The sequence below is a fragment of the Longicatena caecimuris genome (assembly GCF_004341945.1).
Lineage (GTDB): Bacteria > Bacillota_I > Bacilli_A > Erysipelotrichales > Erysipelotrichaceae > Longicatena > Longicatena caecimuris.
Map to the genome: position 1 here is coordinate 1 of NZ_SMBP01000023.1, position 51805 is coordinate 51805.

55 protein-coding genes, 1 other RNA gene and 1 other annotated feature are annotated in these 51805 nt (G+C 42.1%); of the genes, 12 read left to right on the top strand and 44 right to left on the bottom strand.

The window, feature by feature from the left end; all coding sequences use genetic code 11:
- Positions 1-102 precede the first annotated feature (102 nt).
- From EDD61_RS11500 to EDD61_RS11510, 3 genes are all read left to right on the top strand, one after another.
- Positions 103-468 (top strand): VOC family protein, encoded by a 366-nt coding sequence (locus tag EDD61_RS11500; protein WP_132225486.1) that lies wholly within the window; start codon positions 103-105, stop codon positions 466-468.
- Between the two features lie 137 nt (positions 469-605).
- Positions 606-1499, top strand: a complete 894-nt coding sequence (locus EDD61_RS11505) for a LysR family transcriptional regulator (protein WP_008690654.1) — start codon at positions 606-608, stop codon at positions 1497-1499.
- A gap of 81 nt (positions 1500-1580) precedes the next feature.
- A complete protein-coding gene (locus EDD61_RS11510; protein ID WP_132225488.1) occupies positions 1581-3329 on the top strand; it encodes a GNAT family N-acetyltransferase in 1749 nt (582 codons plus the stop codon).
- A gap of 121 nt (positions 3330-3450) precedes the next feature.
- Here EDD61_RS11510 and EDD61_RS11515 read toward each other — a convergent pair whose 3' ends face one another.
- The 4 genes from EDD61_RS11515 to EDD61_RS11530 all read right to left on the bottom strand — a co-directional run bounded on the left by EDD61_RS11515 (position 3451) and on the right by EDD61_RS11530 (position 6320).
- On the bottom strand, positions 3451-3918 hold the full coding sequence (locus tag EDD61_RS11515) for a VOC family protein (RefSeq protein ID WP_132225490.1): 468 nt from the start codon (positions 3916-3918) through the stop codon (positions 3451-3453).
- 109 nt (positions 3919-4027) lie between these two features.
- On the bottom strand, positions 4028-4828 hold the full coding sequence (locus tag EDD61_RS11520) for a helix-turn-helix transcriptional regulator (RefSeq protein ID WP_132225492.1): 801 nt from the start codon (positions 4826-4828) through the stop codon (positions 4028-4030).
- Positions 4829-5081: 253 nt separating this feature from the next.
- Positions 5082-5927 (bottom strand): DegV family protein, encoded by an 846-nt coding sequence (locus tag EDD61_RS11525; RefSeq protein ID WP_132225494.1) that lies wholly within the window; start codon positions 5925-5927, stop codon positions 5082-5084.
- 81 nt (positions 5928-6008) lie between these two features.
- Positions 6009-6320 carry a hypothetical protein gene (locus EDD61_RS11530; RefSeq protein WP_132225496.1) on the bottom strand — a complete coding sequence of 104 codons (312 nt, stop codon included), beginning with the start codon at positions 6318-6320 and terminating at the stop codon, positions 6009-6011.
- A 216-nt stretch (positions 6321-6536) separates the two neighbouring features.
- Between EDD61_RS11530 and EDD61_RS11535 the strand changes: the two genes are divergently transcribed.
- The 4 genes from EDD61_RS11535 to EDD61_RS11550 are packed head-to-tail and all read left to right on the top strand — an operon-like array spanning position 6537 to position 10320.
- The gene (locus EDD61_RS11535; RefSeq protein WP_132225498.1) at positions 6537-7520 is read left to right on the top strand and encodes a helix-turn-helix transcriptional regulator; all 984 of its coding nucleotides are present in this window, start codon (positions 6537-6539) and stop codon (positions 7518-7520) included.
- Between the two features lies 1 nt (position 7521).
- Positions 7522-8175 carry a GyrI-like domain-containing protein gene (locus tag EDD61_RS11540; RefSeq protein WP_119983498.1) on the top strand — a complete coding sequence of 218 codons (654 nt, stop codon included), beginning with the start codon at positions 7522-7524 and terminating at the stop codon, positions 8173-8175.
- Entirely contained in the window at positions 8175-8951 is a 777-nt protein-coding gene (locus EDD61_RS11545; protein WP_132225500.1) for an N-acetyltransferase, read from the top strand. The genes EDD61_RS11540 and EDD61_RS11545 overlap by 1 nt, the downstream gene beginning before the upstream one ends.
- Entirely contained in the window at positions 8941-10320 is a 1380-nt protein-coding gene (locus EDD61_RS11550; RefSeq protein ID WP_132225502.1) for an effector binding domain-containing protein, read from the top strand. The genes EDD61_RS11545 and EDD61_RS11550 overlap by 11 nt, the downstream gene beginning before the upstream one ends.
- A 155-nt stretch (positions 10321-10475) precedes the next feature.
- On the opposite strand, the gene EDD61_RS11555 is transcribed toward EDD61_RS11550, so the two are convergent.
- The 11 genes from EDD61_RS11555 to EDD61_RS11605 all read right to left on the bottom strand — a co-directional run bounded on the left by EDD61_RS11555 (position 10476) and on the right by EDD61_RS11605 (position 21195).
- Complete coding sequence (locus tag EDD61_RS11555) at positions 10476-12059, bottom strand: amidohydrolase (protein WP_132225504.1); 1584 nt, start codon at positions 12057-12059, stop codon at positions 10476-10478.
- Between the two features lie 322 nt (positions 12060-12381).
- Entirely contained in the window at positions 12382-13242 is an 861-nt protein-coding gene (locus EDD61_RS11560) for a DegV family protein (RefSeq protein WP_008690638.1), read from the bottom strand.
- Between the two features lie 228 nt (positions 13243-13470).
- Positions 13471-14472: a GGGtGRT protein gene (locus EDD61_RS11565; protein WP_008690636.1), complete on the bottom strand. Its 1002-nt coding sequence runs from the start codon at positions 14470-14472 to the stop codon at positions 13471-13473.
- Between the two features lie 11 nt (positions 14473-14483).
- Positions 14484-15176, bottom strand: a complete 693-nt coding sequence (locus tag EDD61_RS11570; protein WP_008690634.1) for an iron-sulfur cluster assembly scaffold protein — start codon at positions 15174-15176, stop codon at positions 14484-14486.
- A gap of 276 nt (positions 15177-15452) precedes the next feature.
- On the bottom strand, positions 15453-16451 hold the full coding sequence (locus tag EDD61_RS11575; protein WP_132225506.1) for an NAD-dependent epimerase/dehydratase family protein: 999 nt from the start codon (positions 16449-16451) through the stop codon (positions 15453-15455).
- A 179-nt stretch (positions 16452-16630) separates the two neighbouring features.
- Entirely contained in the window at positions 16631-17047 is a 417-nt protein-coding gene (locus tag EDD61_RS11580) for a pyridoxamine 5'-phosphate oxidase family protein (protein WP_132225508.1), read from the bottom strand.
- 111 nt (positions 17048-17158) lie between these two features.
- Entirely contained in the window at positions 17159-17716 is a 558-nt protein-coding gene (locus tag EDD61_RS11585; RefSeq protein WP_132225513.1) for a dihydrofolate reductase family protein, read from the bottom strand.
- Between the two features lie 214 nt (positions 17717-17930).
- Positions 17931-19526, bottom strand: a complete 1596-nt coding sequence (locus EDD61_RS11590) for a recombinase family protein (protein ID WP_207901043.1) — start codon at positions 19524-19526, stop codon at positions 17931-17933.
- 24 nt (positions 19527-19550) lie between these two features.
- Positions 19551-20303, bottom strand: a complete 753-nt coding sequence (locus EDD61_RS11595) for a hypothetical protein (protein WP_207901044.1) — start codon at positions 20301-20303, stop codon at positions 19551-19553.
- A gap of 19 nt (positions 20304-20322) precedes the next feature.
- Positions 20323-20547 carry a hypothetical protein gene (locus EDD61_RS11600; RefSeq protein ID WP_132225517.1) on the bottom strand — a complete coding sequence of 75 codons (225 nt, stop codon included), beginning with the start codon at positions 20545-20547 and terminating at the stop codon, positions 20323-20325.
- Positions 20548-20637: 90 nt separating this feature from the next.
- Positions 20638-21195 carry a ParA family protein gene (locus EDD61_RS11605; RefSeq protein ID WP_112331147.1) on the bottom strand — a complete coding sequence of 186 codons (558 nt, stop codon included), beginning with the start codon at positions 21193-21195 and terminating at the stop codon, positions 20638-20640.
- 333 nt (positions 21196-21528) lie between these two features.
- Here EDD61_RS11605 and EDD61_RS11610 point away from each other — a divergent pair, with 333 nt between their 5' ends.
- Positions 21529-21807: a hypothetical protein gene (locus EDD61_RS11610; RefSeq protein ID WP_132225519.1), complete on the top strand. Its 279-nt coding sequence runs from the start codon at positions 21529-21531 to the stop codon at positions 21805-21807.
- A gap of 34 nt (positions 21808-21841) precedes the next feature.
- On the opposite strand, the gene EDD61_RS11615 is transcribed toward EDD61_RS11610, so the two are convergent.
- The 24 genes from EDD61_RS11615 to EDD61_RS11730 form a co-directional block, all read right to left on the bottom strand.
- Positions 21842-23356: a relaxase family protein gene (locus tag EDD61_RS11615; RefSeq protein WP_132225521.1), complete on the bottom strand. Its 1515-nt coding sequence runs from the start codon at positions 23354-23356 to the stop codon at positions 21842-21844.
- Positions 23356-23799, bottom strand: coding sequence for a plasmid mobilization protein (locus EDD61_RS11620; protein ID WP_132225523.1), 444 nt, complete (start codon positions 23797-23799; stop codon positions 23356-23358). The genes EDD61_RS11615 and EDD61_RS11620 overlap by 1 nt, the downstream gene beginning before the upstream one ends.
- A gap of 281 nt (positions 23800-24080) precedes the next feature.
- Positions 24081-24422, bottom strand: a complete 342-nt coding sequence (locus EDD61_RS11625) for a hypothetical protein (protein WP_132225525.1) — start codon at positions 24420-24422, stop codon at positions 24081-24083.
- A 56-nt stretch (positions 24423-24478) separates the two neighbouring features.
- Positions 24479-24778, bottom strand: a complete 300-nt coding sequence (locus EDD61_RS11630) for a hypothetical protein (protein WP_132225527.1) — start codon at positions 24776-24778, stop codon at positions 24479-24481.
- A 14-nt stretch (positions 24779-24792) separates the two neighbouring features.
- A complete protein-coding gene (locus tag EDD61_RS11635) occupies positions 24793-25503 on the bottom strand; it encodes a hypothetical protein (RefSeq protein WP_165877211.1) in 711 nt (236 codons plus the stop codon).
- Positions 25504-25516: 13 nt separating this feature from the next.
- On the bottom strand, positions 25517-27328 hold the full coding sequence (locus EDD61_RS11640; RefSeq protein ID WP_132225529.1) for a DNA primase family protein: 1812 nt from the start codon (positions 27326-27328) through the stop codon (positions 25517-25519).
- Positions 27329-27340: 12 nt separating this feature from the next.
- The gene (locus tag EDD61_RS11645; protein ID WP_009270622.1) at positions 27341-27619 is read right to left on the bottom strand and encodes an excisionase; all 279 of its coding nucleotides are present in this window, start codon (positions 27617-27619) and stop codon (positions 27341-27343) included.
- A gap of 1071 nt (positions 27620-28690) precedes the next feature.
- Positions 28691-29071, bottom strand: a transfer-messenger RNA (tmRNA) gene (gene ssrA / locus EDD61_RS11650).
- A gap of 50 nt (positions 29072-29121) precedes the next feature.
- Positions 29122-29580, bottom strand: coding sequence for an SsrA-binding protein SmpB (gene smpB / locus EDD61_RS11655; RefSeq protein ID WP_008978234.1), 459 nt, complete (start codon positions 29578-29580; stop codon positions 29122-29124).
- A 44-nt stretch (positions 29581-29624) separates the two neighbouring features.
- Entirely contained in the window at positions 29625-31742 is a 2118-nt protein-coding gene (rnr, locus tag EDD61_RS11660; RefSeq protein ID WP_132225531.1) for a ribonuclease R, read from the bottom strand.
- A gap of 196 nt (positions 31743-31938) precedes the next feature.
- A complete protein-coding gene (gene secG / locus EDD61_RS11665) occupies positions 31939-32169 on the bottom strand; it encodes a preprotein translocase subunit SecG (RefSeq protein WP_008690627.1) in 231 nt (76 codons plus the stop codon).
- A gap of 272 nt (positions 32170-32441) precedes the next feature.
- Positions 32442-33740, bottom strand: a complete 1299-nt coding sequence (gene eno / locus EDD61_RS11670) for a phosphopyruvate hydratase (protein ID WP_008690626.1) — start codon at positions 33738-33740, stop codon at positions 32442-32444.
- Between the two features lie 93 nt (positions 33741-33833).
- Complete coding sequence (locus EDD61_RS11675; protein WP_120173338.1) at positions 33834-34592, bottom strand: HAD-IIA family hydrolase; 759 nt, start codon at positions 34590-34592, stop codon at positions 33834-33836.
- 57 nt (positions 34593-34649) lie between these two features.
- The gene (locus EDD61_RS11680) at positions 34650-34841 is read right to left on the bottom strand and encodes a hypothetical protein (RefSeq protein ID WP_008690624.1); all 192 of its coding nucleotides are present in this window, start codon (positions 34839-34841) and stop codon (positions 34650-34652) included.
- A gap of 280 nt (positions 34842-35121) precedes the next feature.
- Positions 35122-35673, bottom strand: coding sequence for a transcription termination/antitermination protein NusG (nusG, locus tag EDD61_RS11685; RefSeq protein ID WP_008690622.1), 552 nt, complete (start codon positions 35671-35673; stop codon positions 35122-35124).
- A gap of 10 nt (positions 35674-35683) precedes the next feature.
- The gene (secE, locus tag EDD61_RS11690) at positions 35684-35860 is read right to left on the bottom strand and encodes a preprotein translocase subunit SecE (RefSeq protein ID WP_008690621.1); all 177 of its coding nucleotides are present in this window, start codon (positions 35858-35860) and stop codon (positions 35684-35686) included.
- An 11-nt stretch (positions 35861-35871) separates the two neighbouring features.
- On the bottom strand, positions 35872-36021 hold the full coding sequence (gene rpmG, locus EDD61_RS11695) for a 50S ribosomal protein L33 (protein ID WP_008690620.1): 150 nt from the start codon (positions 36019-36021) through the stop codon (positions 35872-35874).
- A 50-nt stretch (positions 36022-36071) separates the two neighbouring features.
- Entirely contained in the window at positions 36072-36668 is a 597-nt protein-coding gene (locus EDD61_RS11700) for an RNA polymerase sigma factor (RefSeq protein ID WP_132225533.1), read from the bottom strand.
- A 99-nt stretch (positions 36669-36767) separates the two neighbouring features.
- Positions 36768-37490 carry a 23S rRNA (guanosine(2251)-2'-O)-methyltransferase RlmB gene (gene rlmB, locus EDD61_RS11705; protein ID WP_008690618.1) on the bottom strand — a complete coding sequence of 241 codons (723 nt, stop codon included), beginning with the start codon at positions 37488-37490 and terminating at the stop codon, positions 36768-36770.
- Positions 37487-37873 carry a Mini-ribonuclease 3 gene (locus EDD61_RS11710; RefSeq protein WP_008690617.1) on the bottom strand — a complete coding sequence of 129 codons (387 nt, stop codon included), beginning with the start codon at positions 37871-37873 and terminating at the stop codon, positions 37487-37489. Before EDD61_RS11710 ends, rlmB begins: the two co-directional genes overlap by 4 nt.
- Entirely contained in the window at positions 37873-39210 is a 1338-nt protein-coding gene (gene cysS, locus EDD61_RS11715; RefSeq protein WP_132225535.1) for a cysteine--tRNA ligase, read from the bottom strand. Before cysS ends, EDD61_RS11710 begins: the two co-directional genes overlap by 1 nt.
- A 35-nt stretch (positions 39211-39245) precedes the next feature.
- Positions 39246-39454: a binding site (T-box leader), on the bottom strand.
- Between the two features lie 33 nt (positions 39455-39487).
- A complete protein-coding gene (locus EDD61_RS11720) occupies positions 39488-39667 on the bottom strand; it encodes a hypothetical protein (RefSeq protein WP_008978230.1) in 180 nt (59 codons plus the stop codon).
- A gap of 214 nt (positions 39668-39881) precedes the next feature.
- Positions 39882-40895 (bottom strand): type I glyceraldehyde-3-phosphate dehydrogenase, encoded by a 1014-nt coding sequence (gap, locus tag EDD61_RS11725; protein ID WP_008690611.1) that lies wholly within the window; start codon positions 40893-40895, stop codon positions 39882-39884.
- 256 nt (positions 40896-41151) lie between these two features.
- Positions 41152-42765 (bottom strand): WG repeat-containing protein, encoded by a 1614-nt coding sequence (locus tag EDD61_RS11730; protein WP_132225537.1) that lies wholly within the window; start codon positions 42763-42765, stop codon positions 41152-41154.
- Positions 42766-42909: 144 nt separating this feature from the next.
- Between EDD61_RS11730 and EDD61_RS11735 the strand changes: the two genes are divergently transcribed.
- On the top strand, positions 42910-43494 hold the full coding sequence (locus EDD61_RS11735; RefSeq protein ID WP_132225539.1) for an ATP-dependent Clp protease proteolytic subunit: 585 nt from the start codon (positions 42910-42912) through the stop codon (positions 43492-43494).
- A 40-nt stretch (positions 43495-43534) separates the two neighbouring features.
- On the opposite strand, the gene EDD61_RS11740 is transcribed toward EDD61_RS11735, so the two are convergent.
- Complete coding sequence (locus EDD61_RS11740) at positions 43535-44605, bottom strand: tyrosine-type recombinase/integrase (RefSeq protein WP_008690608.1); 1071 nt, start codon at positions 44603-44605, stop codon at positions 43535-43537.
- Positions 44606-44861: 256 nt separating this feature from the next.
- On the opposite strand from EDD61_RS11740, the gene EDD61_RS11745 reads away from it, so the two are divergent.
- Complete coding sequence (locus EDD61_RS11745; protein ID WP_008690607.1) at positions 44862-45668, top strand: PTS sugar transporter subunit IIC; 807 nt, start codon at positions 44862-44864, stop codon at positions 45666-45668.
- A complete protein-coding gene (locus tag EDD61_RS11750) occupies positions 45658-46566 on the top strand; it encodes a PTS system mannose/fructose/sorbose family transporter subunit IID (protein ID WP_008690606.1) in 909 nt (302 codons plus the stop codon). Before EDD61_RS11745 ends, EDD61_RS11750 begins: the two co-directional genes overlap by 11 nt.
- Before the next feature lie 225 nt (positions 46567-46791).
- On the opposite strand, the gene EDD61_RS11755 is transcribed toward EDD61_RS11750, so the two are convergent.
- From EDD61_RS11755 to agaB, 4 genes are all read right to left on the bottom strand, one after another.
- On the bottom strand, positions 46792-47541 hold the full coding sequence (locus tag EDD61_RS11755; RefSeq protein WP_132225541.1) for a hypothetical protein: 750 nt from the start codon (positions 47539-47541) through the stop codon (positions 46792-46794).
- A gap of 348 nt (positions 47542-47889) precedes the next feature.
- Complete coding sequence (locus EDD61_RS11760; RefSeq protein ID WP_008690600.1) at positions 47890-48759, bottom strand: PTS system mannose/fructose/sorbose family transporter subunit IID; 870 nt, start codon at positions 48757-48759, stop codon at positions 47890-47892.
- Positions 48749-49597, bottom strand: a complete 849-nt coding sequence (locus EDD61_RS11765) for a PTS mannose/fructose/sorbose/N-acetylgalactosamine transporter subunit IIC (protein ID WP_008690598.1) — start codon at positions 49595-49597, stop codon at positions 48749-48751. Before EDD61_RS11765 ends, EDD61_RS11760 begins: the two co-directional genes overlap by 11 nt.
- A 30-nt stretch (positions 49598-49627) precedes the next feature.
- Positions 49628-50104 (bottom strand): PTS galactosamine transporter subunit IIB, encoded by a 477-nt coding sequence (gene agaB, locus EDD61_RS11770; RefSeq protein ID WP_008690597.1) that lies wholly within the window; start codon positions 50102-50104, stop codon positions 49628-49630.
- A 427-nt stretch (positions 50105-50531) separates the two neighbouring features.
- Between agaB and EDD61_RS11775 the strand changes: the two genes are divergently transcribed.
- Positions 50532-51704: an AraC family transcriptional regulator gene (locus tag EDD61_RS11775; RefSeq protein ID WP_008690596.1), complete on the top strand. Its 1173-nt coding sequence runs from the start codon at positions 50532-50534 to the stop codon at positions 51702-51704.
- The last annotated feature ends 101 nt before the right edge of the window (positions 51705-51805 follow it).

Sequence of the window (51805 nt, forward strand, 5' to 3'; positions counted from 1 at the left end):
TCCACAGCCCTAAGCTAATTATATAGCTTAATGAATTCCCAAGAAAGGAAGATACTATTTAATTACCTGTTTCTTGGTTAATTAAATAATACAAGCTAGCTTATGAATTTTAAATTAATCCATTGTAATATCAATATCACAAATATTGAAAAAAGTGTTGCTTTTTATGAAGAAGCCTTAGGACTGCATGTGGCAGCGATTAAAAAAGCAGATGATGATTCTTTTCAATTAACTTATCTGGAAGATGATACTCACCAATTCCAATTGGAATTAACATGGTTAAAAGAACATCCACAACCTTATGATTTAGGAGAAAATGAAAGTCACATTGCTTTTTCTTGTGATCACTTCCAACAGGCATATGCAAAACATGCCGATATGGGATGTATATGTTATGAAAATAAAGCGATGGGCATTTATTTTATCGAAGATCCGGATGGCTATTGGTTGGAAATTGTTCCAGCCTAAAACTATTTAAAAACCACTAGGGTGGTTTTTTTGCTTACTTTTATATCTTTCTTAAAAGATAAGCTTAGCCCTTCTTTTAGGTATATGTAAAGAATGTTATAATAAAGATATAGCAATTATGAACAGGAGGTGTTAGGATGCTTGATTTTCGTATGCAGACATTTCTTACCGTATGTGAAGAAATGAATTATACAAAGGCCGCAGAGCGTTTGCACATTACGCAGCCGGCTGTGTCGCAGCATATTCATTATTTGGAACAACATTATGGATGTGCCTTATTTACGTTTACAGGAAAGAAATTAAATTTAACAAATGCCGGAAAATTACTTTTAAATGCCATGCAAACACAACAGCATGACGAAACACGATTAATGATAAAAATGAAACAACCTACAGAGGCTCCTTTAGCCATTGGAGCTACCTTAAGTGTTGCCGAAGGGTTATTGCAAGATGCCTTTGCCAGTTATTTAAAACAACATCCAAACCGCAGCATTACCTTAACGATTGATAACACCAAAACTTTATTAAAAAGTATTGATCAAGGAAAACTGGATGTCGCTTTTGTGGAAGGATATTATGCAAAAGATGCTTATGATGCTATCTGTTATCGCAAAGAGCCGTTTCTTGCGGTCTGTGCCCCATCCTTTCCCCATTGGCAAAGCCTTACGACACTGGAAGATCTTCTAACTTGTCCATTATTATTACGTGAGGAAGGCAGCGGCTCCAGAGCAATCCTAGAACGCTATTTAGCAGAACAGAATATTGCTATACATGATTTCACTGCCTATACGGAAATTGGCAGTGTTCATCTGATTAAAGAACTTGCTGTGAAAGGCTGTGGTATTACGTTTCTTTATGAAAACACCGCTAAAAGAGAGATTGCCGAAGGCAGTCTGGTCATCCTTCCTTTAAAAGGCATGCCTTTGCATCATGACATTACATTTTTATGGCGTAAACATAGTCAGTTTGCGGATGATTATCGTCGTTTATTGGAAGAATTCCAAAAAGGTGAATGCTTATACACAAAGTAGCAAGTCGCTGCTATAAGCAAATTTCTTGTTTTTTATGATAACCGCGCTATAATATACCATAGTAATAATAAGAGAGGTTTTATGAAAAAACTAACGATTGAAAATTGGAAAGAATTACAACCCTATATCGCGCTAGCTGATTACCATGAATATAACTCAAACGCTATGACATTGCTGATGTGGTCTAATCGCTATGAGGCCTATTTTGAAACATATGAACACTTTGCTTTGGTATATACGAAAATGCCGCATCATGAGCCTGTATGGCTTATGCCATATTGTGCCTTGCCTTACCGTAAAGAAGCCTTAGAAATGCTTGCAAAGCGCAGTGAGCAATTGCATATCGCCTTTGAGGTGCATTCTATGACTAAAGAGTTTAAAGATTGGCTCATAAAGGAATATCCCCAAGCGTTTTTAATTTGGGACTGTTATAATGCACGCGATTATGTATATGATCGCATGCAGCAACAAACTTTATCCGGTAAGAAAATGCAGAAACGCCGTAATCACTTTCATGCTTTTGAAAAGCTTTATGAAGGAAGGTATTATTATAAACCTTTAACACGCGAAGATATTCCTCATGTTATGGCTTTTTTAAAGCGTTGGAAAGAAACCAAAAAGGAAGAAGAGTATGAAACAATCGACGCTGAAATCATCGGTATTGAGCTCTTGTTTCAATATTGGGAACAATTACCTGTAGAAGGTGGATGTATTTACATAGATAATCAATTAGAAGCCTTTTCGATAACCTCAAGATTGGCTGAAGATATGGTACAAATTCATGTGGAAAAAGCAAATCGCGCATATCGTGGTTTATATATTGCTATTTTGAAATGCTATTTAGAAACCCTTCCGGATACCATCCGTTACCTAAACAGAGAAGATGATATGGGACTTCCGGAGCTGCGTAAAGCCAAGAGTGACATGCAGCCCATATATAAGATTCAAAAGTTTGGCAGTTGTCATCAAGCCTTAAAGATTCATCAAGCAGATGCCCATTGGAAAGATGCCGTTATGCAGTTATGGGAAACAAGCTTTGCGGATGAAACAAAAGCATCTAGCCAATATTATTTTACGCATTTTTATCATGAAGAAGATACTTGGCTGTTAACAAGTCAACAGGAACTGATCTCTATGTTGCAGTTACGTCCGATGGATATTTCCTTATACGGAAAAAAAGAACGTGTCTATTTCGTTGTCGGTGTCGCTACGCAAAAAGCATATGAAGGCTGTGGCTATATGAAACAATTGCTGCATAGTGTCTTACAAAAAGAGCCCTATGCATCGGCAAACTTCATTTTGTTACAGGCATATGAATGGGAAATTTACAAATCAAGCGGCTTTGTGGAAACTTATATGTGTAAACGTTGGAAATTGGATAAGCAAGCATATTTACAAGATGAAGAAAAAGGTAAACTGACTACACAGTTTACAATATCGGCGCTTGTGGACATCTATCAGACATACACAAAAGACAAAGAGGGCTATCGCATTCGTGATAAGGATTACTTTATTCAACAATTTCTTCCTTATGCTGACTTGTGGCAACAGACATTGTATGTCTATGAAGAAGATCAACAACCATGCGGTTATCTGTTAATCGAAGAGCATGAGCAGGATGTCGAAGTTATAGAATGTGCATATACAACACCGAAAGTGTTTACCAATATACTATCTCATTTAGCCCAGACAACAAAAAAAGTTTATCTGCGTACCTCTGTTGAAGAAGATGTGATTGGCAAAGGAAAATTAATGACTGTCATGATGGTAAAGCAGTTGCACAAGCCATCCTTACCGCTAGAGCATCTATATATAAATGAAACCATCTGATAATATCCTATGCGATACGATCAAACCTTAGCAAATGTATAGATGTCGCATTCTCAATAAGCATCAGATTTTCCATATAAATAACTAGGCCCGCTGTAAACAGCGGGCCTTTTTAGGATATTTACCTTTTTAATAGGTTGTTGATATAGTCGATAGAAAATTGATATTTTTCATGTGTTTCTTCTACACTGTGTCCTTGCTTGATATAGTTTAAAATCAGATAATCCATCGATTCTCCTACTTCAATCATATGATCATCATAATCAAAAAAACGAATCATTCGCTGACCCCAACTACTTACTTGTATTGGCTGATAAATCTTTACATCATATGCTTTCATCTTTTCTATAAAACCATTTAAATCCTCAGTTTCAAAGTATAACTCATGATCATAACGACCCGCTTTGATATCAACAGGTGCAACATCTAAAAACGATGCCCAGCATGTCTTCTCTTGTAATGCAAAGCCTAGATATACAATATTTTCACCAAAGTCCTCCAGCATTGTCTGCCCCAATAATTCCTCATACAATCTGCGTGATCGCTGAATATCTTTCACACAGATTAGTCCTCCTTCAAATTTTACCATTTGTAACACTCCTCTCTCTTGTAATCAGTATAAACGATTCACAAGACATAGAATTGTAAAAAAAGGACAGCTTGTGCCCTTTCATCTGCCCCCTGTCAAGGCGACAGGTTTAAAATTTATAAGGTTCTTGATAATAACTTGTCATCTTCTCCACATAAGCTTTCGGTGTACAGCCACACACTCGAATAAAATCATGAATAAAATGCGACTGGTCATAATATCCACACAGCTGTGCCACCTGAATCAGCGAATGCGCATTTTGTAAGAGATGGATTGCCAGATTCATGCGCTGTACTCTTTGATAGTGTTTCATGCTGCAGCCAATCTGTTCCAGAAAAATACGCTGTACATGCCGTTCACTGTACCCAATCGCATTTCCAACTTCCTTTAAAGACACTTGTGGGTGCATCTGTTTTCGCAACATCGTCACTATATGTCTGTCCTTACGTTCACCACTTAACAATATGCTATCAATCTTAACTAAAAACATTTCCAAGGTCGTACTTTGCATATAAGCCTCAATCATCTGCTCTTGCAACTCTGGCAAAATCTTTGACAATGGAATCTTCTCATCTAGCAGTTCCTGTAACCCTCGCTGAAATAGCTGATAAGCACCACCTTGATGAAATTCAATAAAAAAACTGAAATATGCATCGTCTGGCTCTGCCTGTACCTCGACTAGTTTTGTTGTAGGACCCCAATACTGAGCATCTATCGTATTCTTTTTCACCTTGAATACGATGCATCCGCTGATATCCGGAACTAAGAGCAAGGTTTCTTGGCCGGTATAAGCACTTTCCTGCAAAATAGTGTAATGTGCCACTGCTTTTTTAAGGAAAGGATGTGGTTGCACATAGAGATGAGAAGACGTCTTATGCAGAAAACGCTTTGGTTCAATGATCATCTGCATAGGGCATTCCTTCCTTCCATATCTTTTCTAAAGCCATATCGTTTCTTTTTCACATCAAGCATGATGAATGAAAAACGTTTCTTAAGGGTTCTAATAATCGGTTTACTTGATAACATCTTAAGAACCTCTTCACCTAACGGATAATCGTTTCTCTCTAGATCATGAAGGAAAGCTTCATCTAGTGGATGACAGCTTTCCTTGAAAATAGTTTAAGGTAAATTTCACAACTGGATAACCCTTTTGAAACGATATCTTATTTTTTAATATATTGAATAGCGATACAGTCTAAGCCGGTATGGGCACTGATCACAGCACAAATCGTATTGACATGTACCTTTACCAAAGGACATTCCTTTTGGAATATATCAGCTATTTCAGTAGCTTTATCCAAACAGTCTGAATGGATGACATAAATATCCCCTTCGCTGTTCTTCATGATATCACAAATCGCCTGCACAGCTACATGTTGTGCTTTTTTCTCGGTTCTTACTTTCTCATAAACATCAATCTTGCCCTTTGTCTTAGGTCCAATTGTTAAGATCGGTTTGATTTTCAACAAACTGGCTGCAGCTGCCGCAAGTGGTGTTAAACGTCCCCCACGTTTTAAATGTTGAATATCGTTGGGTAAGATCAAAGTGCCACTTTCTTTTACCTTATCTTCCACATATGCCTTGATAGCTTCTGGCTCCATATGCTGCTTGCTGCATGCTAATGCTAATAAAGCATCATGACACTGTAAATCACAAGTTGTGTAGTTTTCAATAATAGTCATAGGTATGGCAAGATCTTCTGCACACATACGCATCGTATTATACGTACCGCTTAACCCTGAGGATAAAGGGACTGCGATAATATGGGTATAGCCATTTCGCTTAATTTCCTGTAGTACATCTTCAATTTCAGAAGTTAATGGCATGCTTGTTTTAGGTGTATGCTGCAACCTTAAGCGCTCATAGAGTTCCTGTGTTGTCATATCCACACCATCCCGGAAAGAATCCGTGCCGTCTATGACCTCTAAAGGCACTACATATAACCCTAACGCTTTTCCACTTTCCTTTGTTAAAGCACTGCCACTGTCGGTTAATACTGCAATCTTCATCGCGTCCACCTTCTTTTCTAACAGCTTAGCTGTTTTGTTTTTTATTTTGATCTTTCTTACCTCTATGCGCAAGAAAGATTCTTATTTTTCATAGCCATAGGCAAAACGGTCTTTTACCGGTTCTTGCTGAGCCTGTTCTTTTTGGATTGCATAAGTATCAAATACACGTTGTGATGATTCATAAATACCACTGCGTTTATAGATACCACAAGGACTTCCATTCTCCAACAGCCAATATTCCTCTTCATCTTCCATGGTGACAAGCCATAAAGAAAGTTCTTCCCCTTCTTCTTCCACCGTTTCCATAAGCGTGATATCTTTCGCTGTTGCAGGAAGTAAGACATCTTCTGCATAGTCCATCAATCGTTCACGATTTACTGCGTTATTTAACATCGAAACCCCTTCTTTCTTCTTGTCTATTATACTCCTTTCCTATGATAATGAAAAGTGACAGCATCATTGCAGATAACCACAATCTAGCAATATGTCTTTGCTGATGGTTTATGATGAATAAAATGCTTGTTCTATTATTTTCTTATCGACATTTTTTAAATATGACAGGCATCTGTCATATTCATCTGTTACAATAGAATAGAACGGAGGGATCCTATGCACTTACAACGCCTCTTTGAAATCGTATATCTCTTATTATACCGTAAGAAAGTGACAGCCAAAGAGTTGGCAGAACGTTTTGAAGTATCGACACGCACCATTTATCGTGATATTGATACCTTAAGCGCTGCCGGTATTCCCATTTATACCAATAAAGGAAAAGATGGCGGTATCTTTTTAATGGAACACTTCATCTTAAATCGTGCTTTATTAAGCGAAGAAGAACAACAGCTCATCCTATCTGCCCTCAAAGGTGTCCAAACCATTACCGATGATACGAATGATACCTTAGAACGCATGCGTACCTTATTCCATCAACAGGAAACAGATTGGATTGCCATGGATTTATCCGATTGGTCCAATCGCTCTCGCAAGCTCTTTGAAACCATACGAGATGCTATTCAGATACGCCATGCCATTTCCTTCACCTATTGTGGCAGTAACGGTATCCAAACCAAACGTCATGCCTATCCTCTCCAACTTTGGTTTAAAGAACATACCTGGTATTTAAAAGCCTATTGTACCACACGAGCGGATTATCGCTTATTCAAGCTCTCGCGTATGCAAGAGGTGTTCATGGAAAAAGAAACTTTCTTACCCATGCAGTATCCAAATGAAGAAGATAAGACACTTCCAATAGCTACAACAGATATCACCTTGTGGGTGGATAGCTGCATGGCTTATCGCCTGTATGATGAATACGCTTATGAGCAGATAGAGAAACTGGAAGATGGGAATTTCCTTGTACATATCAGCTTCCCTGAGGATGAATGGGTTTATGGCATGTTGCTGTCGTATGGGCCTTATGCCAAGGTACTTTCTCCTTCAACAGTAAAAGAGAAAGTTAAACAACGGTTACAAGCCATGCAGAAACGATATGAAGAAGATGTAGAAACAATCGCTCTGCATACACAAGAAACAAAAGAAAAGTCCTCTGTTGATGCAGATGGCATTGCTTTTAAAAAGGGAAAGGAAAGATAATATGAACGCCTATGATGTAAAGAAAGAAATGAAAGATGCCTATGGTGTAAAAACCAAGCCAATGCGCATCACACTTCCTAAAGCAAGCTATCTCAAAATAGCAGGGACAGGAAATCCAAATGAAAAGGATGGTGCTTATGCAAAAGCGGTGCGTCTATTATATGGATTGCAATATACAATTAAGATGAGCATGAAAAAGCAATGGGAGATTCCCGGTTATTCTCCCTTTGTGGTAGCTCCCTTAGAAGGCTTATGGTGGTTGGAAAATGAGCAAACCTTGGAAACTGCTCACAAAGATCAGCTGCATTGGTATTCCATCATGCGATTACCTGCTTTTGTGACAGCGGAAGTCTTAAAAGAAGCTTGCTTACGCTATGAACAAAAACATCCCGATGCAGATACTTCAGAAGTAAGTCTATGGGAATGGGAAGAAGGCGATTGTGTGCAAATACTACACATCGGATCCTATGATGATGAGCCACAATCCATCGCCAAATTGCATGCCTATGCGCAAGCAGAAGGATATCAAGTGGCAGTGAATGAGTCATACATGCGGTTTCATCATGAAATTTATCTCAGCAATCCTCATCGGACAAAGGAAGAAAAACGTAAAACAATATTGCGTTTGCCAATTAGCAAAAAGGAGGAAGAATGATGGAGTACATACAGCTTACGATGGATAATTTAGCTACTGAACATATTTGTTGTGCCATTGCCGAGAAAAAAGGAGAACATCGTGCAGCCGATAAGAAAGCATGGCTCAAAGAACGTCTAAAAGAAGGATTGGTCTTTTTAAAAGCAAATGTTCGAGGTAAGGTCTTTATTGAATATATCGATGCAGAAAAGGCTTGGGTGCCAATACAAGCACACAACTGTTTGTTTATCAATTGCTTATGGGTCGCAGGACAATATAAAGGAAAAGGCTATGCACATGAATTGCTTACCTATTGTATTGAAGACGCAAAAGTTCGTGGTAAACAAGGCATATGTGTAATCTCTGCAAAAAAGAAACAGTCCTATTTAGCAGATCGTCATTATCTTGAGCATTATGGATTTCAGCTCGTTGATGAAATCTTCCCATATCAGCTTTACTATCTTCCCATTCCCATTAAAGATACCCCACAAGAAAGTGATGCGATCATACCAAAGTTTCTGGAGCATGCCAAAACATTACAATGTGAAGAAAATGGCTTTGTCTTATATTATAGCTGTCAATGTCCACATGCTGCATGCTATGGGGAAAAAGCAGTGCAGCTTGCTCAAGAAGCTAATTGGGAGGTACATGTGCATCACCTCAAGACAACAGAAGAAGCTCAACAGCTTCCTTGTCCTACAACAACTTATGCTCTATTTTTGAATCATCGCTTTATTACGCATGAAATCCAATCAGAAAAGAAATTAAAGGAGCTGCTTTCCCAATATGAAAAGTGAATATGTACATCAGGATGATATCTTTCTGGTTGGAAAACGTATCCTTCTCACTACTTCTCTTCAAGAGAATCATTTGCTCATCAAAAATTTCTGGAAACAATTCAATGCAAAATTAAAAAGTGTGCATATGCCCTTAACACAACCTTGGATAAAATACGGTATTATGCTTCGTGAAGACACTAAATTATATTATTTCTGCGGTGTTCCCTCACTCAACTGTTATCCTCTGGATTTTGAGCTGTTCCACATTCCCAGAGGTGCTTTCTTACATTTTACGCATCATGGAGGTATGGATCAATTGCCGGAAACCATTACGACGATATGGAAGCAGGAACTGCCGGCATCCCCTTATCAAGCTCTATCTTCAACTATCTGTTATTATGAAGTATATGAGGAAGGTTTTATGTTTCAATCTTCCACATCCACCATTCAGCTGTATATCCCCATACAGGAAGAAGTAACCCCCTTTGCCTATCTTCCTGCTAAGACACTTTTAGCATCACAACCCAGAAATAGCAATGCCAACACATGGTTTGGTATGGACTTTAATATGAACTTATATAAGGGTTGCTGTCATGGCTGTGTATATTGTGATTCACGCAGTAAATGCTATCAGGTTGCTGATTTTGATATTGTCAAAGGCAAACAAAATGCTTTGGCAATTTTGGAAATGGAACTGCGAAAAAAGCGAAAGAAAGGAACGATTGGCATTGGCGCTATGTCGGATACCTACAATCCTTTTGAAAAAACACAATGTCTTACGAAAGGAGCCTTAGCATTAATCGAACGTTATGGCTATGGGGTCGGTATTGATACGAAAAGCACCTTGATTCTACGTGACATTGACATATTAAAACGTATCGCTAAACAATATCCAAGCATTTTTAAAATCACGATTACCTGTGCGCAAGATTCCTTATCGAAACAAATAGAACCCTTTGCCCCGGTATCTTCTAAACGCTTTGAAACCGTAAAAGCATTACGCGAAGCCGGCTTATTTACCGGTATCCTCTTAATGCCTATCCTGCCTTTTATTAATGATACCGAAGAAAATATTCTCACCATTGTTCAAAAATCACATGAAGCTCATGCCAATTTTATATTTGTATATGGCGGCTTCGGTTTATCTTTACGTGACAATCAACGGGATTATTATTATCACTGGCTAGATCAGCATTATCCCGGATTACGTTTTACGTATGAAGAACATTATCATAAATGCTATTCCTGTAATTCTCCACACTCTCGACATTTGTATAAACTATTTGTAAAAGAGTGTCGCAAATATGGCATCTTATATCGTATGAGTGATATTATACGTGCTTATAAATCAGCGATTCCAAATGAACAACTACAACTAACATTATAAAGGAATGTCATATACCTATTTTTGAGGTAAAAGACATTCCTTTCTTTTACTTAGATACATAAAAAATAACTATGTACCTCCTAATGTACTACTAAAGCACTCCTAACTTCTTTGAATTCATGTACTTTTAAATGCAAAAAATGATTACTTTGCATTCATTTTTTCTGATAGATACATTTGCCATCTTTCCATGTTTCTAACACTTGTATCGTATCTAGCTTCGTCTGATCTACCAGATAAGGATTTTTATCCAGAAGAATAAAATCTGCTTGTTTTCCTTCTTTAAAGCTTCCCTTTTTATCTTCTTCAAAATATTGATGTGCCACATGAATCGTCAAGCCACGCAAGGCATCTTCCACAGATAAAGCTTCTGTATTTCCTATCTGTTGTCCACTCTTTGTTTTTCTATTCACTGCACACCATAATGTTTTAAACATATTTGGTGGAATGACCGGACTGTCATTATGAAAGGTATAGGGCAAATGCAATTCCTTGGCTGTATGTGCCGGTGAAATCTTATCCGCTCTTTGTTTCCCAAAATTTTCAATATGAATATCGCCCCAATACCAGGTGTGCGCAACAAAGAAAGATGGAATCATATCTAATGCCGGCATTCTTTCCAGTTCTTCCTTACGGACCAGTTGGGCATGAATCATGACCGGACGATGCGTCGTTGCCTCAGGATGTTGTTTCATGACCTTTTCAAATTGTGTAACGTATTGTCTTGCGGCAGCATCGCCATTGCAATGTATGAGCAATTGACGTTTCTTTATAATACTTTTTTCAATACGCTGATACATCTGCGCATCTGTCATCGCCGGATACCCACGATCCTCACTTCCACGATATGGTTCCAGCATCCATGCCGTCTTACCTTGTGGTGAGCCATCAGCAAACGTCTTGTAACCACCTAATCTCAAATGATTCTGGTACCGCTCATACGTCGGGTATTGGGTAAACAAATCCTTTTCTTCACTTACATCTGCATAAGCAACCACATCGAGATATAGGGTATTTGACTTAGCGGAAGCCAATAATAACTGAAATAAAGATGATTGCGTAAATCCTTCTTGCACTGTGGTAATCCCATTGCTGGCATAAATTGCCTGTGCTTCTTTCATCAGCTCTAACATTGTTTCCATGGATGGCATAGGTACTTGATTTTGAAAAGATACAAAAGCCCTTTCTTCCATATAACCATTCATACTACCATCAGCATCTCTGCCATATCTTCCTCCCTCTGGATCTTTCATTGCATTGTGTAAACCACATGCCTGCAAGGCAGCGCTATTGGCAACTCCCATATGTGAAGATGCATGAGAAATGTAAATTGGTTGCTCCATACTGATTTCATCAAGCACATGTCGGTCAGGATGTCTTTTTTCTTTCATGAAATTATGATCATAATTCGCACCAATCAGCCAGTCCTGCTTTCCCAATTTTCTATCTTTCGCAAACTCCTTCATTTTTATAATGATGTCATCAAATGATGTTGCATCACTTAAATCACAAAGGCGAAGTGCATTGGCTACTCCTGTAAAATGAGAATGTGCATCAAGAAAGGCCGGCAGCATTGTTTTCCCACACAAATCATGAATTTCTGCCTCTGGAAAACGTTTTATTAAATCAGAGCGATTTCCTAATCCCACAATATACTCATCTTCAAAGCAAATTGCTTCTACTTGTTTTTGCATATCTTCCATTGTCAAGATAGTTCCATTTACATAGATATGTTTCATCTTATCCCTACTTTCTACCTTTATTATAGCTTACGATCATGTGAAAAATACGGTTTATCAATGTTGGAGTAATTTAAAATATTTGATTGCTTTATGTATGCGAATCGTTTATGATGCTGTTTTATGCCATAGTAAAATACCAATATGCTTTTTCCCCGGCTTTGCAAATCCGATATTCTATTTTCATAAATCGTTTTGAATAGTCCTTTATTTCATGAAATTTGTATTTACTTCTTTACATCGTTTTTTACGTTCTACTTTACTGCATACAAACTCATAGACAGTAAAAAAACAGGCATTTTTATAAACACCTGTCAACATTTTAATCCTCTAATACCTGAATACATATTCCTATCGTTCCCGGACCCGTGTGCACACCAAGGGCCGGAGATACTTGATCACTGACAAATACATCCATATGAGGTAGCTTCGGAAGCAAATCTTGCTTAATTTCCTCACATAATGCAGCAGCATCACCATGCATAATGGAGACATTATATTTCTTATGATTACCGGCAAATTGCAAAGCCAATTCTTTGGTCTTGGATATGGATTGCTTTCTTCCTCTTACCTTTGCTACCGTATAATACACACCATCTTCATTACATGATATAATTGGCTTTAAATGTAAGGCATTCCCGAATAATGAGGCAACCAGGCCGATTCTACCACCTTTTTGCAGATATTCTAAAGTTTCCACAACAAAGAACACCTTACAATTCATTACTTCTTTTTCTAATTTCTCACAAATTGCTTGATAACTCATGCCGGCTTCTAAATAACGAGCCGCTTGAATGGCATGAAATCCTGATCCGATGGAAATATTTTTTGTATCCAACACAAAGAACTCCAATCCTTCATAATTTTTTGCCAATAAATTGATCATATTATTCGTGCCACTTAAGCCACTGGATATCGTAACAGCAATGACCTTTTCATAACCATCTGCTTTTATACGATCAAGTATCTTCTGAATATGTTCTCCAGAAGGTAATGATGTCTTAGGGATTTCCTTTTCTAAACCACGGTATACTTCTTCAGCGGTAATATCTACACCATCCATATATTCACGATCTTTATATAATACCTTTAAAGGAATAACATACATTCCATATTTATCTACGAATTCCTGCGGTACATTACAACAGCTATCCACCAGAATAGCAATCTTTTCTTTATTCATGAACTTTGAACCTCCATTTATATTTCAAATTGAAATACGATTGTTACATACATAGTATAGTATAATTCTTATAATTAGTCAATCTAGTTTCTATAACTAAATGAATTGTCCACATGATGTAAACGTACCTTTCTTTTTTCTTGTTTCTTCTTCATGATCCATAACTGCTATCATCCGCACACAAAAAAAGCTGTCATCTTTAAGACAACAGCTCATTTCTTATCAAAATTATTTGTTCAATGCTTCTGATACAGCTACAGCTACAGCTACGGAAGCACCAACCATAGGGTTGTTACCCATACCGATCAGACCCATCATTTCTACGTGAGCAGGAACACTTGAAGAACCAGCAAACTGAGCATCAGAATGCATACGTCCCATTGTATCTGTCATACCGTAAGAAGCAGGACCTGCAGCCATGTTATCTGGGTGCAATGTACGACCTGTACCACCACCAGATGCTACAGAGAAGTATTTTTTACCCTGTTCGATACATTCTTTCTTATATGTACCTGCAACTGGATGCTGGAAACGTGTTGGGTTAGTAGAGTTACCAGTGATAGAAACGTCTACACCTTCGTGATGCATGACAGCAACACCTTCACGTACATCATCTACACCATAGCAGTTAACAGCAGCTCTTTCTCCATTAGAGTAAGCTTTTCTGTAAACTTCTTTTAATTCACCTGTGAAGTAGTCAAATTCAGTTTCAACGTGTGTAAATCCATTGATACGAGAAATGATCTTCGCAGCATCTTTTCCTAAACCATTCAGGATAACGCGCAGTGGTTCTTTACGAGCCTTGTTAGCGTTACGAGCGATACCGATTGCACCTTCAGCAGCAGCGAAACTTTCGTGTCCTGCCAAGAATGCGAAACATTTTGTGTTGTCATCCAACAACATAGCAGCCAAGTTACCATGTCCCAGACCAACCTTACGATCGTCTGCAACAGATCCAGGAATACAGAATGCCTGTAACCCTTCACCTAATGATTTCGCTACTTCATAAGCTGTTTTATCACCTTTTTTGATAGCGATTGCTGCACCGGCAATATATGCCCAGCATGCATTTTCAAAACAAATTGGCTGAATGCCTTTTACGATGTTGTATACATCAACACCTAAATCATCACACAGTGTTTTTGCTTCTTCGATGGAAGAAATACCATATGAGTTTAATACTTCATTGATTTTATCAATACGTCTTTCGTATCCTTCAAATAATGCCATGATTTTTCCTCCTATTCGTGTCTTGGGTCGATGTACTTAACAGCATCTGCATAACGACCATAAGTTTTCTTTGCATTGTTCAGAGCTTCTTCAGGGTTAGTGCCCTTTTTAACAGCGTCCATGAATACACCCATGTTTACGTATTCATAACCGATGATTTCATCATTTTCATCAAGACCCATCTTTAAGATATAGCCTTCAGCTAAGTCCAAGTAACGAGGTCCTTTTAATTTTGTTGAGTAAACTGTACCAACCTGAGAACGTGTACCTTTACCTAAGTCTTCCAAACCAGCTCCAACTGGAAGTCCGTTTTCAGAGAATGCAGACTGTGTACGTCCATAAACGATCTGCAGGAACAGTTCACGCATAGCTGTGTTGATAGCATCACAAACTAAGTCTGTATTTAATGCTTCAAGCAGTGTTTTACCAACGATAGCCTCACTAGCCATAGCTGCGGAGTGAGTCATACCGGAACATCCTAATGTTTCAATCAGTGCCTCTTCGATGATACCTTCTTTAACGTTCAGTGTCAGTTTGCAGGCACCCTGCTGTGGAGCACACCATCCAATACCATGTGTCAAACCTGAAATATCTTTGATTTCTCTGGAGTTTACCCATTTTCCTTCTTCAGGAATAGGTGCACAACCATGGCTTGCACCACACTTAACAGTGCACATGTTTTCAACTTCTTTTGAATAAATCATGTCATTTCTCCTTTCTCGCATAATCCATGAAAGATTTACCATAGTGCTACTTTAACGCTTGTGTAGCTGTCTTGACAATGTCATTTTCCTCTATTTAAAATAACATCATCGAGGACGTTTTCCCTACGAAATTTCTATTTGACAATATCTTCACAAGAAATGTCGTCCTACTTCATTATTTTAATTCTTTTCCTATTTTATGTCAACATAATTAGGCCTTTTTATCCTTACCAGAAAGGGTGTAAAAAAGCGTCCCAAAAGGAACGCTTCTCTAAATTATAGCTCATGAACCTGCCTGCTTTGATACCATGCAATCGTTGCCCTTAGCGTGTCCTTCATACTTCTTGATTGATAATCCAACTGTGTGGTAGCATGTTCATGTGAAAAGCGCACATTTGATGCTAAAGTATAAAGAGAATATGGAGTATATAATGGGCGCTGATGGCGCAATTTTGCATATCCTGAAATTATAGGGGCAAAGGCTTTTGCCACCCACATAGGTAACATAAACAGTGTATCTTTTCCACATAAAGAGGCGGTTATATCTAGAATATCGGATATCTTATAATATTGATTGGATAAAATATAACAATCTCCTTTTTCTCCATGTTCTAAAGCCGCAATACATCCTTTCGCGACATCTCTGACATCAACAAAGTCGTAACCACCAGAAACACCAGCCAGCAATTTTCCTTCCAGATAATCGCTTATCATCTGCACTAAATAATTGTTCTTGGTTCCATATGGCCCTAAGATACCGGAAGGATGAACAATAACGGCATCCAAACCATTGGCAACCTCATCCATGACCAGTTGAGATGCAAGTGCTTTTGTTTTGGCATATCCACCTTTTACAAGGGACGCATCAAAGTGATGCACCTCAGTAATTATTTGCGGATACGTTTTTTCGGGTATAGCATGTACAGAGCTGGTGTATAAGAAACGCTTTATATGATATTGCTTTGCGAATTGCAGCATCGTTTTTGTGCCTAAGACATTCACATCATAAAGTTTAGTGGATACTTTTCTTTGAATATCAACAATCCCTGCGGCATGCAATAGATACACTTCTTTATCTTGTAAGTTCGCAAAAAAGGGAAGCAAACTATCCGGTTCTAAGACATCTCCTTTATAATAATGTACATAACTATCATCAGTTGCATGATCCTGCGGCATGATAAGCGCACGTATTTCATAAGATGTTTCATGAAGTTCCTGCAGGATGGCTTTTCCCAAATGTCCGTTTGCTCCTGTTAGTAAGATTGTTTTTTTCATAAACTCACACTTCTTTCCATCATTTTCTGCGCCAACCTTTACGGTATGTGAAAAACGAAATGAAGTTGTGAATATGCTAATCTCTCTCTTATATTATAACGCTATGAAAAGCACTGTACTACTCTTTTACAATGCTTTTACAAATCCTACATTTTCTCATGCGATATTGCATCAGAAAATCATATTTCAAATGTTTCAGATGAAAAATTACTATAAAATCGACCACTTTCTGCCGTAAAACGAAGCACACAATAATCAGGATCATTTACACCTTGCGGATAATACATCGTATCGTTTTCTTGCCAGATCATTTCTTTCGAAACGGCATCTTCCAACACTTCCATTTTTCCTATCAGCATGACACCGCGAAAAAACCGTTTATCACAAAAATAAATACACGCTTTATCATTCTTTCGATACTGCTCTACCCGCATCGAAGATGTATTGGTTGTAAAATAGAACACTTTGATACCTTCTCTTTTACGTGGTGGCAACATCGCCTTCGTATTAGGAAATCCTTTCTCATCAACTGAACTGATGAAAGATACACTTTGTTTATCAATTAGGTTCCCGATCGTTTTTACTTTATCGCGCATACATAACGCCTCCTCATATATCTACACTTTACCTGAAAGTCATTTGTTAAGCAATCGTTTTATTGCTTTTCATAAAATCAATCTGCTTTCATGAGGAAGATTCGCATAAATCTATTTTACATCAAAAGAGGAAGATGCAGTTCTTCGTTCATATACCAGATCAACGATACCGTTATAGCTTTGTATATGCAACAAAGTTAATTTTCTTTCAATATCCGTGTTATGAAACAATCGTATGCCTGTACCTAGAAGAGTAGGAATAACATTGATATGATATCGATCAATGCTGTCGGCTTGCATGATTTGATTCACAATGGATGCACCACCACAAATCCAGATATCTTTTCCCGGTTGTGTTTTTAAATGTCTTATCAATGCCACAGGATCTTCCATAGTGAACCTTATCTTTTCAGTAGATGCCTCAGTTTGATGTGTAATGATATAACTGGTAAGAGTAGGATATATCCATTGTTTTGGTGATATTTCAGTACGTAGCTGATGATACGTATTTGCCCCCATAATGACAGTATCTACACCTTGGATAAAGGTTTCATATGTAATCATATCATTTTGATTGGCATCCTCCCCTGCTAACCAAAAAACTTTGCCATTTTTATCAGCGATGAATCCATCTAAACTCATAGCGATAAAAAGAATTGTTTTACGCATAACATAACCGCCTTTCATTGTCTTTTCTAGTATGGCAAATTATAGGCTGTTTATAAGGTGATGGATGGTAATGTAAACTACATATTAAGGCAGCTGTTTCTCTTTTGAATTTCCATAAGCAAACATTAAATGCTTATAAGTCACATTATTTTAAGCTTTTTCATCAAAGCTAGTTCCCTTACAATAACAAAAAAAACGATATCTTGCATATCCATTACGAAATCAACATATCGTTAACCTTATATATGGTGGAGCCTAAGGGGAAGCAGTCGAACTCGGCGGCTTCCCCTTTAACAAAAGGGTCGCCGTCCGCTCCTTTCAGCATATCCCACGTGATTTCGGTCTTATCCTCCGAATACCACGAGGTCACGACCAGCTTCTCGTCGTAGAGATAAATCTTATCGACGAAATATTCCAATATCTTATCGCGCGTCTCCGGGTTGTCGAAGTCCGCGTGAAGGAACTTCTCGAAGTACGCCTTGATGCTGTGCTCGTCCTCGCACAGCGAGACCTTGACGTTCTCGGCCTGTATCGCGTCGTTCAGGGATGCCTTCTGCGCCTCAAGCTGGTTCAGGCGCTCTATGAGGGTGTCGCTGAGCGCACCGCCCTCGATTGCCTTCATCAGGTTCGCGATACCCTTCTCGACCTCCTTGCGCTTCGCCTCCAGACCTTCGAGGTACCCCGTCTCCTTGTAATGCTCCTTGTAGTACACGGCGGCGTCCACCGCAAGGGACATCAGGTTCTCCGAGTCGTCGATGATGTACCTCAGGACGTCGGTCACGAGGTCCTCAATCCAGTCCTTCTTGACCTTCTTCTTCGTGCACAGCTTCTTCCGCTGGGCGGAGCAATAGTAGTAGTAATACGTGCGCCCCGTCTTGCTCGTGCCCGAGACACCTTGCATCGTCTCCCCACACTCGCCGCAGTACAGCTTCCCGGTCAGCCAGTAGCGAGGAGCGCCATCCTCATCCATTCCTCGCGCCCTCTGGGAACCCTTGCGCTTGTTCTCGGCGAGGCGCTTCTGCGCCCTGTCGAACGTCTCCCCGTCGACCAGAGCGGGCATCCCGCCGGGAACGACGAACTCGCCGTGCCTGTACTCGCCGATGTACGCGCGGTTCTTGAGCATCCTGTGCATCGTCTTCACACCGAAGGGGTTACCCCTCGACGTACGCAGACCGGCCTCGTTGAACTCGTCGCAGATGGACTGCATGGGTTCTCCTTCGGCGTACTTCGCGAACATCAACTGCACGAACGGCGCGGTATCGGGGTCTATGACGTACTTGCGCTTCTTGTCCACCTTCTCCGTCTTGAAGCCGAACACCTTATGGCCGTTGAAGTTCGCGTGCTCGGCGTTGAAGTCCATCCCGCGCTGGATGTGCACGGACAGGTTCCGACTGTAATACTCCGCCAGAGCCTCCATCAGCCCCTCGATGAGGATTCCCTCGGCGGTGTCCGTCGGGATGTTCTCCGCCAGCAGGTGTATCTCGCACCCCGCGTCGCGAATCGTCTTCTTCGCCATCGCCAGCACGTACTTATCGCGACCCAGACGGTCGGTCTTCCACGCAATGAGGGTGTTCGGACGGATTTTTGCGACCTCCGACAGCATAAGCTGGAATCCCGGACGGTCTTCCTTCGTGCCGGATATGGCCGCGTCCTCGTACTCTCGGACGATTTTCAGCCCGTGTGCGTCCGCCCATTCGTGGGCAAGCTCGCGCTGCTGTTCGATGCTCGCCTCGTTCTGCGAGTGGGAGGAGTAGCGATAGTACGCGATGGCGAGGTTATTGTCGTTGAGCTTCGTCTTCCTTCTCGCCAAACAAATCACCTCCAAACTAATTATTTAATCAATTATACAATTAGCTAATTCAAAAGAATGCCCGCCGCCCATAGGAGCGACGGGCTTTATACGCCAATACATGAGCAACTGGAGGGTGTATTTGTTTTGAAGTTTTTGCTTCGAAACCTTGAAATCCCACAACGTATCATCTGTTAGAAAGTCACCGTCTCCAGTAGCAACATAACCGGTATAGCCGCCTTCAAATGTCAGACCGTCCAACACCTTTGGTCCATACTGCTCGAAGAACCTTAATGAACGCTCGACCATCACACGTATGTTCTCAATCGTATAACCATCAGGCGTAATATCCTCTACAGGGCGGTATGCCATAACTCCTGCTCTATATGCAGAATCAAACCCAGATAGTTTTACAGCCGCGTCTATTGAGTTGTCATCCAGCCCGCGCACATTAGATATCAGTCTCTCAAAAAGCTCAAGCTGTTGAACAGTAGCAGCACCCATCTGGGAAATCTTAAACGCCTCTTCGGCCGAAGTCCCAGACATGAAACGCGTGAGATAGTCCACGGTGATGCCAACCAAACCCGGAGATACGTTTTCCTCTGGATGCAGTTCATCAATGCCGCCCCCGTCGAGCATCGTTTGCTCAAACTCCTTCGGTTTGATATAGCCGCCTCTCGGCTGCTTTATCTTGCTGATACGCTGCGTCACAGAACACATCCATCCGTTCGCAGCAATATCCTGTGGCGTCAGTTCGCCGCTCCTGAGCTTCTTCATTACGTCTTCTCTTGTCAACATAGATTCCACTCCTTCCAAATCAGTTTTCCGAATGTTCCTGAATCCACTCGTGGATAATCGCAGCAATCGTCGTTTCCTTCTCAGCCGCCATCATCTTGAGCGCCTTCTTGTCGCTCACCGTCAGGGACAGCGAGAGGGTCGTGCGCTTCTCGTCGGCGGCGGGAGCGTCGGCGGAAACCGTCTTCTCTATCTTCTTCTGCTCGGCCTCGCGGTCGGCAGCGTATTTCTCGAACATGTTCGCCATGGCTTAGCCTCCTTTAATCATTTAATCATTTGTACAATTATACATCACTTTGTCTCATTTGTCGAGACCTAACGAACCTTTGACCTGCGGTTATTCAGCCGGGAACCCCGCAATCTCCCGCACCGTGTTCACCATCGACAGGGTCGCCTTCGCGGCCTTGCCCCTGCGGTCGTACTCGACGACGGACTGTTCACCGGCCCCCGCCTGAACGAACGCCTCGGACTGGGGAAGCGTGACCACCGTCTGGTCGCCAGCGAGACCCCCGAACCACTCCATGAAGTCACGGGACGCCTTGAAGCGGTTCCAGCCGTTCATGACATACACGATTTTCGCGCGGCTGTGCTTGAACACCGCCTTGCGCATGCGCATCAGCGGCTCGATGTCGCGGGATGTGGTGCGGGTGGGGATGACCACGACGTCGGCCTCCTTGAGCCAGTCGGCAAGCGCCTCCTGCAACGCCCCCGGCGTGTCCACCACGGCGACCTCAGCACCGTCGACCTCGCGGGTCTTGTGCAGGGTCCCGCCCTGCGCGTCCAAGTCGTAGAAGCTCATCGGGATTCCCGAGCGCTCGAACGAGAACGCAATCTCGTCGGCGACGAGGGACTTCCCGACGCCGCCCTTCTGATTGCAAACCAAAATCGTCTTCATATCTCTCACCTCATATGTATTTAATCAATTACTCATTTACGTATTTAGTTACAGTCTTATGGTCCCTCGAAGGGTTCCATGCAAGACCCTTCGAGGGGCTTTCCGAAGCCCACCGTTCCATCGTCTCCTGAACCTCTTCGGAACGATTTTCGGGAATCGTCCCGTAAACGAGCCGAAGTCGATTTTTCGACGTTTCCGCCTCTTTCGGAGAGAGACCCTTGAAAGGTCTTTCCCAAGCCCATCTCAAGCCCACCCGCGCTCTCGACCGCCGATATGCCTTCGGCATCGGGTCGGCGCGTGAAGGAGAAGGCCCGAAAGAAAGGGAGACGAGAGATGAACGGCTACGGCATCGAGACCTATGCGGATTTGGCCAAGACGGTCGGCGGGATGGTCCTCGCCAACGAGATGGCGCATCGTCCGCTGGAACTCGTGAGCGGGGATTTCACACCATGGGACGAGATATTCCAGTGGTACATCATCAGCTACCCCGACTTCCTGATGGAGCACACGGACGAGCCGGTGTTCCATGACGAGGAACTCGACCTGTACGTCTGGGGAATCACCCATTTCGGTACAGGCTGGGACTGCGTGCCCGCCCCCGAGATTCACTGAGAATGACGGTTCCCGCAAGGGAGCCGTCATTTTTTTACTCCCCGAGGTGCTTGTCCTCGTCGCGCACGCGCTCCGTCGCCTCGGCCGTCTGCTGCATCTTCGGCGTGACGCCGCGATGCTTGACGGTGCGGGCGGCCTCGTTGTCCAGAGCCTCCTCGGCGGCCTTCAGGCGCTTCTCGGCGTCCCACATGTTGCCGCGTGATTCGTAGAGACGACGCTCGGCGTCCTCCTGCATCCTGTGGCGCTGGTCCTCCATGAACTGGAGCATCATCATGCGGAACATCCGGGCCATCATGTCCGACATCATGCGGGAGACGGGGTCGGTCCCGGTCCTGCTCGCCAGCGTGTACAGCCCGAATCCCATCGCGAGGCTTGGGCAGGCTCCCTTCAGGGCGTCCCGTGCCTCCTTGGAATCGTGGAACTCCCTGCGGGCGCGTTCCACATCGGCGCGGAGCTGGGCGAGGGCGTCTTCCGGGTCGTTCTCTGCATTCGCGAGCGCATCGTACTGCTCCCCGGCGATAGGCATGCCCTCGCTCTTCCTGCGACGGGCGTACACGCTCTTCAAATCGGAGGCCATGTCCCTCACGTCGGACTCGCTCGGTTCGTACATGTCGGAATCATGCTGGGCAGGGGAATCCTGCTGCGTATCCTCCATGCCGACCATCTGGGAATCCTGATTCGGGGCCGGCGCTGTCTTCAGTTCCTCGCGGGTCTGCTGTTCCTGCTTCTCCTCGAAGAACCGCTCGACGCCCTCCTTCGTCAGGTCGTCTGCGAGGTTCGAGGCGCGGCGCTTTCGGGTCCTACGCTTCGGGCCCCATTCGTCCCGCATCTTGTAAGACCATCCGACGGACTTCTCGCCCGTCTTCTTGTCGACTTTCGATGTCTCATTGAGGGTCACTCCGGCGAACGCAAGACGCTGCTTGAAATCATCAATATCGCTGGCGTCGTCCCTTGCTTTTGCCACCGCATCGCCGAGATGGCGGTCGAAGGAATCGTGCTCGAACGAGTCCCGTTTCTCCGCCCATGTCGACTTGTCCTTGTCCGCTCCTATCACGGACAGACCCCACTCGCGGCTCAGCTCGTCGTTCACCGCCTGCACGCGCGGGGCGAACAGGCTCGTGTCGTCCTTGTTGATGACCTGCCCGGTGCGGCAATCGTGGTTCGCGATTGTCGCGTGGGCGTGGACGCATCCGCCCTCGCCGTCCACGTGCATGGTCACCCAACATGGGGAGTCGGGGGCGAGTTCATGGCAGAGCAGGTAGGCGTGCTCCATGCCCCTCTGCACATCATCGGGATTGCCCGGATTCAACTCGTCGAGCGCCCATGAGACGCGAAGCTCGTAACCCTCGTTGACCATGTTCGGATGGACGGCATGAAGCCCGTTGCAGTACGCGATGAACTCACCTCGGGAGGGCATGTCGCCCATCTGGGCGGCGATGCGGTCCGTCCCGTTTTGCAGGTGGTCGCGTCTGCGCTTTCCCTCTCCGAACTCGGTGTAGGACATGCGGCCCCGGACGTCGGGCAATGCCTGCACATACGTCGTCGACATCAGACATCACCTCCCGTGATTCCGCCATGCAAATCGGCTCGAAGCTCCTTGACCTCGTCCGACAATCCTTCGATGGATTCCCTCAGGCTTTCGAACGCCTTCTTGTCCGGTTCCATCTTGATTTCCTCAAGCATGCCCATCCCTTTCACGCGGGCGTTGAAGGCCCGTGCAATCTGGTTGATGTTCACGCCGATTCGGTTCAATTCCATCAGCATCCGGTCGAGCTGCGGAGTGTCCGCAACGACCTCGTGCTTCGTGTGGGAACCGGCGGAGCCGTACAGCGCGCCACGCAGATAATTCGAGCGCGTGCGTCCGCCTCTCTTCCCATCCAAAAGGGCAAGCTCCTCGGCGTTCATGCGCACCTGAATAACAGTCTCGCGACGGTCCTTCTTGTAGTGCTGGCGGGTCGCCTTGCCGCTTCTTTTCTCAACTTCTTTTGCCATGCAAAACACCTCCTTATTCGCAATCCAAATGCGATGCTCATTTCTCGTCGCACTTTGCTGCAATCTGCGAAACGGGGAAGGGAGCAAGCATTGACCATGTACGTACAAAATGCGAATATCGCATTTTTCCCGCCATGGTCAGCTTGCGAGGGGACGGCGAAGCCGCCCCCTTCGAACCCCCGAATCTGTCCCTTCTGATTCAACATGTTCTGTCCGACAGAACCACGCGACCGAATGTCGGACACGGGGACGACTCCCCATGTCCGAACCTCCGGCGTGTTTTAATCGAAGGGACGGCGCTCGGGATTGAACCCCTCGACGCCGAGAGAACCGCCGTCGCCGTCCGAAGAATCGGCGTCGCCCGCAGGTTCGCGCACGACTGCGTTCGGGTCACCATCGGAAGGATTTCCGCCGTTTCCATGTCCGGCGTCCTTGTGCAGTGTCTTGACGAACGCGAGCACCTCCTCGGCGGAACCCATTTCCTTCACTTCGGGGAAGACCGTCACGAGGGCGTCGGCGTACGCCTTGGTCTTCGCAGCCTGCTTCTCGCGGCGCAACTTCTTCGCCTGAGCCTCAAGCTCACGCGCCTTCTTGTCTATGTCATCGAATCTCTTGATAGCCATAATCAATCACTCCTTATCAATCTGAATCTGTCTCCTCGCTCCTGCCGTCTTTCGCGCTACATCCAAAGCTGAATCGCGCCGATGACGAAGGGCAAGGCGAGCATCACCAAAGCGACGGTAATCAGCGCCTTCGCGACCCTGAGTCCGAGGACATCGACCTTCGACTTGCCGGGCATCGAGCGCTCGGGAATCAGCTTCTCCATCGCCTTGAGGTGCCGCTCGTAAAGCTCCCGTTCCTCCGCCGTGAGCGTCCCCTCGTCCGCCTTCGTGCGGAGACAGGAAAGCTCACCGTCACTTAGAACGTCGACGTTCGCATTGTCGACAACCTTCTTCTTTGCCTTGTAAATCTGACTCATCTCTCGCACCTCCTTTAATCTTCAGCGAGGTCTTTCACTGCGTTTCCGCCATATCCGCCTCCGAGGTCTTCGATTATCTGACGACCGTCATATCCGTTCCCGTCATACGTACCGGGGTCATACGACGAATCTTCCTTCTGTTTCAAATAGACCTCGAAGTTCCACAGCGCCTCATCGCTCCAGATATGACGGTGCACCTCGGTCATGTCGGACGTGCCCCGAAGGCGACTCACCACCTCGTCAAAGAAACACTCGTCCGGCGGAACCTGCCCGGAAGCGAGCCTCGCGACTGAAGCGCGCCCGCTTTGGATAAAACTCCCCAAGTCCCAAGAACCGCCTCCAGACAGCAGCCTCATCGTGTTCGCGATGCTGGACAACACCTTGTTCGTGTCGGGCAGCTCGCCCGTCAGCTTGTAGCCAATTTCATACGTCGTGTACGGGACCAGCAGAATCGATTCCGACAGCTTGCATCCCGTCATGGCGTACATCCCAATCAGGGCCACGAGCGCCAGCGATATGACGCCGCGCCGAATCGCGCCCTTCTTCAACCGCCTCTCCGACAACCTCCCCATGGACCTCGCCTTGGAGGCGTTGACGTCCGCCTCGGCGAGGGCGCACGACTGAAGATAGTCCTCGTAAAGCAGCCGTTCGTTCTCATCGAGACCCCCGTGGCGTGCTTTAAGGCGCCACTGGGCAATCTTCTCGCTTTCCCATCTGTAACTCATATCCTTTACCTCCTTATTCGCTTTCCATTTCATTGGCGGTCGTTTCTCCGGACACCATGTATGCCGGAACCGCCGCCGTCTTATCGCGAAGCAATCCGCGATAGCGCTCCTTCACCTCGGGCTGACATACACGCATCGGGTCGCTTCCCCGGTAGTCGTGATTCATCCAGTTGCGAAGCTCGTATTTGAGAATCAGCGGCTCCGCGCAATCCATGTGCCCCTGCGAACGCACCGCGTTCTCCGTGCACGACCATTCGGGCCAGAGCGAGAGCAGGGCGGCCAAATCCTTCTTGAACCCGTACTTGCCGATAGGGCGGCCCGAAGGCTGATTCTTCTGCATCCATGCGCAGTACAGGTCGTATGCGAAATCCCACGGGAGCAAATCCCATGAAACATCGGAAAGGACCTCCTCGCAGAACTGGCGAATCGGGTCGTTGTACGTCTTGAAATCCGCCAGCATGTCCTTGCAGCTCTGCGGGATGCTCAACTCGTAATAGTCCGTCTCGTAGAGCAGGCGGTAGAGCACGTACTCAAGAACCTCCCTGCGATGCAGGTAGTCGTTCTTGATGTACTTGCGCTCGTGCCCTTCGAATCGCTTCTCGAACGGAATCACGAGCAATCGCCTGTACATGGACTCTGACTTGTCCTTGAGCTTCGGGAACTCGTTCACACACTGAATCATGAACCCACGGAACATGAGCGTCCTCGGGTCTTTGAACTTGCGGTTTATCTGGAACGGGTCATGCGTGATTACCGACTTGAGCGCCGCCGCATCGTCAACGAAGGTGCCCGTGTCGTTCTCGTCGGTGATAATCGCGGAAACACGGCAGAGGGGTTCCAGCATGAACTGCTGGGAGAACGCCTTCAGGGGCACCGAGGCCCAAGTCCCTCGACCGCAGAGATTGCGAATTAGGGTACACAGCGTTCCCTTGCCGTTGTTGCCCGACATGGAGTAGAACCATGCGGTCTTGTTCCAGCTCACTGCGGGGCGAATCGTCGCGCCCATGACCTCCCAGAGCAGGTCGACGACTTCAGGGTCGTCCGAAAGCTCGTTCATCCACGAGACCACATCCCAATCCGTACCGTCGTCATCGTTGCGGATGACCGGATTCTGGGCATTCGGGACGAAATCGACCTTCGACTTGCTCGTGAACACGTACTCCGGGTCGAAACCGAGGAGCACCTTGCTCCCATAGTCGAAGATTCCGTTGTTGACCGGAATCAAATCACGGTCGGAACAGCGCTCGACCCGCTTGCAGATGGAACGCAGGATTGCGACCGTCTCGTCCACGCCTCGCAAGGACATCGTTTTGTCGTACGAGCGAATCAGGCGCTCCAGAGTCTCATCTCGGGTGTCGTAGCATCCCTCGTTCTCGCCGTCGGTCTGGTAGATTCCGATATCGAAGTTCCCCTCGTTCTCGGCCTTGTTCCAAAGAATGCCCACGCCGTGGTGCAACTCCCTAATCAGAATCGCAATCTGCAAAGGGTGGAGCGCCGTCAGGCGGCGATAGCGCGCCTCCGGTTTCTTCGCATCGGGATAACGCTCGCTCTTCTTAGCGGTCGGGGGCACGTTCTCATCCGGACGCCCCAAGTTGTACTTCTCGATGCAATCATTTGTAATTTCAAGCAACTCGACCTTGACGGTCGAGAAATCAGGCGACAAATCTGTGTCGATATCCGACAGATACGCCAGCGTCACGGCCTCAAGCAGGTCGTCGTACGCTATGGATTGACTTTCGCACATATCTGTGATATCATTTATACAGTTGTTAGGTACCGTCCCGTAAGCGTCGCCAGCGCCGGGGCGGTTTTCTTTTTGCCTCATAACCTCACCTCCTTAATGAATCCCGTGAGACACCAGATATTTCTCGAACGTCTCGCGGTGAATACGGCGACTTCGAATCGTGTCAGTCATCACTACGAAGTCCGCGTCATCGGCCTTCATCAGCGAACGCACGCGCCCGATTCCTATTTCGAACAGGGTCGACGCCTCGGCACTCGTCAGGAACGGCTTCGCCTTCAGAGCCGTGATGTAGGCCGCGTATTCCTCCATCGTCAGCTCGCTCCCGCCGAGAATCTTCTTCGTGAACCCCTTCTTCTGTTTTGCATTTGCCATAAAGCAACCTCCTTTTTTCTGCCTATAAACGCAAAAAAGCGGCGAACCAGAATCCAGCAATCAAGCTGAAATCTGATTCGCCGCTCGTCACGTTCGTGCGATTGCCGTCCTATTTGGACGGGTAGACGCTGTTGCCTCCCGCATCGGCTCGTCAGACCGACGCAGTTTCGAGGGCGGACCCTCATCGGCTTCCTCCCGAGCCTAAGGCTCGGTCTCAGATAGGCTCACGTCGGTATTTCCCGGCCGCTATCCATCGGCAATCATGTCGCGAATATATGAATATTATACAACATGAAATGACGGAAAGCAATAGTAAACGTCATATAATTGCAGGTCAGGGGCTTGTCCGACGCTGTTTCCCGCCATAAATGAGCGGAAACACCGACAAAAATTGCTCGTCTCAAAAATCGTCGTACAGAAGAAAAGGGCGGATTGTCGAAGCTCGAAACTTTGGCACAACTTTGTTGTGCCGGCTTTTTTTCGACAACCATCGGTGCTCCAGCTCGATTGCACAAACCGTGGCACAAACTGCAAAACCATGTTGTGCCGGGGTTTTCCCGCATATTCTCGATGCTGCGCGGCGGTTGGCACAACTTGCACAACATTTTTCAAGTCTTATTTATATGACCTATATGCACATGAAAGGCTATATATTTATTTTTTCTCGCGTACGTAAGGGTTAAAAAAAGTTGTGTTGTTGTGCCAATCAAGTTGGAACCCCGAGAAATTGCGGGAAATGTCTGGCACAACAAAGTTGTGCCAAAAAGTTGTGACATGCAAAAAACCACCGAAACGCATGCCCTCCCCACCGTGTACTCGGAATCTAATTCCGCATCGAGCGAAGCGAGATTGCTGGTTGTGCTCCCACATCCTCTTCAGAATGCCCTAAAAGCCGTTTTAAGCCACAAAAAAGCCCGAAGGGTAGACGAGTACCTCTTCGGGCTTAAAACGTCTTAAAACGCAAAATACGACGTCAGGAAAACGAAAAGGGGACGCCCTAAAGGGCATCCCCAAATCTATACACAAGCGCGAACTCATTCTTGATGAAGAAGAGTTCGACGCTTCCTCTTTTGGTGGAGGTGGCGAGAGTTGAACTCGCGTCCAGAAACAGCCCCACGTACAGACATCTACAGTTTAGTCCATTACCAATATTCAACAGGTAACAATGGACAGCTCCTATTGAAGGTGTTCAATTTATTTTCGTGATCAATCCCTTGAACTAGAATTGAACCTTATCCTTCGTAAATGAGATGCTCATCTAGTATGCCAAAAGACAACATACTAGCGGCAGCTGCGAACCTATGTCGGTTATTAAGCAGCAAAAGCCATTCTCTGGTTTGCACCAAAGATGTTAGCTAATTTAGTTTTTCCGTTTAAATTTAATTGGTTATTACGTAACCACTCGACTGCCGTCTGTACCAAGCGTATCCCTGTCGAAACCAGTACACCCCCGGTTTTAGGTAGTTGTAGTTTACCACAAAATACCGCAAACTACAACTGTCCTAATATTGGTTTTTTAAAGCTTTTTCAATTTCACGTTTCGCATCTTTTTCTTTCTGAACATTTCGCTTATCATGCAAATCTTTACCTTTTGCTAAGGCAATTTCCATTTTAGCTTTTCCCTTTTCCAAATATAATGAAATAGGAATCACCGTATAGCCCTTTAACTTCACCTTTTGTTGCAGCTTTATAATTTCACTCTTATGCAGCAACAGCTTACGGATACGCGTTTCATCGTGATTAAAACGATTGCCGAATTCATATTCCGGGATATGCATTTCTTTGATAAAAGCCTCATTGTTCGTAAAACTGATATATGCATCTTTGATCTGGGCATGCCCCTTACGAATCGCTTTAATTTCCGTACCCTGTAACACCAAACCGGCCTCAAAACGATCTTCCAGAAAATATTCGTGGGATGCTTTCCGATTAAATACGATTACTTTTCTACCAGCTGTCATAGCTTCACCTCTTTAGTTTATGTCAAGGAACAAAAGATATGCCTTTAACGGCCCCTTTTCCCCCTCTTTTTTGTTAACAATGCAAAATCAACCTCACGTTTAAACCGATTTGCATCAATACATCTAACCTGGACTTTTTGTCCCATGCGATACACATTTGCCGTATGCTCACCAATTAGACTGTGACTCACTTCATCATAATGATAATAATCATCTTCCATGGATGAGATATGCACCAAGCCTTCTACCGTATTATCCAGCTCAACAAACATTCCAAACTTAGTAATACCACTGATGACTCCTGCAAAACGCTGTCCGATATAGTTTTCCATATACTCAGCCTTTTTCATATCATCTACGGCTCGTTCGGCATCCACAGCATTACGCTCACGCTCACTTGCCTGGATAGCTGCCTGTTCACACCATTGTTCATCCTGCTTCATTTTATCTACATCTTCTGATGATGTAAAGATATATTTTCGCAGCATGCGATGTACAATCAAATCCGGATAGCGGCGAATCGGTGATGTAAAATGCAAATACTCCTTTAAGCCCAGTCCGAAATGTCCCAAACAACGATTATCATAGCGCGCTTTCTGCATGCTTCTTAACATGAAACTGGATAACACGAAATAATTATCCTGTCCTCTGGCTTCGTCTAATAAAGCCTGTAGCTGTTTTGGATGTACGTCTTGGATACCTCCCTTAAACGTATATCCCAATGTTTTCGCAATACGTGCAAACTCCCGCATTTTCTTAGGTTCAGGAGCTTCGTGAATACGATACATCGATGGCGTTTCCAGCCATTTCATATGCGTGGCTACAGTTTCATTCGCCGCTATCATAAAATCTTCAATGATGCGCTCTGCTTCTCCACGCTCACGTAAGACGATATCTTTTGGTTTCCCTTTTTCATCAACCAGAATTTTAGCCTCTCTGCTATCAAAATCAATGGCGCCAAGTCCTTCTCTGCGTCTGCGAATGATTCCAGCCAAAACCTTCATATCTAAGCACATCTTTAACAAATGAGGATAAGCTTTTTGTGTTTTAGCATCACCGGATAATATCTTATTCACATTCGTATAGGTCATTCGCTCATTGCTATTGATCACACTAGGAAAGATACGATAATTCATTACATTGCCTGTACGATCTATTTCCATCATACAAGTTATGGTTAAGCGATCCACATGGGGATTTAAGGAACAAATGCCATTGCATAACGCGTGAGGCAACATCGGTACGACGCGATCTACCACATATACTGAAGTACCCCGATGATAAGCCTCTTTATCAAGCGCCGTTTTTTCTTGTACATAATGGGAAACATCCGCAATATGCACATAAAGACGATAGCCTTTTTCTATCTTCTCAATACTGATGGCGTCATCTAAATCTCTGGCATCTTCCCCATCAATAGTAATTGTCAACAGCTTACGCAAATCCTCACGATTCTTCAATTCGTTTACGTCCACTTCTTCTTTTATGCCAGCTACTTCTGCTTTCACTTTTTCATTGAATTCAGGAACGATATCTTTTTCAAGTAAGATACTTAAAATATCAATCCCCGGATCATATTTATAACCGATTTCCTTTTCAATATGACATTTTAAAACCGTTCCATAACTATCAATATGAAGCAGGACTTTAGAATCATTCACCAATTTAAAATCATCATAATTCGTAATTTTGATTTTACGATTGTTTAAATAAGAATCAGGTAAGAAATACTTTGATCCTTCTTTGATTTTTACTACCCCCACGATATGCGTGACACTATGTGAAATGACTTCGACCACTTCACCCTCTACACTTTTATCATTATTGGTCCATGTTCTGGCATAGACAACATCTCGATCCATACCGAAACCTAATCGTTCTCTGGCTATATAGTAACTGTCATCCGCTGTTTCCACAAAGCCAAAGCCTTTCGGATTTATACGCAGCGTACCACTCACATACCCTAGTTTTTCACTAAGGAAATAGCGATGTCGCTCATCTCTGGCAATAATACGTGCAGCTTCCAAATCGTTTAATAATTTCATCAATTCTGTGAAGGCAACACTATCTTCCATTTGGATCATCCTGGATAATTGTTTCACATCCATACCACGATAATCGTTTTGTTTGATCAGGGCGAGTAGTTCTTCTTTTTTGCTCATTATTTGCCCTCCTTTTCATTATGAACTTATAGTTATAGTATACCATTCCACGCTTATTTCATAAATATGATAGCGCATTTTATCTAGATCTTAACAATTTGCGGATGCAGATGGCGCTTTCATCATTCAGGAAACAACTAAGTTTATATGGATGGTATAGGTATCGTTACTTCATAAAAAAAGACCTTGCACGGTCTTAGTCTAAAATACGGATAATTATAACAAGAGCGAAAAAGATAATTCCTGTTACCATAGTAACATTAGATATGATTTTTTCAGATCCTCTTTCTTTGACATTGGCAAACAGATTCAATCCATCACTTCCACCAAATGCACTTCCAAGACCATCTGACTTTCCGCTTTGTAATAAGGAGAGTATTATCAAAATGACCGATGCAATCATTAATAGTATTTCTAAAATGCCCATGATAGTCCTCCTTCCTATTTCTCGATACCTTACTAGTATAGCAAACAATGATAATAATTACAATATTGTTTCGAAAATATTTAAGATACATGCCAAGCAAGGGCAGATTGTTTCATGAGAAATGCTCACATACGTGATATCACACATTTCTTGTTTGAACGTAATGAACTACCAGATACTACAATAAGATACCATCTAAGAACGCTTTAAAGGAAAGGAACACTGTTTAAGAATTCATGATATCCTTTCGCAGTGTTCCATTAAGTACTTATTTAATGTTTGTAAATATTATAGAAGGCAGATTTCCCAGGAAATACTGCTACATCACCCAACTCTTCTTCAATACGAAGCAATTGATTATATTTGGCAATACGATCAGTTCTTGACATAGAACCAGTCTTAATCTGACCGGCATTGAATGCCACTGCAATATCGGCAATCGTCGTATCTTCAGTTTCACCGCTTCGATGGGATACAACTGCCGTATACCCATGTTTCTTAGCCAGCTCCATAGCATCAAAGGTTTCCGTCAATGTGCCAATCTGGTTTACCTTGATCAAAATGGAATTAGCGATATCTTTATCAATACCTTCCTGTAAGATTGCCGGATTTGTTACATATAAATCATCACCAACCAACTGGATTTTCTTGCCTAAATGCTCCGTCAGTTTCTTCCAGCCATCCCAATCACGTTCGCCTAAGCCATCTTCAATCGAAATAATCGGATATTTTTCTACCAGTTCATCATACCAGGCAATCATCTCATCGGTTGTTTTAGAACCCTGACCTGATTTTTTCAAATCATACATTTTCGTTTCCGTGTTGTAGAATTCACTAGCCGCAACATCCATAGCAATGCAAATATCTTCTCCGGCCTTATAACCAGCAGCTTTGATTGCCTCCATAATAGCTTTCAATGGCGCTTCGTTATCTTCCAGATTCGGTGCGAAACCACCTTCATCACCAACAGCTGTTACTTGGCCTTTTTCCTTTAATACTTTTTTCAAGGCATGGAAAGTTTCAGCACCCATTTGAATTGCCTCTTTCATACTTTTAGCACCAACCGGCATAATCATAAACTCCTGGAAATCTACCGAAGAATCCGCATGACTTCCTCCATTTAAGACATTCATCATTGGCACTGGCAATGTTTTCGCATGAATACCGCCTAAGTAACGATATAATGGCAATCCATAAAAGTTAGCCGCAGCATGGGCAACCGCTAAGGAAATACCTAGGATGGCATTTGCACCATATTTAGACTTATCCTTTGTACCATCAGCTTCAATCAAAGCTTTATCAATTGCCGCCTGATCAGTAACATCCAAACCAATCACCACATCTGCCAAGATTTCATTCACATTGTTTACGGCAGTCATGACACCTTTGCCATTAAAGCGATTCTTATCACCATCGCGTAACTCTAAGGCTTCACGCTCTCCGGTGCTGGCACCGCTTGGTACAATGGCACGGCCAAATGCTCCACTGACCGTTTCCACCTCAACTTCTATGGTAGGATTTCCTCGAGAATCGAGAACTTCTCTTGCGTGTACATCAACAATAACAGACATAATTTTGTCCTCCTTTATTATCTATTCTCAGTATAACACCAGGAACTGTATAAAGAAAGAAGTTTGCTCAATCTAACTAAATTTCACATATTTCTATAACAATTCCTGTAAATCATCTACGATATGCGTAGGATGAATGCCTAATCGATCAATATCCTCTCTTTGATGAACGCCGGTTGTCACAAAAATGGTTTCAACCTGATTGCGTACACCTAACAGAATATCTGTTTCCAGATTATCACCGATGAGTATCACATCCTCTTTCTTTTTATGTAAAAAGTCTAAAGCTTCTTCCAAAATCGTATCATGAGGCTTACCAATTTTGGGACTTTTTTGTTGTGTTGCATATTCAAACATAGCCACAACAGAACCATTTCCAATGGAAAAACCATCCGGCTGTGCCAGTATGCGATCATCATTTGTCCCAATCAGCTTGGCGCCATTTAAAAGCAGCTTTAAAGCTTTGGAATATTTTTCATAAGTTCCGGAAGTATCTAAGCCGACAAAAACAAAATCAGCGTTTGTATCATCTATGGTAAACCCTTCATCCTCCAGAGCTTCTCGTAAACCATCCTGTCCGATATAATATGCTTTTCTGCCTTCATAATGCTTACGGGCATAGATAGCTGCAGCCATAGCACTAGTGAAAAAATGTTCTTCCTTGATACCGCAATATCCCATGCGTTCCATATGTTCTACATTTTGGCGTTTTGTGCGTTTGGCATTATTCGTTAAAAAGTAAAATTCTTCCTTGCGTTTGATTAATTCATGAACGAAGTGCATAGCACCTTCGATCAATAAAGTTCCCCGATACATTGTTCCATCGAGATCAATTAAATACGTTTTCTTCATCTTATCCCTGCTTTCTTACCCATAATAGTAAAGCATATCCTACTGGGAAAGCAAGCGTTATCTGTTTCTGCTGCGTGTTTTTCGTTTTCCTGGATTGATTAGAATCATACCTGCAAGAATCAGTCCTACCGGCCAGTAGTGTTCTGCTATGTAAGAAAGGTAACCATATAATTGCTGTTGATTGATGCTTGGCTCAATCAGCAGAAGGATGCCACTGATACCCAGAATGATTCCAATGCGTTCCCTCATATTATCACTTCCTGCTTACAGTATAGAAAGACATTCCTGCTAATTTTGTCAGATTGCGGAAGAAAACCATTTTTTTATGTTTTTATCAAATTTATCAACAGGTTACCATCTTTAAACCGTATCATATACTACCCATATATTGTGATTCACTTATTATAAACGGCTGACATCTTATGTTTTGCTTTGCATGTTTATCCGCTTTGTTATACAACAAAGCCATTTTCATCCAAATAAAAAAAGCCTCAAAACCAGATTGGTTTCAAGACTATTTACATCTGTTTTACAGCTCTACTTTTTCTAAGTCACCATAACTGATTTCAGTTGGCGTTTCACGTCCAAATAAAATCAATAAGACGATAGCTGTTTGGGAATCCTCGTGTAACTCTTCCACCGTTCCTTCGGAATTCGCAAAAGCACCACTTAAGATACGAACACGATCTCCTACAGCAAAGTCGATCTGTACTTTACGCTCACTCATGCCAAGACGACGCAGAATTGCTTCCATTTCATCTTCGGCAACTGGGAAAGGCTTAGCTCCACCACCACTGGATCCGATAAATCCGGTAACTCCCGGTGTGTTACGCACAATATACCATGCCTCATCTGTCATGATCATTTCTACGAATAAATAGCCGCTGAAAGGATTTTTGGTCTTTTCAACTTCTTTGCCATTTTTATATTCGATCTCTTTTTCCTCTGCTACAACGATGCGAAACAGAAAATCCTGCAAGCCCATGGTTTCAACACGACGCTCCAGATTTTCCTTAACACGGTTTTCATGTCCGGCATATGTATTTACCACATACCATTGTTTTTTCTGTTCTTCTGCCATGTCTTGCCTCCTACATTCCAATTAATTTCAAAAAGCCGGATGATGCAACCTGACATAGGAAGAAAAACAATCCTAAAACAGCTGTAAATGCGATGACCGTCGCACTGTCTTTTGCCAAATCTTTGCCCTTCGGCCAGCGAATTCGTTTCATTTCGGTTAAAATACCATTAATACTGAACCACTTCATAAGAAACCTCCTTATTTTGTTTCTTTATGTATCGTATGCTTGCCACACTTCTTACAAAACTTTTTCAATTCAATACGCTCATTATGCGTTTTCTTGTTTTTTGTAGTTGTATAGTTTCGAGAAAGACATTCGGTGCAGGTGAGAATTACTTTATCGCTCATGAAAAAAACACCTCTTTCTTTGCTTATTAACTTTATCATAAAGTCTTGTCTTAGTCAATTCCATCTTTTTGCTTACGCAGTTTTCGCACCATATAATCTATAGTATTACGCGATAAATGCATCTTTTCCGCAATTTCTTTATAAGTATATCCCTGCATACGCATAGCAAGGATTTGATATTCCCTCTCTTTAAGAATAACTTTTGATTCGCTTAACAGCTGTCGCAATTGTTCATTCTGCAGTTCTTTTTTAGCATGTGGAAATGCTTCAGTACCTTCCCTGAGATAATGACCACTTTCATCACAGACTTCAAATCCATATAACATAGTAAATTCATCTATATGACTCTGATAGCGCGCTTGCTTTTTCACATAATCAAGAATTACATGCTTCACAATTTTCATGTAATAAGTAGCAAAGGAGCTTTGTTTATCCATCTGATAGGAGTCAATTGCTTCTGCAAGTTTAATCATGCACAATTGATATAACTCTTCACGATTTCGCTGATTCATCCCAGTGCTATGCTGATGAATCATTCGCCAAACTTTTACGCTATAGTTCTGTATGAAAAGATGCAATGCGACATCTTCCATTTGCCGATACATATAAAGAAGCTCATAATCATTTTTACGATTGGTGTTTTCCATAATACCCTCCTCGTGAGAGCATGGAAAAGGATTACGTTATTTATCATATACGATATACAATAGGACATACTTCTTCCTGCATGCTATTGAAGTAAGTATTTATAAAGGATGTCTTTGGTTGTAGATTTCATACAACAAAATGCCGCAGGCAACGCTGGCATTCAAACTGGTTACAACCCCTTCCATAGGAAGTCGTACACAATAATCACAGTTTTTCTTTACCAAAGAACTGATGCCAAAGCCTTCACTACCCACAACTATTACGAGTGGTACATCGTATTGCCCTTCGCGATAATCGCGAGAATTTTCGAAATCAGTACCAACAATCCAAAACCCCTGTTTCTTTAAATATTTAATGGATTGTGCCAGGTTTGTCACCATGGCGACCTTTACCGTATCAATGGCTCCGGTACTGACTTTTGCCACCGTCGGGGTTAAGCCAACATTGCGATGTTTACCAATAATGACACCATCCACCCCAACACAATCACAGGTACGCAAGATTGCTCCCAAATTATGGGGATCTTCCAAACCATCCAACATCACAAACAAAGGCATTTTACCTTTGGGTATGCTTTCTAACAATTCCAATAATTCATATGTCTTATAGTCATCAATTTTTGCAGCGATTCCCTGATGATTTCCCTGTAACATACCATCCATTTTTTTACGCGGTAAAATCTTACATGTGATCTTATGCTCCTTGATAAGCTTTTCTAAAGCTGTGTCTCGCATACCTTCTGCCATCAGGATCTCATAGATTTTTTTATCCTCCTGCAGCAACTGTTTTACTACATTTTTACCATATACATATTGTGTCATTTTACATCTCCTAATGCAACAATGCGTTGCCATAGCTGTAAAAGCCGTTCTTCTTTTTTCATCAGATACAGCCAGCCAAAAACAGCTTCTAAGCCGGTAGCTTTGCGATAAGTGATAACATCCGCATTTTTTGCCTTACTTTTAGGATTGGTATTTCTGCCACGTAAGACAATAGCCCATTCTTCTTCTGTAAAAAAGCCCTCGGTTTCTAATTGATTCAAAAATCCTGCCTGTGCTTTGGCACTGACCCATGCCTCACTGAATTTTTGTAAGTCTTTGGATTTCTGATAACCTTTCGATAATAGCAGCTCTCTTACATACAGTGACATCACAGCATCTCCCATGTAAGCCAAGGAAGTGCCATTATACTCCTGTATTTCCATTACAGAATACCCTTTTCGATAAGGCGCGCACGATAGTCATCGGCCATAGCAAAATCTTTTTCCTTCACTGCAGCTTTCCACTTGTGATGCAATTCTTTATCCTCATCGGATAAGATCAAGCGGTTATTTTCAATTCCTAACACATCCAACATCGTTTCCACTGTTTTGACAATTCTTTGCAAGAAAGTCAAATCAACTTCCCGCTGGCGAATCGTCTGATTTAAGACTTTCACTGTCTCAAACAAAGCTGCAAAGGCATTTGGCGTATTCATATCATCCTGCATTGCATCCATGAATGGGGTAAGCAAAGTATCTTCTGCTTCATCTGTAATCTCCACATCCGCAAGAGCTAGCTTTACATACGCCTGTTTTAAAGAAGTCTGTACCTTTTGCAATTCCTTCTTCGCTGTCTCAATGGCCTCTTCGTTAATATTCAGAGGGCTGCGATAGTGTGCCGATAAGAATACCCAGCGTAATACATTGCCGCCAATCTTTTCAATCATGTCTTTAGCCCAAATGACATTTCCTAGTGACTTACTCATTTTTTCACCGTCGATATTCACCATTCCATTGTGAATCCAATAGTTCGCAATCGGTGTTTCATAAGCCGCTCTTGATTGTGCAATCTCATTTTCATGATGCGGGAATTTCAGATCCATACCACCGCCGTGAATATCAATCGTATGCTCTCCATGAAATTCCTTATTGATCATGACAACACACTCTGTATGCCAGCCAGGTCTTCCAACGGACCATGGGGAATTCCATTGAATGCCCTCATCCGTACGTTTCCACAAGGTGAAATCCAAAGGATTTTCTTTCTTGCTGTTTTCATCGATACGCGCTCCCACCATCAAATCATCGATTTGTTGATTTGACAGCTTCCCATAGCTTTCCACACTGTTGACACGAAAATACACATCTCCATCAATTTCATAGGCATGACCTTTTTTCACTAACAGTTCAATAAAGGCAATAATGGCATCCATCGTTTCTGTAACCCTTGGCGCTGCATCTGGCATCATGGCATGCAATGCCAGACGATCATCGTTATAGGCTTTGATAAATTTTTCCGTAATCTCTTTTTCACTAACTCCACATTCTTTTGCGACTTTGATGATTTTATCATCTACGTCGGTATAATTTGACACCATTTTCACCTTATATCCTAATGCCTGAAACGTTCTTTTCAGTGTGTCAAAAACAACGATGGGGCGGGCATTTCCTATATGAGGATAATTATATACGGTAGGGCCACATACGTACATATTGACCTCATGTTCATGGATTGGTTTAAACTCTTCGATCGTCTGATTCATACTATTGAATAGCTTCATAACTTACCTCCTAGCAATAAAAAAAGCACTTCGACTGCAAAGACGCCTATCTTAGACGCGGTTCCACTTTGCTTGAAATATGCTTTTCCACTCTTCACGTATAACGCCGTGGCACGTATTTTTCTACTTATCGAAAAATCCCTCAAAGGGGCATTCCCTGTTACCTTATGCTTTCTGCTTCCACCATCCAGAAATCGCTATGCCACAATGGTATCAAGTACTCATCCTTTGTCATCAGTTTTTTATAGTATAACAAGCTTAAGGCCAGAGTTCAATACTAACTCTTCCCTTTTTGTTCATCTAAAAGCTTCGTAATATCTTTGAACTGTTCCAATAGATCTTCTTGGATGCTGCTTTCTTTTAGTTTATTCACATAGACAGCATCAAGTTCATCCAAATCATCAAGTTCGTTTGTTTCTCCTTCATCATTGGTATTTAATTTCGTGCGTAATGCCATCCATCTCACCTCCGAATGCTTATAGTTTACACCTTTTCACAATATTTAAAAAGTGCTTTCCTCAACATTTATAATATTTATCATGGTTTTCATAGAGCTCTAAGACGAAATCACCAGTAGACAAGCTAGGCTCATATGTGTAAAAAAAGGAAGACAGCAAAAAAGGACTGCAGCATTAAGCCACAATCCTATTTAAGTTCTTACAATACTTGAATTAAGCTAATTCAGAGAAGTATTTGATTGTTCTAACCATCTGGCTAGTGTAAGAGTTTTCGTTATCATACCAAGATACAACCTGTACCTGAGTATTTCCATCTTCCATTTCGATAGCCATTGTCTGAGTAGCATCGAACAGAGATCCAAAACGCATACCGATGATATCGCTAGATACGATTGGGTCAGTGTTGTAACCGAAAGATTCGTTAGCAGCAGCTTTCATAGCAGCGTTGATTTCATCAACCGTAACTTTACCCTTAACAACAGCAACTAAGATAGTAGTTGATCCTGTAGGAGTTGGAACACGCTGAGCAGAACCGATTAATTTACCGTTCAGTTCAGGGATTACCAAACCGATAGCTTTTGCAGCACCTGTAGAGTTAGGTACGATGTTTACTGCAGCTGCACGAGAACGACGTTTGTCACCTTTTCTCTGAGGTCCGTCTAATGTCATCTGATCACCAGTGTAAGCGTGAATGGTTGACATGATACCGCTCTGGATAGGAGCTAAGTCATTTAATGCTTTTGCCATAGGAGCTAAGCAGTTTGTTGTACAAGAAGCAGCAGAGATAACTGTATCTTCTGGTTTCAATACATCGTGGTTTGTGTTGTAAACAACTGTAGGTAAGTCATTTCCTGCAGGAGCAGAGATAACAACTTTACGAGCACCAGCTTCGATGTGAGCCATTGCTTTCGCTTTTGATGTATAGAATCCTGTACATTCTAATACTACGTCAACACCTAATTCTCCCCAAGGCAGGTTTTTAGCATCAGCTTCAGCATAGATAGTGATTTCTTTTCCATCAACTGTGATTGATTTTTCACCAGCTACTACTGTATCAGCTTTTTCATAACGTCCCTGTGTTGAGTCGTATTTTAATAAGTGAGCCAGCATATCAGGAGAAGTTAAGTCGTTGATTGCAACTACTTCATATCCTTCAGCTCCAAACATTTGTCTGAATGCCAGACGTCCGATACGTCCGAATCCATTAATAGCAACTTTTACTGTCATCTTCAAAGTCCTCCTTTTAACACCCTTATTATACGTATTATCCTTTCTCTTGTCAATTGACAATTCTTTCACTTATACACTTTTTTACAGCCCTTCCCAAGCTTTTTCTGCTTGTTACAAAATTCCCATTTCTGCAAGCCTTTACATTCTTCGCTAACCTTGAAAACATGGAAATGGACAAGTGGATATGCACATAAAAGCTTGTGTTTTTTCATTTCCATACATCGTTAAATACAACTATTCGTAAATATATCGTCTACGTCAAAGAAAGTTCTACATCCTTATCCATCTGCAAAATGATGGTCAATGTATCTTTCTCAATCAATTCACTGCGCCCATCCGCATAACGTCCGATATAATAATCATCCTGTTCCCCAATCGCAGCATAACGTGGTGTGATTTCATGCTTGCCATCCATGCTCAGCAATCCCATCTTTCCTGTTTTGCCATAGCCCTGGCGTGTAAAGAAAGCAAAATGATTTTTATATAAGACTCCATACATAGATCCACTGCTAATGCCCGCAAACTGTGTTCGCTTCTTGCCTTGCAAATCGTATACGGTTGATGTTGTATGAATTCCTTCCGTCAAAGGCGATTCCTTCACCAGTACCCCTTCCGGTTCACCATCCAAATACACAAAGCTTTCATCCACATCTCCTTGCAGCACCTTTTCTCCCTTCATATCGTACAGCGTACATACCGCATGTGTACAATGCTGAAACAGCCTGCCAACGCGTGACATTTCATCATGCGCCTTCCCCTGCTTTAGCGTTTCCCCTTTTTCATTGATCACCCGGCTAAGCCCTGCCTCACGCACAATGGCATACCCATTTTGAAAACCATCTCCATGACCTTTCACTTCCAAATATGCTTTGCCTTCCTTAGTAAAATACGCTGTCGTATCTTCTTTATCCACCCAAAAGTCTTTTTCATCGGTTCCGATAACCTTCATAGAAGCATCCTTTTGCACACGTGCAACACAAGGAATTAAGGTCTTTCCTTGTAATGTTAGGATGCCATAATGACCATCCTTCACCACTTGAAAGCCGACACCCTCTATATAATCGAAAGCATGAAAGAGATTTCCATCCGCATCCTTATCACAGGCATCATATAGAAACTGCACAACGACATCTCCACGTGTATTGATGATGCCACTTTTCCCATCACGCACTGCCTGATAATACCCACTAAATTTATCATTGAAAGAACCGTAATTCAAAGGACGCAGCTGCTCATACACAAATGCACTGCATGGTTTTCCTTCTTCATTCAAGATAGCGGCCAATCCATTCTTATACCCTATCGTATACGCATGTTTCTCATAGGTTTGAATATCCGGAAAACGCTTTATCTTATCATACAGGAACTTTGTTTTTTGATTACCCTTCGTATCAAAGATGGCACTTTTATTCCCCTGCTTCATCCATACAATCGGATCGTGGAATGATTGTTTCACCAAACGTGCATCTATCGTTTTATGTTTCTGGCCATCCTTATCAAACACCATCGTCTTTTCCTGTTTCCGAGCAAAGAAATATCCACTATCATAAGCATAAAGAATACGTTCATATTTTAAAGGCAACAAGATTTGATTCTGTTTATCAATCACGCCATACTTGCCATCTTTTTGCGCAATATACACGTCTTTTTCCTGTGTTATCAAATCATATTCACAAGGAATCATCACTTGTTTTTGCTTATTCATAAAGCCATATTTCCCCTTTTGCTTCACTTTCATATATCCATCACTGTTCACATATCCCAAAACGATGGTATCCTTTTGCTTTACCTGCTTTTGTTTTGTACTATGCTGTTGACAGCCACACAACAATAACAAACTTAAAAAACACATCCCTATTTTCTTCATACCCGCTTTTCTCCTTTTGTTCATTGTAGCACATTTCCTTCTGCGACGTTTTACATTTCCATATGGATTTAAGAAAGTATAAGGAAAAAGTATTAAACCTTTTGCTTCGCGCATACTTATATACAGACAGATTGGAGTGATGTTATGGTGATCGTTCCTACCATCATTGAACGCAATGCCGCAAGTGAACGTGTATATGACTTATATTCTTGCTTATTAAAAGAGCGTATTATCATATTAACAGGGGAAATTGATGATGCCATGAGCAGCAGTATTTGTGCGCAGCTGTTATATTTGGCAAGTATCAGTAAAGATCCGATTCAAATGTATATCAATTCACCTGGAGGAAGTGTCAGTGCCGGTTTAGCCATTTATGATGTGATGAAGTACATTTCCTGTGAAATTGCCACAATTGGCATGGGTATGTGTGCCAGTATGGCAGCAGTTTTACTATGTGCAGGTGAAAAAGGAAAACGCAGTGCCTTACAAAATGCTGAAATTATGATTCATCAGCCGCTTGGCGGTATGCAAGGGCAGGCAAAGGATATGGAAATCGCCGCGCAACATATCAATCAATTGAAACAACGCTTATATCATATTTTAAGCAGTCAGTGTGGACAACCTATTGCCACCATTAAGATAGATTGTGACCGTGATTATTATATGGATGCGATAAGCGCAAAGGCTTATGGCTTAATTGATACCGTCATAGAAAACGGCTCTCATTAAAGAGAGTCGTTTTTGTTGGATAGCTAACATGTAGCTAACATTATTTTAAGGAGAAAATAGCCCTTCGCAATTGACCAATATCCTTATGCGTATAGATTTTTTCTGTTGTCGCATAGGAGGTATGACCAATCAAGCGCTTGATACTTGTCGCATTCGCACCAAAGTTTGACAGCCTTGTCGCAAAGGTATGGCGACAATCATGAGGCAAATGATTCATATCCAGCATATTCATGATCTTATCGAAGTAATTGTTACGATAGGCATGGTAATTGATCTTCGCCCCTGTTTCTAAATCACAAATTAGATATTCATTTCCCATATTGTAATAGTTTAATACATAATCCTGGATCCGCTCATGAATTGGTACGACACGATTTTTACCGGCTTCCGTTTTATTCCCACCGCGGATTGTCAAATTCTGTAAATCAACATCTTTGGTCTTGATCTGAAACAATTCGCTGACCCGAAATCCCGTGTAGATCATAATCAGAATCGTATCCACAAACGGTATATTATCATGTGCAAACAATACCTCAATCTCTTTTTCACTAAACGGCTTATGAATTTCCGGTGGTCGTTCTTTCTTATTGATCGTGACATATTTTGCATAATTCTTGTTTATGATATCGTTTTGTACGGCATATTCGCATACTAAAACCATCAGTGATTTTAATTTCAGATCACTAGCCACAGATAATTCACTTTCATCCATGATTCGCTGAAAGTGAATGGTCTTTAACTCTGATAACTTGCAATGCCAGATGGGTTCACATTTGGCATACGCTGCCTTATAGCCATTGATGGCATTTTGTGAGATACAGCGAAACTTCATACTTGACCATTCCTGATAAATCGTTTCAAACGTAATTGTCCCAAGCTTTTGAATTTCCTCAAATAATACCGGATTCTTGTTATAGTTCCAAAGTGAAAATTCCGCCATCTCCTGTGTTTCGTAATACCCAATGATCTTGCGCTTTTGTTTATAACCAGCATCATTGCTGTGACGCAATGAAATGGTTACACAAGCGACCCATGGTTTTCGTCGGTTTCCTTGCAGGCGATAGACACTCCCCATGCCATTCGCCTTTTTGATGCCATAGTTACCGCTCATCTTCAACACCTTCTTATACTTATTCCCTTTACATATTAACCTTACTATGTTATGCACATGAAAGCAACGCTTTCTTATAGCGTTACTAACACGTAGCTAACACTTTCACAAGTCTATAAAAATCATAATATCCCTTAATTTCAAGCCATTTTTTACTTTTTATACCTCATTCATAAATTACTTAAATAATAATTTAACAAGAATTTATTACAAAAGTGTTATTTAATGAAAAATTAAATAATGGAAGGAGAAACTTATGGACTTCAATATTATTGAATGTGTACTGCTGGCCATTGTAACGTTCATCTTTGCAATTGACCAGTTCTCATTAACAGAAATCGTATACCGTCCAATTATCGCTTGTCCTATCATCGGTCTGATCCTTGGAGATGTAAACATGGGTCTTATTATCGGTGGTACTTACGAGTTGATGATGATCGGTAACATGCCAGTTGGTGGAGCTCAGCCACCTAACGCCGTATTAGGTAGCGTTGTTGCTATGATCTTCGCGGTTAAGGCACACATGGATACAAACGCTGCATTAGGTGCTTGTATGATCTTCGCTACTTTCGGACAGTATGTAGTAACTGTAATGTTCACTATCATGTCTGGATTAATGGCTAAAGCTGACAAAGCTGCTGCTGAAGCTAATCCTAAAGGAATTACTGCTGTATTGAACATCTCTATGGCTGGTTTAGGCGGATTGTTTGCATTAATCGCAATCGTTGCTTATAGTGCTGGAGTTGGTATGTCAGATACATTGACTGAAATCTCTAAGAACGCTAGCTGGTTCATGGGTGGTTTAGGTGCTGCCGGTGGTATGATGCGTTTCGTTGGTTTCGCAATCCTGCTGAAAATTATGCTTTCTAACGATTTGTGGGGCTACCTGCTTGCAGGTTTCGCATTCGCATTGATCCTTGGAAACATTCCTGCAACTTCATCAGCTGCTCTGATCTTAGTTGCATTCATCGGTATCGCTATTGCATTGAATGACTTCTTAACAACATCAAAAATTAAAGAAAACGCTGGAAGCGGAATGGGAGGTATGAGTGATGGAATCTAATGCTATGACAACTTATAAAGACACTACCCCTGCTGCCAGAGTCGATAACAAAACATTAAATAAAATGGTATGGCGCTCTATGCAGCTGCAGGCAGCTTTCAACTATGAAAGAATGCAATCAGCTGGATGGCTGTGGGCTATGTTACCAGGTTTGCAGAAAATTCATACAAACAAAGATGATTTAGCTGCATCCATGACACACAACATGGACTTCTTGAACACTCACCCATTCGCAGTAACATTCGTTATGGGTATGGTTCTTTCTATGGAACAGCAGAAAATGGATATTCAGACAATCCGTTCTGTACGTATCTCTACTGCAGCTCCATTAGGTGGTATCGGTGACGCATTGTTCTGGTATACACTGATTCCTATCACTGCTGGTATGACTGCTAACATGGCAATCGACGGCAACATGATGGGACCAATCCTGTACTTCATCATCGCATTTGGTGCTGAAATGGCATTGCGTTATGGTTTAATGTACTGGTCTTATAACTTAGGTACAAAAGCTGTATCTATGATGACTGCTCATGCAAAAGAATTCACTCATGCAGCTTCTCTGCTTGGTGTATTCGTTGTAGGTGCTTTGATTTCTAACTATGGTGGCGGAACTCACTTAGGTATCTCTATCCCTAACGGACAGACTGTTGCTGAAGACGGAAAAACTATGGTTGACGTATTCATTAACATTCAGGAATACTTAGATAAGATCCTGCCTTGCTTAATTCCATTACTGTTCACTTTGATGTGCTACTTCTTGATCAAGAAGAAAAACTGGACTCCTACAAAATGTATCGGTTTATTCTTGGTTATCGGTATCGTTGGAGCTATCTTCGGTATCTGGGGTGGCGATTACACACCATTAGTACCAGTACCTTGGAATGTAGTTGCTTAATCTAAATTAAAATAGTAGATGGTGCTCTCTCAAACTAATAACTCTATCTACATTTGAGTTTAAAGGTCATTCGCAAGAATGGCCTTTTCTCATGCCAAGAACGGGCTTTATTCTTTCTTACGATGTTGCATAGTGAACTCAATACGTTGAAACAAAAAGAAAAAACGCACCTTAGTAAGATACGTCAATTCTATGTCTTTTCCATTGATGTAGGTGGTAAGAGAACTATTTAGCATCTTTTTTAGGAACCATACGATATCTTTCTACCATATCAATATCGGTATGAAGTGCTACATCAGCTTTTCCATAATGCAAATAGGAGGAATTTCCATAAGTATCAATATACTGTTTGGCATCATCATAAAATAGATAAGATTCAGCCGTTTCAAAATTAAATAATGCATTATCGAAAGCATGCAATGCTTCTTCGATGGCATTTTCATGAAAGCATAATTTACCTTTTAAATAATATAATAAACCGGCATGGAAATCAGCACTTCGTATCTTGCAGATGTATTCATCAAGGGCAGTAATATCATGCAGACTGTTCTCTAATAATATTTGATAGGCGAGATCTGCTATTTGCAAGGTTTGTTCATCAGCACACGCATGCAATGCTTGTTGGTAGGCATTCGCAAACTCCGTATGCTTGCATCGTAAACTGTGGTAATACCAAGGTTCTAATACACTTGCTGGATCTCCTTTTTTATATTGTGTGTGGGCAATCTTTGCAATCTGTTCTAAAAATTCGTTCTTTTTGCCTGCCATAAAATAAGCTTTCATCAGTAAACGATCTTTTTCCAAGGGGGATAATAATTTCTCAGCACCAGCGCCATTTAAGAGTTCTAAGGCATGCTGGTAATCTGCTCTTTGAAATGCTCCCTGTATGGCGATGATAGGAAACTGTTTGATGCGCCGATAGGTAAACCAGGCAACACCGCCACAGATTATGATAATGATACTTGCGGCACTCATAATAACACCTCTACTTTATTGTTTTCATTATAGCATGAATCACAAATATTTCGACTTTTTTCGAATCGTATATTTACAATTTCACAACTATAAGTGTATAGTAACTGTGTGTGATAATGTAGTCAATTCATTTTGACACCTCCTTTTGATTCAAAAGAAATCAAAAGGTTTTTTTATTACCTTTAATGAAACAGAACCATCTTCATAACTTACGATAACCTAATACATATAGGAACATCTTCCCTCTACATTAACATCGGAATGAAAAAACAGGTCACCCAAGTGGATGACCTGCATACAGATATCAATTGTACCTGTTTTAAGGTTTGAGAGAGCAATATTACTATTTTATGCGTGCCAAGGAACTGGAATTAATGCCGTATAAGCACCACCAGTTGCCCATACACCAAACATACATCCTACGATACCGATTACTAACAGCAGAACGATACATTTGATTGGTGTCCATTTTTTCTTCAACAGAGCATAGCACATTAAAGTTAATGCCAAAGGAATTACTTTAGGCAGGATAGAGTCTAGCTGACCCTGTACATTTGTAGTTAATCCGCCTGAAGAGAAGACGATTTCTAAAGAAGTAGAACCCATGTTAGAAATCAAAGCACCAACGATGAAGATACCCATAACAGATGCAGCATGTGTAAATTCTTTCGCATGTTTTGTTAAAGAAGCTACAGCTGACATACCTAAGTTATAAGACCAGTACATCAAAGCGAAACGTAAAGCCATCTGTGCACCGAATACGATAACGAAGAACAGAATTGGTCCTAAGATATTTCCATTCTGTGCCTGGATAGCTGTAACACCGGCAACGATAGGTACAAATGTATACCAGAACAATGCGTCACCGATACCACCTAATGGAGCTGCAGTAGAGATACGTACAGAACGAATTGTCTGAATATCCATCTTCTGCTGTTCCATTGATAATACAATACCCATTACGAAGGTTACCAAGTAAGGGTGTGTATTAATGAAGTCCATATTGTGTGTCATAGATGCAGCTAAGTCATCTTTGTTTGTATGAATTTTCTGCAAACCAGGTAACATAGCCCACAGCCATCCACTGGACTGCATTCTTTCATAGTTGAAACTTGCCTGCAGCATGGTAGACATCCAAACCATTTTATTTAATGTTTTTTTGTCAACTTTAGGAGCAGGTGTAAGATCTTTATATGTTGTCATTGTATTAGATTCCATCACTCATACCTCCTGCATTGCTACCAGCATTTTCTTTAATCTTAATATTGATCATGAAGTCGTAAATTGCGATACAGATACCAATGAATGCCAGCAATAATAATGCAACACCACTCATTGTTCCACTAGCAGCTACACTACCAGCTTCTGCATTAAATGCAAAGCCTGTAGGGATGTAGCTTAAGATGATTGCAGAAGCGAAACCTGCAAGCAGGAAGCCCCACAGATCGCTTGCCATCATGATCTTCATCAGGATAGCGAAACCGACAAACTTCATCATACCACCAGCAGCTGTTAAACCTGCTGTAAACCAAGAGTAATCTGTAGCAATCTGCTGCAGAGTGTCAGCCATAGCTGTTCCACCAACATAGCACAGGATAGAAATAACAGCGAACAGTGTTCCCAGGATTACCATTGAAATGTAGTTAACCTGTGCAATTCCCTTAGGATTTGCTTCTGCAGCTGCTTTATCAGCTTTTGACATAAGACCAGCCATGAATGTAAATACTAAAGTAACAACATACTGACCGAAGATTGAGAAGATAACAGCTGTACCTAAAGCAGCATTAACTTCCATGTTAGCTTTGATAGCTAAGATACATCCGGCAACACCAGCGATGATTACGTTAGGTGGCTGAGCTCCACCAACTGGCATGTTACCGATAACCATGATTTCATACGTTCCACCAACTAAAAGACCGATTTCCATATTACCTAAGATTGCACCGATAATAGTACAAGAGATAATTGGACGATACAGTGTTTCAGTCAGAGAGAATTGGTCAATCGCAAAGATAAAGGTTACGACTGCCAACAAGATAATTTGAATAATATCCATGATAAATCTCCCTTCTGTTTAAGCGAATTCTTATTTAAATAATTTATCAATTGGTTCTGCAGCAATATCTGGAACTCGTTTGATTTCCAGTTCAACACCCAAGTCCTGCAGTTTTTTGAAAGTTGCAACATCGTCATCATTGACAGCAACAGAAGTAGCAACCTGACGTTTACCTTCTGCCATGTGCATGTTTCCAATGTTTACTTTCTTAATAGGAACTCCACCCTCTACTAATCTTAGTACATCCTGTGGAGTTTCACAGATGATAGCGATGTGCTGCTGTGGGCTAGCTTTACCGATGATGTTGATTGTCTTTTCGATACTGAAGTATCTTGTCTGTGCATAAGCTGGTGCAGCCATATTCATCAGACCCTGACGGAATTCATCACCTGCTACGGCATCGTTTGCCACTAATAATAAGTTAGCTCCAACGACTCCACACCACTGTGTTGCAACCTGTCCGTGAATCAGACGGTTGTCGATTCGTGTTAAAACGATATCTGGCATGTTTGCTCTCTCCTTTCTATCTGTTTAAACATGAACTAGCGGCAGCGCTTCATGATGAGGTGAATGCGCTACGTAAACCCTTTCAGTTCACTTAGATTTTATGCCAAAATGGATGTGATTTCTTTACACTTTTTATTAGTGATTTTGCACTTTTTAGCAATTACGCCCATTTTCATCTACTAATTAATGCAAATAATCAGAAATATCCATACATTTCGCAAAAATTTACATACGTACTTACTTTTGGGAAAAAATGTGATAAAAGTAATTGACATATGACATTTTATTCATCGATTATCACATAATGTAAACACTTACATAAAACAGGCGAGTTTCTCTCACATTTTTATCCATATTCTTTTCTCATTAATTTCTTTTCTGGATGCGCAAAATTTGCTATACTATTCATAAAAGAGGTGAACTTCTCATGTTTAACAAAACAACTAGTTTTATTTTTAACAAATATGGGGAAATCGTAAATGATTTGACTCGCCGTCAAAGCATCAAAATGACACACTCTGTATTAAAATTGAAGGATAAAGAATTCACATCTTATTATACATATAATAGTGATGTGTATGTGAAGGTATTATCGGGTATCGTCATGCTCGTAGTCAGCAAAGATGAAAAAGCAGAAGAATTTGAACGTTTTGTCATCCACCGCTTTATTAAAATAAAAAAAGGTGTGAAGTTTAATTTCATCACGATCACCCAGACTTCCAAGGTTGAATTAGAAACTGATTTTAAAGCGAAAAAGACCTATGTAAAAACATATGATGGAAATCCTATCAGTTATGAACCTATCATTCCAACCTTTTCAGTAAAAGAAATTCTTGGTTATTACTATCAGGTCCGCAATGCCAGCTACACCTTTCCCGGTGAACAACATAATTATTGGGAACTCACTTTTATTGATAATGGAGAACTAGCAACAACTGTTGATGATGAAGAATATCGTTTAGACGAAATGGATCTGATTTTATATGCGCCGGGACAGTTTCACACACAAAAAACAGGAGATGCCCAGTCATGCAGTTACTTAACGATCCTCTTTGATATGGACATTCCGGATTCTTATTTAATTACAAATCGTGTTTATCACGCTCATCGTGATATTCACAATGCCCTGAATAATTTCATCAAGGTTTCTAATAATGAAATGCTTTATGACAGTGAATTGATGATTTGTTATATAAAAGAATTATTGATTAAAATCCTCCAATATGATTTCTTATCCAGTTCTCCGGTAGCATCTACCCCTATGCAGCAGCGCTTTGAAAATGAATTACTGAATGAAATTGTCATTTATATCAACGATACGATTTATGAACAATTAACCATTGAAGAAATTTGTAATCGTTTCTCCATATCACGTTCCAGTCTGCAAACGTTATTTAAAAACAACTTAGGAACGGCACCTAAACAATATATCAGTGATTTAAAATTAAAGAAAAGCAAACTATTGATCAAAGAGAGTGTATATACGATCAGTGAGATATCCAGTATGTTGGGATTTACCTCAATTCATTATTTTTCTCGCAAATTCAAACAACAATTTGGTATTACACCAACGGATTATGCAAAAACCATTTACAATTAAAGCATGAAAAAGAGGCTGTAACGAAATAGACTGAATTGACAAGTCTATGAGGTTACACCTCTTTTTTCTATGCTTTGTTCTGAAAAAACATCTCTTATTTT

Excerpts from the sequence above, each read along its gene's own strand:
- EDD61_RS11500 (WP_132225486.1), top strand. The coding sequence starts at position 103 with ATGAATTTTAAATTAATCCATTGTAATATCAATATCACAAATATTGAA.
- EDD61_RS11505 (WP_008690654.1), top strand. The coding sequence starts at position 606 with ATGCTTGATTTTCGTATGCAGACATTTCTTACCGTATGTGAAGAAATG.
- EDD61_RS11510 (WP_132225488.1), top strand. The coding sequence starts at position 1,581 with ATGAAAAAACTAACGATTGAAAATTGGAAAGAATTACAACCCTATATC.
- EDD61_RS11515 (WP_132225490.1), bottom strand. The coding sequence starts at position 3,918 with ATGGTAAAATTTGAAGGAGGACTAATCTGTGTGAAAGATATTCAGCGA.
- EDD61_RS11520 (WP_132225492.1), bottom strand. The coding sequence starts at position 4,828 with ATGCAGATGATCATTGAACCAAAGCGTTTTCTGCATAAGACGTCTTCT.
- EDD61_RS11525 (WP_132225494.1), bottom strand. The coding sequence starts at position 5,927 with ATGAAGATTGCAGTATTAACCGACAGTGGCAGTGCTTTAACAAAGGAA.
- EDD61_RS11530 (WP_132225496.1), bottom strand. The coding sequence starts at position 6,320 with ATGTTAAATAACGCAGTAAATCGTGAACGATTGATGGACTATGCAGAA.
- EDD61_RS11535 (WP_132225498.1), top strand. The coding sequence starts at position 6,537 with ATGCACTTACAACGCCTCTTTGAAATCGTATATCTCTTATTATACCGT.
- EDD61_RS11540 (WP_119983498.1), top strand. The coding sequence starts at position 7,522 with ATGAACGCCTATGATGTAAAGAAAGAAATGAAAGATGCCTATGGTGTA.
- EDD61_RS11545 (WP_132225500.1), top strand. The coding sequence starts at position 8,175 with ATGGAGTACATACAGCTTACGATGGATAATTTAGCTACTGAACATATT.
- EDD61_RS11550 (WP_132225502.1), top strand. The coding sequence starts at position 8,941 with ATGAAAAGTGAATATGTACATCAGGATGATATCTTTCTGGTTGGAAAA.
- EDD61_RS11555 (WP_132225504.1), bottom strand. The coding sequence starts at position 12,059 with ATGAAACATATCTATGTAAATGGAACTATCTTGACAATGGAAGATATG.
- EDD61_RS11560 (WP_008690638.1), bottom strand. The coding sequence starts at position 13,242 with ATGAATAAAGAAAAGATTGCTATTCTGGTGGATAGCTGTTGTAATGTA.
- EDD61_RS11565 (WP_008690636.1), bottom strand. The coding sequence starts at position 14,472 with ATGGCATTATTTGAAGGATACGAAAGACGTATTGATAAAATCAATGAA.
- EDD61_RS11570 (WP_008690634.1), bottom strand. The coding sequence starts at position 15,176 with ATGATTTATTCAAAAGAAGTTGAAAACATGTGCACTGTTAAGTGTGGT.
- EDD61_RS11575 (WP_132225506.1), bottom strand. The coding sequence starts at position 16,451 with ATGAAAAAAACAATCTTACTAACAGGAGCAAACGGACATTTGGGAAAA.
- EDD61_RS11580 (WP_132225508.1), bottom strand. The coding sequence starts at position 17,047 with ATGCGCGATAAAGTAAAAACGATCGGGAACCTAATTGATAAACAAAGT.
- EDD61_RS11585 (WP_132225513.1), bottom strand. The coding sequence starts at position 17,716 with ATGCGTAAAACAATTCTTTTTATCGCTATGAGTTTAGATGGATTCATC.
- EDD61_RS11595 (WP_207901044.1), bottom strand. The coding sequence starts at position 20,303 with ATGTTGACAAGAGAAGACGTAATGAAGAAGCTCAGGAGCGGCGAACTG.
- EDD61_RS11600 (WP_132225517.1), bottom strand. The coding sequence starts at position 20,547 with ATGGCGAACATGTTCGAGAAATACGCTGCCGACCGCGAGGCCGAGCAG.
- EDD61_RS11605 (WP_112331147.1), bottom strand. The coding sequence starts at position 21,195 with ATGAAGACGATTTTGGTTTGCAATCAGAAGGGCGGCGTCGGGAAGTCC.
- EDD61_RS11610 (WP_132225519.1), top strand. The coding sequence starts at position 21,529 with ATGAACGGCTACGGCATCGAGACCTATGCGGATTTGGCCAAGACGGTC.
- EDD61_RS11615 (WP_132225521.1), bottom strand. The coding sequence starts at position 23,356 with ATGTCGACGACGTATGTGCAGGCATTGCCCGACGTCCGGGGCCGCATG.
- EDD61_RS11620 (WP_132225523.1), bottom strand. The coding sequence starts at position 23,799 with ATGGCAAAAGAAGTTGAGAAAAGAAGCGGCAAGGCGACCCGCCAGCAC.
- EDD61_RS11625 (WP_132225525.1), bottom strand. The coding sequence starts at position 24,422 with ATGGCTATCAAGAGATTCGATGACATAGACAAGAAGGCGCGTGAGCTT.
- EDD61_RS11630 (WP_132225527.1), bottom strand. The coding sequence starts at position 24,778 with ATGAGTCAGATTTACAAGGCAAAGAAGAAGGTTGTCGACAATGCGAAC.
- EDD61_RS11635 (WP_165877211.1), bottom strand. The coding sequence starts at position 25,503 with ATGAGTTACAGATGGGAAAGCGAGAAGATTGCCCAGTGGCGCCTTAAA.
- EDD61_RS11640 (WP_132225529.1), bottom strand. The coding sequence starts at position 27,328 with ATGAGGCAAAAAGAAAACCGCCCCGGCGCTGGCGACGCTTACGGGACG.
- EDD61_RS11645 (WP_009270622.1), bottom strand. The coding sequence starts at position 27,619 with ATGGCAAATGCAAAACAGAAGAAGGGGTTCACGAAGAAGATTCTCGGC.
- smpB (WP_008978234.1), bottom strand. The coding sequence starts at position 29,580 with ATGACAGCTGGTAGAAAAGTAATCGTATTTAATCGGAAAGCATCCCAC.
- rnr (WP_132225531.1), bottom strand. The coding sequence starts at position 31,742 with ATGAGCAAAAAAGAAGAACTACTCGCCCTGATCAAACAAAACGATTAT.
- secG (WP_008690627.1), bottom strand. The coding sequence starts at position 32,169 with ATGGGCATTTTAGAAATACTATTAATGATTGCATCGGTCATTTTGATA.
- eno (WP_008690626.1), bottom strand. The coding sequence starts at position 33,740 with ATGTCTGTTATTGTTGATGTACACGCAAGAGAAGTTCTCGATTCTCGA.
- EDD61_RS11675 (WP_120173338.1), bottom strand. The coding sequence starts at position 34,592 with ATGAAGAAAACGTATTTAATTGATCTCGATGGAACAATGTATCGGGGA.
- EDD61_RS11680 (WP_008690624.1), bottom strand. The coding sequence starts at position 34,841 with ATGAGGGAACGCATTGGAATCATTCTGGGTATCAGTGGCATCCTTCTG.
- nusG (WP_008690622.1), bottom strand. The coding sequence starts at position 35,673 with ATGGCAGAAGAACAGAAAAAACAATGGTATGTGGTAAATACATATGCC.
- secE (WP_008690621.1), bottom strand. The coding sequence starts at position 35,860 with ATGAAGTGGTTCAGTATTAATGGTATTTTAACCGAAATGAAACGAATT.
- rpmG (WP_008690620.1), bottom strand. The coding sequence starts at position 36,021 with ATGAGCGATAAAGTAATTCTCACCTGCACCGAATGTCTTTCTCGAAAC.
- EDD61_RS11700 (WP_132225533.1), bottom strand. The coding sequence starts at position 36,668 with ATGGAAAACACCAATCGTAAAAATGATTATGAGCTTCTTTATATGTAT.
- rlmB (WP_008690618.1), bottom strand. The coding sequence starts at position 37,490 with ATGACACAATATGTATATGGTAAAAATGTAGTAAAACAGTTGCTGCAG.
- EDD61_RS11710 (WP_008690617.1), bottom strand. The coding sequence starts at position 37,873 with ATGGAAATACAGGAGTATAATGGCACTTCCTTGGCTTACATGGGAGAT.
- cysS (WP_132225535.1), bottom strand. The coding sequence starts at position 39,210 with ATGAAGCTATTCAATAGTATGAATCAGACGATCGAAGAGTTTAAACCA.
- EDD61_RS11720 (WP_008978230.1), bottom strand. The coding sequence starts at position 39,667 with ATGGCATTACGCACGAAATTAAATACCAATGATGAAGGAGAAACAAAC.
- gap (WP_008690611.1), bottom strand. The coding sequence starts at position 40,895 with ATGACAGTAAAAGTTGCTATTAATGGATTCGGACGTATCGGACGTCTG.
- EDD61_RS11730 (WP_132225537.1), bottom strand. The coding sequence starts at position 42,765 with ATGAAGAAAATAGGGATGTGTTTTTTAAGTTTGTTATTGTTGTGTGGC.
- EDD61_RS11735 (WP_132225539.1), top strand. The coding sequence starts at position 42,910 with ATGGTGATCGTTCCTACCATCATTGAACGCAATGCCGCAAGTGAACGT.
- EDD61_RS11740 (WP_008690608.1), bottom strand. The coding sequence starts at position 44,605 with ATGAGCGGTAACTATGGCATCAAAAAGGCGAATGGCATGGGGAGTGTC.
- EDD61_RS11745 (WP_008690607.1), top strand. The coding sequence starts at position 44,862 with ATGGACTTCAATATTATTGAATGTGTACTGCTGGCCATTGTAACGTTC.
- EDD61_RS11750 (WP_008690606.1), top strand. The coding sequence starts at position 45,658 with ATGGAATCTAATGCTATGACAACTTATAAAGACACTACCCCTGCTGCC.
- EDD61_RS11755 (WP_132225541.1), bottom strand. The coding sequence starts at position 47,541 with ATGAGTGCCGCAAGTATCATTATCATAATCTGTGGCGGTGTTGCCTGG.
- EDD61_RS11760 (WP_008690600.1), bottom strand. The coding sequence starts at position 48,759 with ATGGAATCTAATACAATGACAACATATAAAGATCTTACACCTGCTCCT.
- EDD61_RS11765 (WP_008690598.1), bottom strand. The coding sequence starts at position 49,597 with ATGGATATTATTCAAATTATCTTGTTGGCAGTCGTAACCTTTATCTTT.
- agaB (WP_008690597.1), bottom strand. The coding sequence starts at position 50,104 with ATGCCAGATATCGTTTTAACACGAATCGACAACCGTCTGATTCACGGA.
- EDD61_RS11775 (WP_008690596.1), top strand. The coding sequence starts at position 50,532 with ATGTTTAACAAAACAACTAGTTTTATTTTTAACAAATATGGGGAAATC.